We start from the raw sequence: 57,671 nt of genomic DNA, 5'->3' as shown, positions 1-57,671 counted from the left end.
ATGCGCCAGATCCCGTCACCAGATTCGGAAACGCCGCAAGAATGGTTGGCCATAGTGCACTCTGCGTTTTTAGCCGCTGCGGGAGTGCCCACGTAATTCAATGCCGCTACCGGCAGGTCCGGAAAGAGACGCCTAGCCTCACGCACCCATTCCAGCAAACGCGCTTGCTGGGAACAATCACAAACATTACCATCTACCAACACCATGTCGAATTGTTCCAAATCTGGCTCAGGCATATCCTCCCATGCTTGCTGGACTAACCGATGCCTGGATTTTTCCAGCATCTGATTCAAGATGCGACGGGTGCCTGATGCTTCTCCGAGTAACAAAATATTCATGCGGCTAACCTATGCGCATGCTCGGGCAGGGTACCGAACAAGGCGAATTCGGTTATCTCGTCAATTTCTAACGCACAGGCTACTGTTAGAACTCTACCTATCTTTAGGGGAGTGCCTAGTCTAGTTACACTTACTCCCAGCTTGCGAAACATACGCTCAACGGCCACACTAGTGACTGAAACATATCGCTCTATTCCATTTTTTTGAGCAAACCTCACAGCTGCCTGGATCATCTGGATGGGAATATTACTGAGCCCAAAACCACTACTGTCCAATTTGCTACTTGATATTGCAAATCGGCTTAATTCCCACACAGCAGTTTGTTGAGGTGCGGGCTGCCCATGCAAAAGCTGAGGAAAGGTATCTCTTAACATATTTGGACCAGTAGTAGGCAGTAATCGCCAGCAACCCTGCACCTCGTTCCCTTCATCTCTTGCCAGCACATAAACGGGGTTAGCTTCGTCAAATTCGTCGTGCTCCATGCCGTTGTCACTATTAACATCCCATCCCAGACGGTCATGAAAGACTTCGTGCCTAAGACGGTACATTCCCAGCGCCGCTTGATAATCTAGAGATCCATCTCCATGTTGCGCAAGCATTATTTGTCTCATTTTTCTTCACTCTGTCGTTAGTTAATGACGAAGCTATGAGACAACAGATTACTTCGGGTAGCTAGCTGTAGAATCTTACAGGATAGAATGCTAAAAACGTTTACAACGTCTTAATCGAGACGTCCCTAAACAACCTGTAAAAGTGTCTATTTATTTGCTTTCGGAGTGTCCAGGCGATGTGAAATTTGTAAGAATTTAGTCTATCGAGTACGGATTTCCTGCAAAAATTAAACCACGTAAATTGGAGCAAACTTCTCAGGAAGACATGTTTCGGCTGAGGCTGGATCAGATATTAGATTAGCCCCATGAAATACTTAAACTTGGTTGGATTCGTCGCAATTTTCATAGAGGTGCCCTAAGGTGTTGGCATTATTGGGGGCAATGCGTCGTCCTGCAAATGGTCATGGAGCTATTAGACACATAGAAATGGCGCGGGCAATCGCATGTTGACGATTGGATGCTCCCATTTTATTACCTGCATTTTGTAGGTGAAAAGTCACAGTACGTTCCGTAATTTTAAGTATGTCAGCGATTTCACCTCCAGTTTTTCCCTCAGCCGCCCACAGAAGACACTCTTTTTCTCGAAGTGTAAGCTCCATTTTTGTCAATGGAAGCGGCCCCTTACTCAGTACGATGCGCTGAGTCGCCTCATGTAAATAACATGCCAATAATTGAGACTTCCCTATGATAGAAACGATATCCTGTTTAGCTTTACTGGAATCTTGGGAGGTAGCAAGACTCAACATCGCAGCTTCACCATGACCGCCTTGGACAGAAAAACTTGCGCCACTCAGCAAACCAAACTCTCTTGACTCGTTTCTCATTTTAGCTTCTTTGTCGCCCTTAAACACCCGACTGTCCCAAATAACGGGAATAGTCTGCCTTCTAGTTATACAATGATAATACGTAGGGTCTATTTCTTGATAATTATGTTCAACGTAACGAGCGCGCCATTCCTTAGGGTATCCATTTAGAATGAATTGATAGGGCCGAGTAAGAGAGGTATTTACCTGCACCCCGTAAATAAAATGTTCAAAGCCTAGCTGGCCAGTAATGCTGGCAGTCGTAGCATGCAATGCTTCGACTGTGTCACAATTTAACAATGGTTCAAACAAATCCAAATCAGACATAGTTTTTCTCCTTGCTCATGTTCCGTGAGTGCAGGTTTTTTCATAATTTAATCCACTTTTACAGCATGTTACGCTTAAAAATGAGTTAAAATTTGGCTCTTCACCCATTTTTCGCTGCACCCCTATACTCGAGTAAAGTGCAACTAGGTAAATGGTAGTTCTGCGGTGCCTGAGCCTATAGTAGCAATTTCATGCACCGCCTTCATAAATCCTGCTTGCTCATGCAATTGCACCAACGTATTCGGATGGTGGCGGCCGCGCATATGCGCGAGGCGCGCTTTGCTGGTCGCTGGCATGTCCCACTTTAATCCAGCCAGCAATTCATCTGCCAAGGACGGCTGGTTGCATACTAGCACCATATCACAACCGGCCTGCAACGCCGCTTCCGCACGTTGAAGAATGCCGCCCGCTACAGTAGCACCTTCCATGCTAAGGTCGTCGCTGAAGATACATCCATTGAAGCCCAGTTCACCGCGCAGAATATCTTTTAACCATATTTTTGAAAAACCCGCTGGATATTTGTCCACCTTGGGGTAAATCACGTGCGCGGGCATAACAGCAGTTAGGCCATAATTGACCATCTGACGAAATGGAATAAGGTCACACAACTCAATGTCGGTATAGCTGCGCTCATCTATCGGAATTTCCAGGTGTGAATCGGCGTGTACGTAGCCGTGTCCAGGAAAATGCTTACCCACGGTGGACATGCCACCCTGTCTGAGCCCCAGTAACAGGCTATGTGCCAGTTCGGCTATGGCCTGTGGCTCGGAATGAAAGGCACGGTCACCAATCACTTTGCTGATGCCGAAATCTATGTCTAGCACCGGAGTAAAGCTGAAATCCACGCCGCAAGCACGCAATTCTGCAGCCACTACGTAGCCTACCTGATGCGCCAAATGCTTGGCGCGGCGCGGGTTTTCATCCAAAATATTGCCCAGCTCGCGCATCGCGGGGATGCGCGTGAAACCGTTGATAAAACGTTGTACTCGCCCACCCTCATGATCCACGGCGATCAATAGCGGCGGAGTACGCAGGGCATGAATGCTGGCTGTCAGCTGAGCAAGCTGGCGGGGAGATTCGTAATTACGCGCAAACAGAATCACGCCACCCACCAGTCCATGACGTAAACGTGCTTCATCTTCCGCAGTAAGGGTAGGTCCAATGATATCCAGCATGCATGGGCCGATTCCCATTCAATTTCTCCTAATGATCATTACGTAATTCATGACAAATGCCCTTAAAACAGCTGCTATTCCTGCGAAGGTGGAATCCAGAAGGTTTGAGCAAAATACAATTTGAATGGCAGGACTTTTCCTTTGGAAGAAATATCGAAGCGGTAAGTTTCGTCCATTACTGCGCGCAATTCTCGGAGCATTTGTCTTCACAATTTAACTCTTAATCATCTTTTTCCAAAATCACGAATGCCACGGCAACATCATGGTCATCACTGATGCTTAGATGGTGGTGTGTCAACCCTAATTGCATTAGGTGCGCAGCCAATTCCGCATCAAATTCAAAAGTGGGTTTGCCAAAAGCATCGTGTGTCACGCTAATTTTCTGCAAGCTCACGGGGTAACGCAGGCCACTGCCTATCGCCTTGGCTAGTGCCTCCTTGGCGGCAAAACGTTTCATCAACAGGCGCACAGGGTAGGTATGAACACGATACTCCGTTAATTCCTGCTGGCTCAAAACGCGCTGTGCAAAGCGTTCGCCGTAACTGGCATATACTGCCTCAATGCGTGCATAAGCCACGATGTCAGTTCCGATACCAAGAATCACGGTGACTGAGCTTCCATGCTTTATGGATGAATGCCGATTAACAGCGCTTTCATTTTTTTCACTGCTTGCTCCAGGCCAATGAATAGCGCCTCGGCGATTATGGCATGACCGATGTTGAGTTCGCAGATATTAGGGATAGCGACAATAGGTTGTACGTTGTGATAGTTTAGGCCGTGTCCGGCATTCACTTGCAAACCGAGCGAAGTGGCATGCGCCACTGAGCGCTGAATGCGCGCCAACTCTTGTGTCTGATGCGATACGCTGGCTGCATCAGCATATTTTCCTGTGTGTATCTCTACTACCGGAGCGCCTGCCGACCGCGCCGCATCCATTTGCTTTTCATCCGCGTCCACAAATAAAGACACACGTATACCCGCCGCTGCACAGCACTCACAAGCGCGCTTCACGCTATCAAAATGCCCCACCACATCCAACCCTCCCTCGGTGGTCAATTCCTCGCGCCGTTCCGGCACGAAGCAGACATCGTGCGGCTTAATGCGCAAGGCAATGGCCAGCATTTCGTCGGTAATGGCGCTTTCAAGGTTCATACGCGTTTGCAGCATATCGCGCAGAATTTCCACGTCCCGATCCTGGATGTGGCGGCGGTCTTCGCGTAAATGCAGTGTAATAACGTCGGCACCCGCCGCCTCGCCGATTAACGCCGCCTGAATCACATTGGGATAACGCGTGCCCCTAACTTGGCGCAACGTGGCAACGTGGTCGATATTGAGTCCGAGTTTGATCATATTTTTTGTAGGTCCCTTATCAATTCGCGCGTATGCAATGTCTTACCCGCGAGATGATGATTCAGTAACATACGCATCAACTGCTTGCTCTGCTGCGCGCTAACTGCATCGCGGTAATCGTCAGCAGCCATATCTTGCAAAGTTTTGCCCAACATCAACAAACCCTCTGATACATCTGATACATCTGAATCATTTGGTGTGGCACGCACCGCACCACGTTCAAGCACATAACGATAGGGGGTAAAAGAATTAATCGGCTCACCGCTGTCCGCTTCCTGCACTAATAACAGCGCATAGCCCAACTCTTGCAGCAAATGTTTTTCAAAACAACGCAAGGTGGCGGCATAGTCCGCTTCACTTGCTAGCCGTTGCAGAGTGTGCTGGTAATAATCGAACAATTGTTCGTGCGGATCATCGCGCACCATCAGGTTGAGCAGCAATTCATTCAAATAGAAACCGCACAGCAATGCCGTTCCCTTTAATTGCGGCTGGCCACCCTGCCACTCGGCACGGTGCAAGGTACGCAATTCATGTTTGCCAAACCAGCTTAACAGCAATGGCTGAAAACCCATCAATAAACCGCGCAACGCCGATCTTGGGCGCCGAGCACCGCGCGCCACCAGTGCTACGCGACCGTGCTGCCGGCTTAGCACTTCCAGCACCAGGCTGGTTTCACGATATGGATAACTGTGCAGGACGAAAGCGGGTTCATCTTCTAATCTGTGTTTGTGCGACTGCAATCTACTCCTCCCAGCCTCTCCTTGTCACAGAAGAATAAAGCGAAGGGCGCAAAGCCGACCACCCACGCTGCGTAGCACTGAGAACCACACCAGAGAATCCCTTGCCGGTGCATCAAAAAACAAAGAGAGCTTAAGATTAAAATTATTCATATCCCAAGCTTCTCAACACCTGCGCATTATCTGCCCAACCACTTCGCACTTTAATCCACACTTCAAGATAGACTTTTCCATCAAATAGTGCCTCCATATCTAACCGCGCCTGGGTGGCAATTTCCTTCAGCTTCTCACCATTCTTACCGATCAGCATCGCCTTATGCGCGTCCTTATCCACGAGAATCGCAGCATGGATACGGCGCAACTTCCCTTCCATTTTGAACTGCTCGATCACTACACTTACTGAGTATGGTAGCTCTTCACCGGTGAAACGAAAGACTTTTTCACGCACCAATTCGGCCGCGAGAAAGCGTTCATTGCGATCGGTGATTTCATCTTCAGGATAAATTTTTTCACCTTCGAGCAAATAGGGTCGAATTGCATTCAACAAGGTGTCGAGTTGCTTGTTCTGTTTTGCGCTCACTGGCACGATAGCAGTGAATTCACGCTCCTTGGCTATCTCCTGAATAAAGGGCAGTAATTCTGATTTATTCTCCATGTTGTCTACCTTGTTGATAACAAGTAGCACCGGCATATTTTTTGGCAGCAGATTCATTACTTGGCGATCACGCTCGTCGAAATTCCGAGCTTCGATTACGAACAGCACCACATTCACATTACGCAAACTACTAGTCACCACACGATTCAAACCGCGATTCAGGGTATTAAGATGCTTCGTCTGAAATCCCGGGGTATCTACGAATACAAATTGCGCGTTTTCTTCAGTCAATATTCCGGTAATACGATGGCGCGTGGTCTGTGCCTTGCGTGAGGTGATGCTTATTTTTTGGCCGACCAGATGATTAAGCAAAGTGGATTTACCCACATTCGGGCGGCCAACAATGGCGATAAAGCCGCTGTGGTAATTACTTGCATTCATGACTGGCTCTCAATTTTCCGGTAAGCGGCTTCTGCTGCTACCTGCTCTGCGGAGCGGCGGCTGCTGCCCTCACCACACGTAATTAAATTCAATTGTTCGATTTGGCATTCAACTTGAAATAGCTGCGCGTGTGCCTCGCCCTGAGTGGCAATCACGGTATATTTTGGTAACGCCAGGCGTTTGCCTTGCAAATATTCCTGCAACAAGGTTTTGTAATCCTTACCCAACGTCTGCGCGTCTGCTTGCGCGATAAAGGGCACATATAGTCGGAGCACAACTTGCTCTGCTGCTGCAAAACCAGCATCCAGAAATACTGCACCGAACAATGCTTCCATGGTATCGGCAAGGATAGACGGGCGACGAAAGCCGGCGCTTTTGCGCTCTCCTTCGCCCAACAATAATAATTCGCCCAAACGTAATTGCTGCGCTAAGATGAACAATGTTTGCTGATTGACTAAATTGGAACGCAGACGAGACAAATCACCTTCCGGCAAATCGGGATAAGTGTCATATAGATGTTTGGCTACGACGCAATTGAGTATGCTATCACCCAAGAATTCCAAACGCTCGTTGTGAGCCGCACTATAACTGCGATGCGTCAGAGCACGCTGTAACAATTGCGATTGCGTGAAAACATGGCCAATCTGATTGCACAGCGCATCACGATCCATCGGCTATTTTTTAACACTACTTGGGTTGAATTCAAGTAACAAGCTAGCATTGCCGGCCAGTGGTATTTTAACTTGATAGCTAATGCTCAGCGATAGGCCGCGCGCATCCTTGACTATCTCAATATCATTCGCCGAGACGACATTGATGTTATTCATCATGGCGCGTTTACTGAACGACTCGCGAATATCCTTGGATTGAGCCCCTTGCATTTCAGAATCATTCACGATGGTGGAAAGGATACTTTTAATTTCGGCATCTTGAACATACGCCGGAATAATCTTCATGCCGCCAATCGCCGCTAATATTAATACAACCGACCATATCAAAAGACCAGACAAACTCACGCCACGCTGCGTGTTTGCTATTGCCTTAATCATGCTCCTCCTTCGTTTGCAACTTCAATCAATGGATAAGCCTATACGTTCCAAATCACTAAAATTCATCCAGATCATGAATGCCTTACCGACTATCATGTTATCTGGCACGAAACCCCAGTAACGACTATCTCGGCTGTTATCGCGATTATCACCAAGCATAAAATAATGCCCAGCTGGAACGATACAACGCACTTCCTTTTCGCTGTATGCACAATTCTCCCGGTGTGGAAATTCCGCCACCGCACCGAGATGTATGCTGGGCGCTTCCGGGTTTACCAGCATTGCATGGACATGTCCAGTCAGATTTTCTTTATAACGCTCGGTATGCACGAAGTTGAGTGCAGTTTCCACATAGTTATAGTCACCGTCCGGCTGCTGCTCTTGCAGCACATCGTTCACAAACACTTTCTTATTGCGATATGCAATTTGATCGCCAGGCAATCCGACTACCCGCTTAATATAATCTAGCGATGGATTTTCCGGATAATGGAATACCATCACATCGCCTCGGCTGGGGGAATTTATTTCTACCAGTTTCTTGCTGATGATGGGCAAACGAATGCCATAAGTAAACTTGTTAACCAAGATAAAATCGCCTACCTGTAAAGTAGGAATCATCGACCCAGACGGTATTTTGAACGGCTCGACCAGAAATGAGCGCAATAAGAAAACCGCCAAGATAACAGGGAAGAAACTCTTGGAATATTCCACCCACCAAGGTTCCTTTGTGGACGCTACGCGTTTCGATTGCAGCACAAAACGATCCAGTGACCACACGCTACCGGTGATCAGCAGCAATACAAACATAATTAAAGCAAAGTCCATCTCGATTCCCGTCTCTACGTTATTTTTCGCCTACCTGCAGGATGGCCAAAAAAGCCTCCTGCGGAATTTCCACATTTCCTACTTGCTTCATACGTTTCTTGCCAGCCTTCTGTTTTTCCAGCAATTTACGCTTGCGTGAGATGTCGCCACCATAGCATTTAGCTAATACATTTTTTCGTAGAGCTTTGACATTTTCACGCGAGATTATGTTTGAACCGACAGCAGCCTGGATCGCCACATCGAACATCTGACGCGGAATCAACTCGCGCATCTTGGCCGCCACTTCACGACCGCGGAACTGGCTGTTGCTGCGGTGCAGGATAATCGCCAGCGCATCTACCTTTTCGCCGTTGATCAGTATATCCACCTTGACCACATCGGCCGGGCGGTATTCCTTAAACTCGTAATCCATTGAGGCATAGCCGCGCGAAATCGATTTCAGCCTGTCAAAGAAATCGAGTACGATTTCCGCCATAGGTATCTCATACACCAGCAAAACTTGCTTACCGTGATAACTCATATCGAGCTGTACGCCGCGTTTTTGCGTACACAATGTAATTACCGCACCAACATATTCCTGCGGCATATACAAATTGACTGTCACGATGGGTTCACGGATTTCTTCGATCTTGGACGGGTCTGGCATTTTGGATGGATTGTCCACGACCAGCACCGATCCGTCGCGCTGCACCACCTCGTAAATAACGGTAGGTGCAGTGGTAATCAAATCCATATCGAACTCGCGCTCCAGCCGTTCCTGCACAATTTCCATATGCAGCAATCCCAGGAAGCCGCAGCGAAAACCGAAACCCAATGCCTGCGATACTTCGGGTTCATACTGCAATGAAGCGTCATTAAGCTTGAGCTTTTCCAGCGAATCACGCAGCGATTCATACTGATTTGATTCTACTGGAAACAATCCGGCAAATACTTGTGGCTGCACTTCCTTGAAACCCGGCAAGGCTGTGGCTGCGGGCCTGTTTGCCAGCGTGATGGTGTCGCCAACCTTGGCCGCTTTAAGCTCCTTGATGCCCGCAATGACAAAACCAACCTGGCCGGCAGACAATACTTCACGCGGTTGCGACTTCGGCGTAAACACACCGATGTGCTCAGTCAAATGCTGCGAGCCAGTAGCCATCAACAAAATTTTATCCTTGGGTTTTAAGGTGCCGTTAAAAATACGCACCAGCATTACTACGCCGACATAATTATCGAACCACGCATCTATAATCAGAGCGCATAGCGGCGCAGCCGGGTCGCCTGTAGGCGCCGGCACTTTAACAATTAAAGTTTCCAGCACGTCCTGCACACCCTCCCCTGTCTTGGCCGAGCAGCGTACCGCGTCATGCGCGTCGATACCGATTACTTCCTCGATTTCTTCAATGGCGTTTTCCGGGTTAGCAGACGGCAAGTCAATCTTGTTCAACACCGGCACTACTTCCACCCCCAACTCGAGAGCGGTGTAGCAGTTAGCTACTGTCTGCGCTTCCACTCCCTGAGATGCATCAACGACTAGCAGCGCGCCTTCGCAGGCAGACAATGAGCGTGATACCTCATAAGAAAAATCCACGTGTCCCGGCGTATCAATCAGGTTGAGATTGTACATCTGGCCATCACGCGCCTTATACTGCAGCGCAGCTGTCTGAGCTTTGATGGTGATGCCGCGCTCACGTTCCAGGTCCATGGAATCGAGCACCTGCGCTTCCATTTCGCGGTCAGAAAGCCCTCCGCACAACTGAATAATTCGGTCGGCCAAAGTAGACTTGCCGTGATCAATATGGGCAATAATGGAAAAATTACGAATATGTTGCATTATTTTACAATCTCGGATTATCTAATTTGATGTTTCATGTGCAACAAAATGCATGTTATTTCTTAAGATCGTTATCTTATCGGCGAGTTTCACTCGCATCATGCAATAAGACCTAGCTTACATATAAAGTTATAATTATACCTTGAAGACACGCCGTCCTGCGGAAAACGCTAGCTAATCACGCATCAGCGTAAAGATTCTGTGCTACTGAAAATAGCATTAAGCAGACAACTGAAAATAGTGAAGATGAAGGACGTGAACCTCAGGGTTTAGAACGAAATATCGAAAAATGAGGTATGAGTATTAATTCAGAAATGATGAGATAACGTGCCCCGGCTTTATGGGGCACGCTTAATGCGCTGGTTACTTTTTCTTAGCTTTTACGCCAGCAACTGCGTCTTTCAACTTGCTGCCGACTTTAAATTTCGCAACTTTCTTGGCCGGTATTTTCAACTCTTTTCCAGTAGCTGGATTCCGACCTACCCGAGCAGCACGCTGTTCAACAGCAAAGGTGCCAAAGCCAATCAGCTGCACGTTATCATCTTTTACCAATGATGCTTGTATAGCAGCCATCAACGCATTCAGTATTTCCTCGACATTTGCCTTGGAATTCTTTGTGGACTTAGCTACTACATCAATCAACTCTGCTTTATTCATAGTATGACTCCCTTTAGTTGAAAAAACGCTGCACTGTATCAAGCCATCGTGTCAATGGCAATCACAGCTTCACAAATTAATAAGAATCCATCAAGAAAATTTACTACCTCAATTCTAATCTTACTACTTCAATCTTAGTCCATGCAAAGTACTGGTTCTAATTAAGTGCAACTAAAATTGTATTGCATTATCACCTTAGTTCTGGGTAAACGCGAGGCGAGCATAAGACATATTGAATCGTTAAATTTTAAAGCACCATTATGAATGCAGTCTAAAATAATACATGGAACTATCATCGGGACTACGATAAGGCTTAATTACCTGACCTTCAACACGCTAAACGAATAAGCTTTTCACGCATTAGCCCATGAGACGCTTGCCTTGTAAGAGAATTTTGTCAACAATGGCATCTCCTGACAGGAGATTACCTAGATGCTTAATCAAGCTATTGCCGATTTCGTGATACCAGCCACTGGCGGAGTGGCTTTCCAACTCTTTGCCGCACGCGGCAAATCGCTAGTGATTTACTTCTATCCCAAGGACAATACTCCGGGTTGCACTACTGAGAGCCAACAATTCCGCGACCTGTATGCAGATTTTAAAAAAGCTGATTGTGAGGTAGTTGGCATTTCACGCGACAGCATTGAGTCGCACGAAAAATTCAAGGCTAAGTTCAGTCTGCCGTTCGCTCTTCTTGCCGATTCAGAAGAAACAGTATGTGAACAGTTCGGTGTAATCAAGCTGAAGAATCTGTATGGCAAACAAGTGCGAGGCATCGAGCGCAGCACTTTTGTGCTCGACCGAGACGGCATACTGCGTGGCGAATGGCGCAGTGTTAAAGCCGACGGCCATGCTAAGGAAGTATTGCAATTCGTGCAATCTCTAACCACATAAGGAGCATCATGCCCCCCCGCAAAATATTGGCTACAAATCTCACTACTAAGTTATTCGTGCTGGATACTAATGTGCTAATGCACGATCCAACCAGCCTGTTTCGCTTTGAGGAGCATGACATTTACTTACCGATATTCGTGCTGGAAGAGCTGGACAACAATAAAAAAGGCATGACTGAAGTCGCACGCAATGCCCGGCAGGCCAGCCGGTTCCTCGACTCTTTGATAAGCGAGAGCACACATAACATTGATGCTGGCGTACCGTTACAAACGCCAAGCAACAAGAGCGCTACCGGCCGCTTGTTTTTGCAAACCCGGTTCATCAACAACGAATTGCCTGCCAATATGGCGATCGGCAAAGCCGACAACGCTATCCTCGGGGTAGTAATGTTTCTTCACAATCAGAAACCCAAGCGTTCCGTGATCTTGGTCAGCAAGGACATCAACATGCGCATTAAAGCGCGTGCGCTGGGACTGGATGCGCAGGATTATTTTAATGACAAGGTGCTGGAAGATACCGACCTGCTTTACACCGGCGTATTGGCGTTACCGCAGGATTTCTGGGACAAGCACGGCAAGGACATGAAATCCGGGCCACAAGGTGAGCATACTTTTTACAATATTCAGGGGCCGCTATGCCGTGACATGCTGTTAAATCAGTTCGTATATCAAGAAAACGGCAGTAATCCATTCTATGCGGTAGTCACAGAACAGAATGGCAACACTGCCATGTTGCGCACTTTGACTGACTATACTCACACCAAAAATGCCATTTGGGGAATTACTGCACGTAATCGCGAACAGAGCTTTGTACTCAATCTGCTGATGAACCCGGAGATTGACTTTGTCACACTGCTCGGTCAGGCTGGCACCGGCAAGACCCTGCTAACACTCGCCGCTGGGTTAGTGCAGATGCTGGAACACAAGCTGTATTCAGAAATCATCATGACCCGCGTCACCGTGCCGGTTGGTGAAGACATTGGTTTTTTACCGGGTACCGAGGAAGAAAAAATGTCGCCCTGGATGGGCGCGCTGGATGACAATTTGGATGTGCTCAACAAGCCCAGCGACGAAAGTGGGGAATGGGGGCGAGCCGCCACGCGCGATCTGATCCGTTCGCGCATCAAGATCAAATCCCTTAACTTCATGCGTGGACGCACTTTTTTGAATAAATATCTGATCATTGATGAAGCCCAGAACCTCACGCCCAAGCAGATGAAAACGCTGATCACACGCGCTGGTCCGGGCACCAAGGTAGTATGCATGGGCAACATCGCACAGATTGATACACCTTACCTGACCGAAGGCAGCTCCGGGCTGACTTATGTGGTGGATCGTTTCAAGGGCTGGCAACACAGCGGGCATGTCACCTTGCAAAGGGGAGAACGTTCACGTCTGGCCGACCATGCCGGGGAGGTGCTGTGAGCTACCGTCATTCCGTTATCTCAATCTCAAATCTTCCCCAGCCCCCCTTGCACTTAAATGAAAAGCCTGGGAGAGGATTTGTCAGATTACCTATTTCCAAGATAATCTAATGAGCGAAAAAATCCAAAAAACAGACGCCATCTGGCGCGACGAGCTTACCCCCGAACAATACAAAGTATGCCGCCAGTGCGGCACTGAGCCGGCATTTACTGGTACGTATTGGGATTGCCATGACAGCGGACTGTATCGCTGTGTGTGCTGTGGTAACGCACTGTTCGATTCAGAGGTGAAATATGAATCCGGCAGCGGCTGGCCCAGTTTCTGGCAACCGCACCAGCCTGACAGCATCACCGTGAAAAAAGATGACAGTCATGGTATGGAGCGCGCGGAAGTTCTGTGTAGCCGCTGTGACGCCCATCTTGGTCATGTATTCGAAGATGGCCCGAAACCGACAGGACTGCGCTACTGCATCAACTCCGCTGCACTGACGCTAGACCGAGAATAAATTTCCCTACATAATCTGTCGCCATGAAACTACTATTTGACCTATTCCCCGTTATCCTGTTCTTTGTCGCTTTCAAGATATTCAACGTTTATGTTGCCACAGGTACTGCGATTGCCGCCACTATTGCACAAATTGGGTGGGTTAAATGGCGGCATGGCAAGGTAGATACCATGCTATGGGTAAGTTTTGCCATCATTGCCGTATTTGGTGGCGCGACACTAATTCTTCACGATGAGACCTTCATCAAATTTAAACCCACCATTCTGTATTGGGTGTTCGCCATCATCCTGTTGGGTTCCAATCTACTCTTAAAAAAGAACCTGATGCGTGCTTTGCTAAAGGAAAAACTTACGCTTCCAACTAAAGTATGGAACCAAGTCAACTTGGGCTGGAGCCTGTTCTTCGTCATACTCGGCGTGGTAAATTTATATGTTGCATTTAACTTTTCTACAGATGCATGGGTTAATTTCAAACTTTTCGGTGCCACCGGAATGATGCTAGTATTCGTGCTGCTGCAAGCAATGGCGCTGTCGAAATACGTGCATGAAGAGAAGGAAAGTAACTAAATGCTATATGCCATTGTCGGCCATGATGTTCCTGACAGCTTAACAAAACGTCTGGCGACACGGCCCGCACACATGGCACGGCTACAGGCATTGCAAAACGAAGGGCGTTTAATTCTGGCTGGCCCTTTCCCAGCTGTGGATGCAGTTGACCCCGGTGCTGCGGGATTTTCCGGCAGCTTGATAGTGGCGGAATTCGCCACGTTAAGGGACGCGGAAACATGGGCACAGGCTGACCCCTATATGGTCGCTGGGGTATATGCACAAATTCTGGTCAAACCGTTTAAGAAAGTATTTCCAACATGAACCATCCCGCAGCAAATCACGCAAACAACCGCATAGATCAGATGAATACCCTTCTTGCGGCGCTTCAACCCACAAAAATTGAGATTGCCGATGATAGTCATAAACATGCTGGACACGTTGGCGCACGTGGGGGGGGTGGACATTATCGCCTCCTGATTGTATCCCCGCAGTTTGCTAGTAAGCCTACTTTGGCACGGCACCGTATGATATATTCAGCACTGGGAGACATGATGAAGCACGATATTCATGCACTGACCATTGCTGCCTATACACCAGAAGAACTATAACTTTTAATTTAAACTTTCAACGAGGACTGAACAATGCTGAAACTTTCAAAACTTGCCACTATCGCTCTATTTTCTACACTTGCAATTAATCAGGTTTATGCGCAAGAAAAGCCCGCCGCAGTTGTGAATGGCGTCGTCATTCCGCAGGCACGTGTGAGCATGCACGTCAAGGCTGCCGCTTCGCAAGGAAAAATGGATACTCCGGAACTGCGTCTCGCCATTAAAGATGAATTAATCAATCGTGAAATAATGGCGCAAGAAGCGATAAAACAAGGTTTCGATAAACAGCCCGAAACCATTAGCCAATTTGAGCTAGCCAAACAGACTGTTCTTGTAAATGCATTTCTACAGGATTACCTTAAAAACCATCCAATTAGCGAAGATGCAATCAAGCAGGAATATGAAAATATTAAGCAAACCACAGGAAGCAAGGAATACAACTCACGTCACATTTTGGTAAAAGATGAAGCTGAAGCGAAATCTATTGCTGCTCAACTAAAGAAGGGGGGCAAGTTTGAAGATCTAGCAAAAAAACATTCCTTGGATCAAGGTTCGCGTGACAAGGGTGGTTCTCTGGGTTGGGCTCTGCCAGGCAATTTCACACCGACGTTTGCTGAAGCGCTGGTAAATCTGAAAAAGGGCGGTGTAAGTGCGCCGGTGAAATCTGATGCTGGCTGGCACCTGATTAAACAGGAAGATGTGCGTGATTTCAAGTTCCCTGTTTACCGGGAAGTGAAAGCGAATATAATGCAACGTCTGCAACAGCAAGCCATACAAAAGGCCATCGTTGACATGCGCGCCAAAGCAAAGATTGAATAAACCGGTTTAAGTGATAATAAAAGGCGACCATTGGTCGCCTTTTTTGTTGCATGTACTTTTGTAAACTATTAGTTAACCCACTTGCGCGCATTCTGGAACATTTTCAACCATGCTCCGTTTTCCCTCCATCCTGCTGGATGCCAAGAATGCTGTAACACCCGGAACAGCCGTTCCGGGTGCGGCATCATGATACTGAATCGTCCATCAGCTGTGGTGAGTCCGGTAAGACCCTGTGGCGAACCGTTTGGATTAAGTGGGTAGGTTTCTGTCGGCTGGCCGTGGTTATTCACATAACGAAGTGTGACCAACGGCTGCGCCGCCTTCAAGCGTTTGTCGTTACCGAAGTGGGCATATCCCTCGCCGTGCGCCACCACGATAGGCATACGGCTGCCTGCCATGCCATCAAATAAGATCGAGGGCGAGTGCTGCACTTCCACCATCACGAAACGCGCCTCAAACTGCTCCGACAAATTGCGCGCAAAATGTGGCCAATGTTGTGCCCCTGGAATAATTTCATGCAAATTGCTCATCATCTGGCAGCCATTACACACACCCAGAGCAAAAGTATCATCGCGCTTGAAGAAGGCCTCGAACTCATCCCGTGCACGCGGGTTGAACAAGATGGATTTTGCCCAGCCTTCGCCTGCCCCTAGTACATCGCCATAGGAAAAACCGCCGCACGCCGCCACCCCGTTAAAATTCGCCAACTTAACGCGGCCAGTGATGATGTCGCTCATATGCACGTCCACCGCCGTGAAGCCGGCGCGGTCAAACGCCGCCGCCATCTCGACATGGCCGTTCACACCCTGTTCACGCAAGATAGCGATTGTTGGACGTAATTTCAACAGCGCAGGCGCGACAATATTTTCGTTCTGGTCGTAAGTGAGTTTCACTTGCAAGCCAGGATCGGCAGCATCCAGGATGCGGTCATATTCTTGCTGGGCGCAAGCCGGGTTGTTACGTAGCATCTGTATCCGGTAAGTCGTTTCCGACCAGATGCGCTTCAGATTTATGCCCGTCTCGCTGAACAATGTTTTGTCTTGCTGCACGATATCTATCGTGCCGCTTATATTCAGTGTTGCAACCGAACATTCCGCTGCAAGCCCAGCGCTATGGCACACGCCCAGTACATACTGTAAATCGCGGCAATATACCTGCACCACCGCACCCAGCTCTTCGTTGAACAATATGCTTAGGGCATCTCCCTGCAATCCATCAAGATTTATGGTCAGGCCGACATGAGTAGCAAACGCCATTTCGCACAGTGTGGTAAACAATCCGCCGTCCGAACGGTCATGATAAGCCAACAACTTGCCCTCACCATTCAGGCGCTGGATAACGTCGAAAAAGATTTTGAGCTTGCCCGCATCGTCGAGGTCGGGTCCAACATTACCCACCTGTTTATACACCTGCGCCAGCGCCGAGCCGCCCATGCGGCTCTTGCCTTCGCCCAGATCAATCAGCAGCAATACGGTATCCAAATCGGCCGCCAATTGCGGCGTTAATGTCAAACGTGCATCCATACACGGTGCGAAAGCTGTCACGATAAGCGACAACGGGGCAGTTACCGCCCTCTTCTCGGTGCCTTCCTGCCATGCTGTGCGCATGGACATAGAGTCCTTGCCTACCGGAATGCTAATGCCGAGTTGCGGGCACAGTTCCATGCCCACCGCACGCACGGTGTCAAACAGCGCAGCATCTTCTCCGTGATGACCGGCGGCCGCCATCCAGTTGGCCGATAGCTTGATGTCGCCGATCTTTTCGATGCGCGCCGCTGCAATGTTGGTAATCGCCTCTCCCACAGCCATTCGTCCGGAAGCCGGAGCGTTCAACACCGCCAGCGGAGTGCGTTCACCCAAGGCAAAAGCCTCACCCAATGCAGTATTGAAGCCCATCAAGGTCACTGCCACATCCGCGACTGGAACTTGCCACGGCCCCACCATCTGGTCGCGTGCAGTCAAGCCGCCCACAGTGCGGTCACCGATGCTGATAAGGAAAGTTTTGTCGGCCACGGAGGGTAAGCGCAGCGTGCGCTCGATTGCATCTTTAAGATTTATTTTGCTGACATCAAATGCAGGAAGCTTCACAACCTCGCGCTTTACATTGCGCGTCATTTTAGGTGGCTTGCCCAACAGTACCGATAACGGCATATCCACCGCATTATTTTTAAATAATTCGTCATGCACGATCAATTGGTCATCGGCAATTGCGCGCCCCAGCACGGCGAACGGACAGCGTTCACGCTCGCACAAGGCTTTAAACTCATCCAAACGTGACGGATTAATCGCCAGCACATAGCGTTCCTGCGCTTCGTTGCTCCAAATCTGCATCGGCGACATACATCGCTCTTCAGAAGGAACAGCACGCAATTCAAAACGAGCGCCGCGTCCACCGCCATGCACTAGTTCCGGCAAAGCGTTGGAGATGCCGCCCGCACCAACATCGTGTATGGACAAAATGAGATTGTTCTCACCCATCTGCCAGCAACGGTCAATTACTTCCTGCGCGCGACGTTGCATTTCGGGATTACCGCGCTGCACCGAAGCAAAATCCAGATTTTCCGCATTGGCACCTGTATCCATGCTGGATGCCGCACCGCCGCCCAGACCGATCAGCATCCCTGCCCCGCCCAGTTGGATCAGCAGCGCACCCACGGGCAATGCATGCTTGTGGGTATGCTGCGCCGCGATACTGCCCACCCCGCCCGCTAGCATAATGGGCTTGTGATAACCGCGCACCTCGTCGTTGACGGTCTCTTCAAAGGTGCGAAAATAACCGGCCAGATTGGGACGGCCAAACTCATTATTGAACGCTGCACCGCCAAGTGGTCCTTCCAGCATAATCTGCAAGGCGGAAGCAATACGTGACGGCTTGCCATAAATCGGAGGGGCTCCATCTCCACCCGAAAGGGAGTTAGCGATAGCGCTGCCATAAATTTCCCACGGCTGCTCAAAGCCAGGAATATTCAAATTAGACACAGAGAACCCGGTTAGCCCCGCCTTGGGTTTGGAACCGGAACCTGTCGCGCCTTCATCGCGTATCTCGCCACCCGCTCCAGTGGCTGCACCGGCGAAGGGCGAGATGGCCGTGGGATGGTTATGTGTTTCCACTTTCATCAACGTGTGCGTCAACTCATCGTTGTAGGCATAGCCGCCATCGGCGCGCGGATAGAAGCGCTCAATGCGCGCTCCTTCGATCACAGAGGAATTATCGGAATACGCAACCACCGTACCTTCTGGATGCAACTTATGGGTATTGCGGATCATGCCGAACAACGAGATCGCCTGCTGCTCATCGTCTATCACCCAATCCGCATTGAAAATCTTGTGACGGCAATGTTCGGAGTTCGCCTGTGCAAACATCATTAACTCTACATCGGTAGGATTGCGCCCTATTCGATGGAAACTCTCCACCAAATAATCAATCTCATCGCTGGACAACGCCAATCCCATCTCGATATTAGCCGCTGCTAGCGCCGCATTGCCGCCGTGCATTATGTCCACAGTAGAGAGCGGCAGTGGCTCACCGTGACGGAAAATCTTTTCTGCCACATCATTGAAGCCTGTTTTGAGACTAACCACAGGATCAAACACGGATTCTGTCATGCGGTCATGCAGTAGCGGCAGCAACACTTTCAGTTCTGCTTGCGTCAGCGCTTTGTCATCCTTAGTCTTGACGGAGTACACAACGCCGCGCTCGATGCGCCTAACTATGTGCAGACTGCAATGCTGCGCAATATCCGTGGCCTTGGAAGACCACGGCGAGATGGTACCCAAGCGCGGCACAACTAGCAGATGTTGTAACCTGTCCTCACTGCTATGCCCCCCCGTTCCCTCTCTCGCATCATCCAAATCGAGCAACGTATCCAGCAAGTTGGCTTCAGTGACTGACAAATCCGTATTGAGCGCCACGAAATACCAATGGCACGCATCTGCTATATGTATATTTAGAAGGGCGTTGCTAACGACAGCACGCAATTTTTCGAGACGGAAGGAAGACAGCGCGGACTTGCCGGGGGAGACGCGGAACATAAACAGGCTCTCAGGGGCTGTTAAAAACAGCTTGCCATTATACTATGTGACCTCATTTCCACTCGAAGGAAAATATATTCATGCCAGCCGCACCGCGCATTCCCACCATTACACAAAAACAAGTCGCCACCTTTCTCTCCCCTCGCCCGCGTGACAGCCATAAGGGCAAGTTCGGCACAGTGGCCGTTATAGGGGGTGCCAGCGGCATGGTCGGCGCACCGCTGCTAGCTGCGCGTGCGGCGCTCAAGCTGGGAGCTGGCTGCGTACATGTGGGCATGCTGGCGGACAACGCCCTGAGTGCTGATATATTGCAACCCGAGTTAATGCTGCATAGCGCACAAGCGGCATTGCGCCTACCCAAGCTGAATGTGCTGGCCATCGGCTGCGGTATGGGGCACGACGACACTGCTCAGAAAATTTTGCAAGATGCGCTCAAGCTGGATACCGTGCTGGTACTTGATGCTGACGCACTTAACATTCTCGCCCTCCGCCCAGATTTGCGCACTGTCTTGATTTCTCGCAAGGATGCCAGCGTAATTACCCCTCATCCTGGCGAAGCAGCACACCTGCTCGGCTGCAACACTAAAGAAGTGCAGGCCGCACGCTCCGAAGCCGCACAGGAACTGGCTAAACGCTTTCATAGCGCCGTGGTACTGAAAGGTGCTCACAGCCTGTGCGTTACTCGCAATGGTAAAATATATGTAAATAAGACCGGCAACCCCGGCATGAGCAGCCCCGGTATGGGCGATGTGTTGACTGGCATGATCGCCGCCTTTATCGCCCAAGGATTAAATGTGGATCAAGCCTTATTGTTGGCAGTGTACCTGCATGGCGCGGCAGGTGATGCGGTGGCAAAACAGAAAGTTACAATCGGCATGACAGCCACTGAAGTGACAGAATGGGCGCGCTGGTTGTTGAACCAATGGGTAGCATCAGGCAAATAGCTTCATCACGCAGACCTGCATCCAATCACAGCACCTGCACAACAAACACAAGTTACGGTAAAAATTATGAGCGTCTCAATTGATATTCGCGAGGAATCCGGCGTCCGCACCCTGCACTTTGGTTCTGAGTGGATCCAAGGTGCGATGCGCATCGCGCGTCCATGGAACCTGGAGCTCGATTACACCAAAGAAATGATGACGAGCCTACTATTACGCGAAGAGACCCGTTTTCCCCGCAAGGTATTATTGATTGGTCTCGGTGCCGCCTCGCTAACCAAGTTTCTTTATCGCAACCAACCTCTGGCCAACCTTACTGTGGTAGAAATCGAACCCGGGGTAGTCGCTGCCGCCCGCCAATTCTTTAAGCTGCCGGAAGACCCCAAGCGATTGAAAATAGTGATTGGTGATGGTGCCGAATTTCTCGCCAACAGCGACCAGACCTATGATCTGATACTGGTGGATGGATTTGATGCCAATGCCCGCGCTGGTGTCCTCGACACCTTGCCGTTCTATCAGGTTGTACGCGCCCACCTGAGCGAAGATGGCATCATGGCCGTCAATCTTTTGGGGCACAGCCGTGGCTTCAAGGATAGTCTCGAACGCATCCGCAGCGCCTTTGATGGCCGCGTCCTGGCTTTTCCTTCCTGCGACAGTGGCAATGCCATTGCCTTCGCCGCAGCGGGCGACCCAATCTGCATTTCGATGGATGACTTGAAGGACCAGGCGCTGATATTAAAAAAAGAAATTGGCCTCAACCTGCTGCCAACCCTGACGCGATTGGAGCAAGCAAAGACATGTAAAGGCGGAATGCTTGAGATATAGCCTTGCCTATTATTTTTTAGCAGCCTGTTCAGCCAGATATAGCCATGTTTCCACGACGGTATCCGGGTTCAACGAAACTGCCTCAATGCCTTGCTCTACCAGCCACTGCGCCAAATCAGGGTGATCGGACGGGCCCTGTCCACAAATGCCAATGTATTTATTGGCCTTGCGACAAGCCTGAATCGCCATGCTGAGCAACGCTTTCACTGCCGGGTTGCGCTCATCGAATGCCCCCGCTATCAACCCCGATTCACGGTCTATACCGAGAGTAAGCTGAGTCAGGTCATTTGAGCCAATAGAAAAACCATCGAAATATTCCAGGAACTGCTCGGCCAGCAGCGCGTTGGAAGGAATCTCGCACATCATTATCAGGCGCAGGCCGTTCTCGCCCCGTCGCAAGCCATTTTTAGCCAGTTCTTTTATCACCATCTCGGCTTCATCCAGCGTGCGTACGAAGGGAATCATGACCTCTATATTGGTCAGCCCGATTTCATCGCGTACCCGGCGTATGGCGCGGCACTCCAGCGCAAAACAATCACGGAAGCTGTCCACGATGTAACGTGAAGCGCCGCGTAAACCGATCATCGGATTCTCTTCATTCGGCTCGTATTGAGACCCCCCTAGCAAGCTGGAATATTCGTTGGATTTGAAATCTGAAAAGCGAACGATCACCGGTTTAGGTGCAAAAGCCGCGCCCAGCATGGCTATACCTTCGGCCAACTTCTCAACATAAAAATCTACCGGCGTGGCATAACCTGCGGTCTTAGCCTCCACCTGCACTTTTAACTCCGCTGACAAATTGGGATAGGCGAGCACCACCTTGGGATGTACGCCTATCATCCGTGCGATGATGAATTCCAGCCGCGCCAGCCCCACGCCAGCATTGGGCAAACGGCTGGACTCAAACGCCAATTCCGGGTTCGCCACGTTCAGACTGATTTTAATTGGCGGAGTCGGCATTTCATCCAGCGCCAAATCCGACATCTCAATGTCGAGCATGCCTTGATACACCTTGCCGACATCTCCCTCGGCACAAGAAACTGTCACGGCGTCGCCATGTTTAAGAATTTGCGTTGCATCGCTGCATCCTACTACCGCCGGAATGCCTAGTTCGCGCGCCACTATGGCCGCATGACAGGTGCGCCCGCCTCGGTTGGTGACAATCGCAGACGCGCGCTTCATTACCGGCTCCCAGTCAGGGTCGGTCATATCCGTCACCAGAACGTCGCCTGGCTGCACTTGGTTCATCTTGCTGGCATCCGCTACCAAGCATACCGGGCCGCTGCCTATGCGTTGCCCAACGGCCCGTCCGCTGACCAATATTTGGGACTGTTGCTTTAACCGATAACGCCTCAGCTTGCCTTGAGTTTCATGCGACTGCACCGTCTCCGGACGTGCCTGCAATATATAAAGCTTGCCATCCAACCCGTCCTTGCCCCACTCGATATCCATCGCGCGACCATAATGCTGCTCAATGATCAGCCCATAACGCGCCAGCTCTTCCACCTCTGCATCGGTAATGGAGAAGTGCTGCCTCTCAGCCGGCGGCACCTCTACTGTGAGAACGGAACGTCCTGTTTCGAGTCCTGCACCGAATATCATTTTTATCGCCTTGCCGCCAAGATTACGGCTGATCACCGCAGCTTTACCTTGCTTTAATGCAGGCTTGTACACATAAAATTCGTCCGGGTTGACCGCACCTTGCACTACTGTTTCGCCCAGCCCATATGCGGAATTGATAAGTACCACCTGTTCAAAACCAGACTCAGTATCCAGCGTAAACATCACGCCACTTGCGCCTAAATCGCTACGCACCATGCGCTGCACGCCTGCCGACAATGCCACATCCTGATGTTTAAATCCCTGGTGGACACGGTAGGCAATGGCACGATCGTTATACAGCGAGGCGAACACCTGCTTAATGGCTGACAAGACATGATCCACTCCATTAATATTTAGAAAAGTTTCTTGCTGCCCGGCGAACGAAGCGTCCGGCAAATCTTCCGCCGTAGCAGAGGAACGAATGGCCCAGGAAATATCCACACCAGCCTCGGCCTGCATCTTTCCATAAGCCTCGCGAACTTCACTTTCCAAACGCGGCGGCAAAGACGTGTCCACAATCCACTGCCGTATCCGGCTACCAACCACAGCCAGCGCCGTCACATCGGTCACAGCAAGATCCTCAAGCACTACACGAATGCGCTTATCCAAACCACTCTGCGCGAGAAAATCACGATAGGCTGCGGCTGTGGTAGCAAAGCCACCGGGCACACGCACACCGAGATGGGCAAGCTGGCTGATCATTTCTCCAAGCGACGCATTCTTGCCGCCCACCTTGGCCACATCGCTCATACGCAATGACTCAAGCCACACGATATACCGTTGCTGTTCCATTTTTTTCTCCTCTCACAGACTGGCTACATGATAGTAGAAACGGAGGTTGAACTCTCCTTGCGTGAATAACAAGTAAATTTACTTCAAGTCAGATTAAGGCTACGCTGAAAAAGTCCCTCCGTTCGGGCTGAGCCTGTCAAAGCCATCGGCAACTTATTGATTGAAATGAGCACGTTTCGACAAGCTCAACGCGAACGGACTTGTTCCGCATTGCCTTAATTAAAAGGTGCGCATTTTCTATGCCGCCATGCCGCATGATATACAGCGAATGACTGGACGGCATAGCTGCTTGCTTCACAGGCTCTCGGTATTTTTTTGAGTCATTTGAGTAAACGACCGACGAAACGCCCAACTACCCTGCCCGCTCCGATAGCTGCTTTCGATGGCGGCCTGAATTCCGGAATCGCGGCAGCAACCTTTTTTGCACGGTTCTCGCGAATGATCTGCTGGGCTTCGGGAGAATCAGCCGGAATGATCGTTGCCTGATCACAGATTGGGCATTCTTCATGCCGGGAACGGAAACGCCAAATTGAATAAATCAAGCCCGGAATCAAGAAGCAAAACCAGAGGATGATTTCGGTATCGGTACTGCCTTTGGTTATAGTTTCCGTCTCACCTACATAGCCGCATGATATGCACAAACCTTGTGACATAAAACTCTCCAGTATTTTTTAATCCAGAAATCAGTCCGCGTGTAGGGATTTTAATCTGAGTAACTGAACTTTGTTAGATTCGATCTGGTTGATAGACGCTTCTTCGTTTTGCCTTGCTGATTTTATTGGCCTTACGTGAAATAGAGCGGATAATCATTTTTTTACCTCCCGCATTTCAACCTCTCGCAGAAGAAATAAATCCGTTCGTCCTGAACCTGTCGAAGAAGGCATTATAACGATAACTAATCCAGCGGTAGTGGCAGAACCGTTTAACATGGCGGCACGCACCGGATTAAGCTCGATGTAATGCTGACAACTGAGCAAAGTAAATCTCCGTCTTGTTTAGGGAGAATGTATAGCGGCTGTCTCACAGTGAGACACAAATTAGACATACTCTACTTCGACATTTGTATTTAACACTTATAACTTTAACTACCAAGACTCCATGTTTAAATTTCCAAAAAATTTTACTTCTCTCCAATTCCTAGTCGGGCTGACGCTCTGTGCTTCTTCGACATCGGCGCTAGCTTCCCACCCTCTCCGACCTTTCGATCCATTCCCCCCCTTCCCCTGTCTTCATAGTTACTTGGCGCATTGGCATGGCATTGCGATAAATCCCGTGAGCAATAAAATTTATGTCACGAACGCTTATCATAAGGTTACTTGTCCGCTCAGTGACATCATTCCTAATGTAGCATCAGACGTCATAGTTATCGACGGTGCGACCAACAACATTCTCACTGTTAATCTTAGCTCGACAACCTCTCTTCCGTCACAGTCCATTACTGCGATAGCGGTGAACCCAGCGACAAACAAGGTTTATATGGCTAACGGAAACTTAGTCTCGGTGATCGATGGTGCGACAAACACTGGCAGCAACTTACCGGCCAACTTTTATTCTGATATTGAAGCTTTGGCGGTTAACCCGGCGACGAACAAGATTTACGTGTCAAACGGCAGCGGTGTTACAGTGATCAATGGTGAGACAAACACCACTAGCACCGTAATCGGCATATTTGGTGTTGAATTCATGATTGTGAACTCAGTGACCAACAAGATTTACTTGGCTGACAACGGCACCGTCTCAGTGATCGATGGTGCAACAGACAATGTTAGCACCGTAGCGACGACCGGCCACTATATTAGCGATGTGGCGATTAACCCGGCGACGAACAAGATTTATGTTTCGAAATATGCTGATGGTCTCTCTACCGTCATAGTCATCGACGGAGCGACCAATATCACCAGCACCGAGTTGGCTGTGCCATATTTCCCTCTCGCTTTAGCAGTAAACCCGGTGACAAACAAAATTTATGTGTTGCACCCCTTCACTAACGCTTTCACGGTCATAGACGGTGCGACAAACACCACCAACACGTTTGTGACCGGGAGCAATCCGAGAACAATTGCACTAAATGTGAAGACGAACAAGATTTACGTGGCAAACTTTGACAGCAACAACGTCACAGTAATCGACGGCGCTACCAACACCACGACCACCGTGACCGTCGGGACGCATCCAAACGCCTTGGCAGTAAACCCGGAGACCAACAAGGTTTATGTGACGAGCTACGATGATAACACCGTCACCGTGATCGACGGCAGCACGAAAATCGAAAGTACTAGCAATGTTGTAGAATTCTTCAATACCCATCTCGACAACTACTTCATTACCGCCAACGCAAGCGAAGCGAGTGCGATCGACGGTGGCAGCGCGGGGCCTGGTTGGATACGTACCGGCAATACGTTCAAATCTGGGGGTAGTACCGCCGTCTGCCGCTTCTATGGGAGTCAATCACCTGGCCCGAATTCACATTTTTATGCTCTGCTCGGTACAGAATGCGATAACCTCAAACAGTTGCAAGCAACCACACCGGCTACAGAGAAACGATGGAATTTTGAGAGCCTGGATTTTCTCTCAACCGTGCCCATCAACGGCACTTGCGCAAGCGGGTTGCTGCCGGTTTATCGGGCATACAACAACGGATTTGCGCGAGGCGTCGACAGTAATCATCGCATCAGTGCAAGCCAAGCCGCCATACAAGAAGTGATCAATCGGGGCTGGATAAATGAAGGTGTAGTTATGTGTGCACCGAACTGATTGCACTACGCCCAGCGCGCAAGAGATTTAATAAATGGTGTTAAGCAGCTGACAGTACATGAATCTCGCGAAATACTTGCTGGGTTGCTTGCTCGACCGGCTGTAGCGTAAAAAAAGCCTTTTCATCACTATGCGTAACATCGATAGAAGCACGAGACACAAATCAGACAATACTCCGCTTCGATACTTGTATTTAACACTTATAATTTTATCTACTAAGGTCCCATGTATATATTACCGAAAAATTTTACTTCGCTCCAATTCCTAATCGGGCTGGCGCTCTGTGCTTCTTCGACATCGGCGCTAGCTTTCTACCCTCCCCCCCCCTTCCCCTGCCTTCATAGTTACACGGAGTATTGGCATGACATTGCGGTATACGCCGCGAGCAATAAAATTTATGTCACGAACAAGTATGCTAAGGTTAATTGTTCGCTCAGTGACAGTAGTACTTTCGTCCCTCCAGACGTCACAGTTATCGACGGTGCGACCAACGACATGAATACTGTTAATCTTAACTGGCTAACCTCAGTTCAGGCACAGTTCATTACTGCGATAGCGGTGAATCCAGCAACAAACAAGTTTTACATGGCTAACAGCAACATTGTCTCGGTGATCGATGATGCGACCAACACTGTCAGCACCATACCGACCAACTCTGATATTAGTGCTTTGGCGGTTAACCCGGCGACGAACAAGATTTACGTGGCAAACCGTAACAGTAACAGCGTTACACTCCATGGCAGCAACAGCGTCACAGTAATCGACGGCGAGACAAATACCACCAGCACCACAATCGTTCTGCCAAATCAATCAGACTTCTCATTTATTGACCTAATGACTGTGAACTCTGTGACCAACAAGATTTATCTTAGAAATTGGATCCACGACACAGTCTCGGTGATTGATGGTGCAACAAACACTGTCAGCACTGTAACCGTAGCGCCCGGCTACGATTTTAGCGATGTGGCGATTAACCCGGTGACGAACAAGATTTATGTTTCGAAATATGCTTATGCTGATGGTCTCTCTTCCGTCATGGTCATCGACGGGGCGACCAATACCACCAGCACCGTTGCTGTGTCAGGTTACACTGAAACTTTAGCAGTGAACACGGTGACAAACAAAATTTATGTATTGCACCCTACCAACAACACTGTCACGGTCATAGATGGTGCGACCAATACCACCAGCACATTGGCGACCGGGATCACGCCACTTGCAATTGCACTGAATGGGAAGACGAACAAGATTTATGTGGCAAACTTTGACAGCAACAGCGTCACAGTAATAGACGGCGCTACCAACACCACGAACACCGTTACCGTCGGGACGCATCCAAACTCCTTGGCAGTGAACCCGGAGACCAACAAGGTTTATGTGACAAGCTACGATGATAACAACATCACAGTGATCGAAGACTACGTTGTCGAATTCTACAATACCCATCTCGACAACTACTTCATTACCGCCAGCGCAAGTGAAGCGAGTGCTATCGACGGTGGCAGTGCGGGGCCTGGTTGGATACGTACCGGCAATACGTTCAAATCTGGGGGGAGTACCGCCGTCTGCCGCTTCTATGGAAGTCAATCTCCTGGCCCGAATTCACATTTTTATGCTCTTCTCGGTGCGGAATGCGATAACCTCAAACAGTTGCAAGCAACCACGCCGGCTACAGAGAAACGATGGAATTTTGAGAGCCTGGATTTTCTTTCAACCGTGCCCATCAACAACACTTGCGCAAGCGGGCTGCTGCCGGTTTATCGAGCTTACAATAACGGATTTGCACGAGGCGTCGACAGTAATCATCGCATCAGCACTAGCCAACCCGCCATACAGGAAGTGATCAATCGGGGCTGGATAAATGAAGGTGTAGTTATGTGTGCGCCGAACTGATTGAAATTCGCCCAGCGCGCTAGAAATTAAATAACTGGTGTTACGCAGCCGGCGATAGTAATAAAAGTTACATAAAGTTACATGCCAGCCGATAACCAAATTATGTGATGTTTTTTTTATTGTGGAATCGGGAGGGCTTATGAACAAGTACGTTGTAGCTATTATAATTTTTTTCAGTATTTCAGGCGCAGCACATGGCTGTGGGCTTGCACCAAAAATGGCTCAGGGTATAGTTCAAGGGCTTGATTCGTCTCAGCAGCAGCAACAATATCAGCGACAGCAATATCAGCTACAGCAGCAGCAGCAATATCAGCAGGGAATGCTGTTGCTGCTGATATTGCAGCAGCAACAGCATTAGCAACAACTGATGCATGATAACTGCTGCAAGTGAACTATAAACCGCGCCGTGCAACAACAGTGTTTGCGACACACTCTGCTATGTTCTCAAGGATTCTGATTCTTGTCTGCATCTTTACCTTCAGTGGCACATGCCAGTCAGCGGAAAATTATTAGTATCCGAAGGCGTCAGACAGTTGCGCTTCCTTCTTAGTCGATGCAAACGCTTATGGCTCTAAAACATTAGATTATCCCAAGCTTCTATGGCTTGACAAGGCGGTTTCCAAATTGAAACGAACTTCCTTGCCGCACTCAACTCAATCCGCATAAGGAATAAGGAAAAATACCTTCCTCCTAATGAAATAGTGGACTCGATAGTCTTCATCGTCGTTCTGAGTAAGTATTGCAATAGTCATAGAACGGATGCAAGCTTCGCTGATTCAGCTTGATACCACCTGGGCGTTAAAAAACCCGCCAGAGCTATACGCCATGCGGGTTTGAGAGATTATTTGAGACGGTTAAAACATGCTACTGGCGGAAGCTGTGAGATTCGAACTCACGGAACATTGCTGTTCGGCAGTTTTCAAGACTGCTGGTTTAAACCACTCACCCAAGCTTCCAAGTTTGAATACATCACTAGGGATGCGACTGTGTTACAGCATAACTAAACAAGTCATGTTGAAGTTGCGCACATCCAAAGTGGGCGCATGATACCCGAAATCCCTTACTAATTTAAAGTCACTTTTCAACTATTACACATTAATCAACACAACCATTGCAACTTTCGCCCTGCTTCGATACTCTTACACATGTTGTTAAACACACCCTCTGGAGAAAATACCATGCAATACCAAACCATTTCGCAGCCAGGTACGTTAGGGCTGGTACAAAATAAAGTCCTGCGCAACACCTACATGATGCTGGCTCTCACCATGGTTCCTACCATCATGGGCGCATTTATCGGCCTATCCACTAATTTCTCGTTCATGGCACAGAACCCCATCATGGCTCCGCTGCTGATGTTCGCCGTGATGATGGGTATGCTGTTCGCTGTCTCTGCATTGCGCAACAGCGTGTGGGGCATCGCCATGCTGCTGGGCTTCACTTTTGTCGCGGGTGTTTTCCTTGGGCCAATTCTGCAACATGCACTTCATCTGCGCAATGGCGCCCAACTTGTGGGCATGGCTGCTGGCGGAACCGGACTGATTTTCTTTAGCTTGGCGACCATCGCTACCGTTACCAAAAAAGATTTCAGCTTTATGGGAAAATTTCTGTTCATTGGCTTGGTCCTGCTGGTAGTCGCTTCACTGGCCAATATCTTTTTTGCCATTCCAGCTTTGTCGCTGACTATCTCAGCTATCGCCGTGCTGCTCTTCTCGGCTTACATTCTTTACGACATCAGCCAAATCATACATGGCGGAGAGACTAACTATGTAATGGCAACCATGTCCTTGTACTTGAATATTTATAATATTTTCGTCAACCTGCTAAGCCTGCTAATGGCCTTTAGTGGTGAACGCGACTAAATCCGAATAAAGTAAGCTAGAGAAGGCGGCGCAAGCCGCCTTTTTTTATTTTAAATTTCCGTTGCCATCATTGTTCAAGCTGTTAATTATGCGGCCGTTTATTTAGATATCGCTTCACTTCACCCACATCTAAAGGGCACCTCTAAAAATTCAGATTTCGTCACAATACTTTGTTGCTCACAAAAAATGTTTCCTTACATATCAATTATATGCTGCGTCAACATTTTTTATTCGCGCCTAGTCTTGTTTAGAAATCTAAATTTTTAGAGGTGCCCTAAAGCAATGGAGCAGCCGTCATTTAACGGCTATCAAAGCCATCAGCTCACTTTCGCTAAATCCCGCCGCCCGTCTTGCTTCAATATTGAAAGGCCCGCGCAGCGTCGGTGCCTTGTAAATTTCTGCAAGTAAAGCATAGGTCGCAACAGGCTCGAGGCCGCGTGTCTCGCAAACCCAGTTAAACCAGCGATTGCCAATCAAAACGTGGCCAATCTCATCTGCAAGAATGATGTCGATAATTTCAGCTGCCGCAATATCTCCCGCTTGCGCAAGCTTGGCTCGCAGAGGCGGGGAGGCATCCAGGCCGCGCGCTTCCATAGTGCGCGGAACCAGTGCCATGCGGGCGAGGATATCATCGGTAGTTTTTTCGACCATATCCCAAAGACCGTTGTGCGCTGTAAAGTCGCCGTAGGCATAACCTTTCGTACCCAGATGGGCAGAAAGCAGAGAGAAATGTCGAGCTTCTTCTGCTGCGACCTTTAGCCAGTCAATATAATATTCGCGCGGCATTTCCGGGAAACGCCAGATAGCATCCAGGGCCAGGTTGATAGCATTAAATTCAATATGTGTCAGCGCATGAATCAGCGCAGCGCGGCCTTCTTCAGTGCGCATAGACCTGCGTGGCACTGACAGGTGTGAAACCAGCTCAGGAAGTAGCGGATGACCGGGGATGTGTTGCAGCGTTGTCAGGGAAGCATCGACCTCCAGGCCAATTTCGCCTTTTTTCCACGCTTGAGCCAGGGCGATTACTCCAGCGAATTTCAGAATAGGATCCGGCTCTGCCAACCAATGAAGCGCTGCCAAGCGGAGTTCTTTAGGAACATCAAGAAGCATGTGCTATGCCTGCGTCTTTTCAAACAGCGCGATGGACTCGACATGAGAGGTGTGCGGAAACATGTTCATCACGCCTGCGGCTTTTAGTACATAACCCTTCTGATGCACTAATATCTCGGCATCACGCGCCAGCGTTGCGGGGTTGCATGAAACATACACGATGCGACCCGGCGCATCTGTACCCAGCGCCTTGACCAGTTCAAACGCGCCGTCGCGTGGCGGGTCAATTAGCATTTTGTCGAAATGGCCTAACTGCGCCAATGCCGCTTCGTCTATCTCAAACAAATTCATCGCGCTGAATTGGGTGTTGCTCGCCAAGCCATTAAACGCGGCATTCTGCGCGGCACGCTGCACCAGCGCCGCGCTGCCTTCGATGCCCACTACCTGAGCACCATTGCGCGCAATAGGCAGTGTGAAGTTGCCCAGTCCGCAGAATAAATCAGCGATGCGTTCATTCGGTTGAGGATTGAGTAAACGCATGGCACGGCTTACCATGACGCGATTCATATCCGCATTGACTTGGGTAAACTCAGTCGGTGCAAACGGCATGGTAATCCCGAACTCTGGCAGGCTGTATGTCAGCGGCGGTGCGTCCAGCGGGTAAAACGGCACTGCAGTTTCCGGCCCTTTTGTTTGCAGCCAAAACTGTACCGCATAGGTATCGGCGAACTGTTTGATTGCCTCTTCGTCAGCCGGCGAAAGCGCCTGTAAAATGCGCAGCACCAGCACGTCCACATGTTCGCCGACTGCCACTTCGATTTGCGGCAACGCATCGCGAGTGGTAAAGCTTTCATTCAACTGCCCCAACAGCGGCAATAGCTTGGCAATTTTAGGTGTCAGGATTTCACAATGCTGCATGTCCGCCACATAGCCGCCACGCTTTTCGCGAAAGCCTACCAGCGTCTTGCCCTTCTTCAATACATGGCGTACCGAAAGCCGCGCTCGCTGTCGGTAGCCCCACGACTGCCCGTAGATCGGCAGCAAAATAGTCTGAGCCTTGACCTTGCCGATGTGCCACAGATTGTCTTCCAGAATGCGCTGCTTGGCGGCAACCTGTGCACGTGCATCCATATGCTGCATGGAACACCCTCCGCACACGCCGAAATGCTTGCATTTCGGCTGGACGCGCATGAAAGTAGGCTTAATAACTTGGCCGAGCTGCGCTATCTCGAAGCTGTTTTTTTTACGATATGACGAATAGGTGACGCGCTCACCCGTCAGCGCACCTTCGATAAAAATTACTTTACCATCCGCATGCGCAATGCCGCGCCCTTCGTAGTCAAGCGATTCAACAACAACGCTGTTTGCGTGTACGGGTTTATCAGTCATCTCACTCCGCAATTTTAAAAAATTTAGTTTCCAGCATGACACCAATTCGTCCCAGGCACATGTTTATAAAAATAAAGCTCAATAGCACGCCAGCACCGTTTGCCAGCATGTCGGCATAATCAAAAACTCGGTAAGCAGTCATGCGCTGCAAATATTCTATTCCGACACCCAAGGCGACCAGCAGCCCCGCTACAAGAATACGGGACGCCCGTTGTTGATAAACCTGACAAAACCATAGCATCAGAAAACTGTATGCCAGTGCGTGCTCCAGCTTGTCAGCATTTAAAAAATGCATCGGTTCTGGTGGATGAGGTGTGAGAGAAAGATACATGATCGTGGCAACCCATACCGCCCCCAGCGCAAGCCAGATCCGACGAAGCTTGTACATGGTTATGTCTTTACGATTGGCCAAGCAGCGAGATATTCCATCCAGTGCGATTCGGGGGATTTGCTCAAGGTACTGCGCACCAATTCACATTCCTGCTCATAACGAGCATGTGTGAATTGACCACGCATCAACTGGAAGCGCGCATAGACCAAATAAGTATTTACTACATCGGTCTCACAGTAATTGCGGATTTCATTCAGCTTGCCCTGCTGATAAGCACTCCATACCTTGCTACCGTCCATACCCAGTTTGCCGGGAAAACCGATTAGCTTGGCCAGATCATCCAGCGGGGCGTTGGCGCGGCCTGTATACAATGCAAGCAAATCCATCAAATCAAGATGTCGAGAATGATAGCGGCTGATGTAGTTATTCCATTTAAAATCCTTGTCATCCTCTCCCATATCCCAATAGCATGCGCACTGAACACCATGAATCAGGCCACGATAGTGCAGCACGGGTAGGTCAAAGCCACCGCCGTTCCATGACACTAATTGCGGAGTATATTTGTCGATGCCATCAAAGAAACGTTGAATGAGGGCGCTCTCGTCGTCTTCCAGCCCTCCCAGCGACCACACGCGGAAATTGTCGCCCTCGCGCAACGCACAGGAAATGGCCACCACGCGATGCAGATGATGTTGCAAGAAATCACTGCCTGTCTTCTGGCGACGCATCTGAAAGGCCATCTCCGCCACATCCCCATCGCTTACCTGTGCATCAAGTCCATACAGGGTACGAAGCCCGGCAACGTCGGGAATAGTTTCGATATCAAAAACAAGAACAGGGGTCATCAACACCGATGGAATCGTAAAGTTGGAATGAATGAAAACATTAAAAAACTCCTCTAGAATTATAAAATAAGCGAGTATTTACGAGGCAAATTGTCTTCCCAGCTGCTCATCCTACTAGTAGATCGTTCCGTTAAAACAATTACAAATAATCCGTTCGGACTGAGCTTGTCGAAGGCCGGTATTGGCGCGGGACTAGCGGTTCGACAAGCTCTCCGCGAACGGTAATGGTTTTGCTGGAACGCACCACGAGCGAGTGACGGAACTATCAGTTTCGCTAGCTCTTGACAGTTACTTTTTTGACCAACCGCCGCCGCTCTGTACCCACCAACCCGCTTGGGCACGCTGTATCCAGCGTTGTGCAAATGTATTGCGGATATCACCTTCCCACTCGGGATGTGCGTTAGCGCGCGCAATCTCGGCATACAACGCCTTACGGTCCTGATTCTCCGCTGCAACCAGCCCATTGACCTTCTGACGTGCGGCCAGTGGAACAGCATTGGCATCGCGTAAGGCAACCATACCATCAGAAGTTAGCCCGACCGCGCCGCTGGCATAGAACTCTGCCAACTGTGTATGGCGCGTCTGCATTGACTGCTTCAACGCAACAACGCCGGGAGTATTAATTTCGATGTTTACCTGTGCCGATGCAGCGGCAGAAACACACAGTACAAACAGCGCAAAACAAAACTTAATTAAGTTATTCATATTGCTTTCTCCTTTTTAATTTCAGGTGCAACAGACGGGGATTTATCAGATTTCGGGGCCGTAGCAGATTTCTCGGTTTGCCAAACTTCGTCGATTATCTTGTCAGCTGCCTTTTCTGCTGCTGCGGCGGGAAAATAAATGTTGATAGTAACGCAGGCACTCAGTGCCATGCCTGCCAAAGGTAGTACGGTCCAAATTTTTTTCATCGTGCCCTCCTTTATTTGATCACTGCCTTCCTATTGTCCTCCAATACCCGTTTCAAGCGAGTTATCAACTCACTCCAGCCTACTTTGCGATTGTAGCCGATCACAGTGATGGCGGGAATGCCACCACCTTTTACTATCGTATAAGCGTTGCCATTGTCTTCCACCCCCGCCATCATGCAAATGTCATTGTGCAGCGCACAACTCAGCCCGATGCGTTCATAACCGAAGTTCTCAAAAATGCGCAGAAAACTACGCTGCAAGGCAGCGACCCCGCCTGCTCCGCCCAGCGAAGAAATATTTTCTACTGCCTTTTGGCTGATTCTCTTGCGATATTTTCCAGGACTGCTTGCCAGCTTGGCATCAAAACGCACCGGAAGCCAGCTCACCAGTTCGAAATTGTTCACTCCCAGGTCAATACGCCCCTGAATATTGCCGAAAGAAAACGTGCGCGTGAGGAGGTCAAGATCCAGTTCGCGCATGTCCAAATTACCCGACAGGCGAGGTGCGCGACCGAAGGGATCAAACAGCTCCAAGTGATTTGCCAGCACCGTGCCATCAAATACTCGAAACAATAGGGTGCCATCCACCTTGAGCAGTTTGTCTTGATAGCTCACCTTGGGAATAGAGCCAGACAGCGAGCCATGCATCTCAGGCCAATGCAATGCGGTACTGAGCTTCTGCATGGAAATCGATGTCAGCGTGCTGGAAAATTTCCACTGCCACATATCATTCACGCTATGCATGCGGAAATCGCTCACTTCCAACTTGCCGTCAAGTATGGGCAGTGTGGCGGTTGGCAGAATGAAATCATTCCCGCGCATCTGTATTTGCCATTGCGTTGCGCCCAGCGGCAATCCCATCAATTCGCCGTCGGCAAAAGCCACATGCGCCACATTCTGCAATTGGGCGTGCCACGGAATGTCCGCATTAATACCGTGTAGGGCAAATCGTTTCTCGCCATCCACTACAGCTACATCGCGAAGCTTAATCAGTAATGCTTGGGTGGCGCCATTGCGATATTGCCAGTCCACATCAACGAGCCCTTTCAGCTCTGCCGCCGACAAAGCGCTCTTTTCCAGAAATGGTTTGGCGTAATCGGCAAAGCCATTCGCCAGCGACAGATTCATTCCAACCAAACGGCCTTCCAATAAGCTGCTCTTCTTAACATCCCACAGTGCGTTCAGCTCAACCTTGCCTACCCCCGGCAGACTAGCCACAGCCTGCGTCACTTTCAGTTGTGCACCGTCCCACTGACCAGAGGCCCGAAGCGTATGCCCGCCGCGCAAATATAACGGTTGCCAGAACAGTTCACCACCCAACCAATCAAGCGCCCCACGCCAATCCCATTTTTGGCCTGTGCGAGTAGCATCTACATGCAGCTTGCCTGTCAATTTTTCGGCGGCATGCAAACCGCTCGCATCCGCAGCAGCTAAATCGGCCAACTGCAGATCAACATTGATTTGGCTTACCCCCGCTTTATCGCCATGTACCACCAAGGTGCCATTCAGAGCGCCCTGTGTAGGCAGTGGCCAATCCGGTGAAAGCAAGCCTGCCAAGCGCTTACCTTGTGCATTGCGTAGTAGTGCTGTGGCGCGCCACGGCTGCGCGCGGAAATCAGCGCTTACCTGCCACAACTCATTAGCTTTAGCGGCAAGCCGCAATTCCAACCGTTGCGAGGCAAACTCGTAACTAAACGTGAATGGCAAGTCTGGAATCGCATCCAGCTTACCTTTATGGCATGTCACGCGAACTGAGCTGAGCAAAAATTCCGCACAGTGCACGTGTACCTTGCGCCATATTTTTTCCGCCATATGCAATTCGTCTATGCTAAATTCTGCCGAACCCTCTTGCGCCAATACCACTTTAATTCCGCGTGCGGTAAAGCTCGGTGCTGCAACGTCTGCCACGTTTAATGTAATTTGCACGGCATAGAGCGGCGCAGACAAAAATAACAGACAAAAACTCAACAAGCCGGATAGGCTGCAACTTAGCAGGCGGATTATGGTATAAATAATTGTCTTGTTTAACATATGGCAGCTCAATTCCATGATACCAAACCATGCTTCATTTCTGCTAAACTGGTTTTAACAACTATGATGCCGACATGAGATTTTTTCCCGCACTATTCCTGTTCTGCTTGTTTGCCCTGCAACCCGCCTGGGGTGAAAATATTTCACTAAAGATTGGCAAACACAGTATTCATGCCGAAATCGCCAACACCCCGCAAAGCCGCAAACAGGGACTTATGCAGCGCGGTCGTCTATGCGCAAATTGCGGCATGTTATTTATCTTTGAAAAAGCTGACAGGTATAGCTTCTGGATGAAGAATACGCCACTGCCGTTAAGCATCGCCTTCATCGCCGCCGATGGCTCCATTCTCAACATTGAGGAAATGCAGCCTAACACCACAGATACCCACCACGCCCAAAGCGATGCATTGTATGCGCTAGAAATGAATAGCGGCTGGTTTACCCGGAATGGCATCAAGCGAGGAATAACGGTTCAAGGATTAATGCAGGCTCCCACAGGGCAATAACCTTTTTGAACTGCCATAAAAAATCCCGGCGAGTCCCGGGATTTTTTATTTCGCTCAAGCTTTAAAAATTACGCGTAATTCTTCGCTACGAAATCCCAGTTAACCAAGCCCCAGAAACTTTCGACATACTTGGCGCGGGCGTTGCGGTAATCAATATAGTAGGCGTGTTCCCACACGTCACAGGTCAATAACGGCTTGTCAGTGCCGGACAAGGGTGTAGCGGCATTGCTGGTGTTAACGATGTCCAGCGAGCCATCGGCCTTCTTCACCAGCCATGTCCAGCCAGAGCCAAAGTTACCCACGCAAGAAGCCGAAAATGCTTTTTTAAAATCTTCGAAACCGCCCCATTTCTTGTTAATACCATCTGCCAGAGCTCCGGTCGGTACACCGCCACCGTTAGGCTTCATGCCATTCCAGTAAAAGGTATGGTTCCACACTTGGGCGGCATTATTGAAAATGCCGCCACTAGATTTTTTGACAATCTCTTCCAGCGTGGCGTTCTCAAATTCAGTGCCTTTGATCAAGTTATTGAGATTGGTCACATAGGTTTGGTGATGTTTGCCATAGTGATATTCCAAAGTTTCCTTGGAAATGTGCGGCGCAAGTGCATCCATCGCATAAGGTAGTGCAGGTAAAGTATGTTCCATCTAGTTCTCCTCAATTTATGTTTCAAGTGGTTTAAAATTACAGCCGAATAACAGACGAATAACAGCCCTTGGGGGCAATCGACATCACAATAAAGGCTAGTTGGGTTTCACCCATTCTTGCCAACAAAACTCACCGACTAATCGGTTTATATCGAATTCGCTTCGGCTTCGCACCTTCCTCACCCAAACGCCTCCTTTTATCCGCTTCGTATTCCTGATAGTTGCCATCGAAAAATGTGACCTGCGAGTTGCCTTCAAAGGCGAGGATATGAGTCGCTATGCGATCCAAGAACCAGCGATCATGCGAGATAACTAGCACGCAACCGGCGAATTCCAGCAGCGCATCTTCAAGCGCACGCAGAGTTTCCACATCGAGGTCGTTGGAGGGTTCATCCAGCAGCAGGACATTGCCGCCCGAGATAAGGGTTTTCGCCAAGTGCAGACGTCCACGTTCGCCACCTGAAAGATTACCGACCAGCTTCTGCTGATCTGCGCCCTTGAAGTTAAAGCGGCCGATGTATGCGCGCGATGGCGTCTCAAACTTGCCCACGGTAAGGATGTCATTACCGCCGGAAATAACATCGAACACGGTCTTATCGCTCTCCAGCGCATCGCGCGATTGATCCACATGCGAAATCTTGACTGTTGATCCAATTTTTATTTCGCCAGAATCCGGCTTTTCTTTCCCAGTCAGCATGCGGAACAGCGTCGACTTACCCGCGCCGTTGGGTCCAATAATACCGACGATAGCGCCGGGCGGAATCTTGAAGCTGAGATTGTCAATCAGCAGTCGGTCGCCATAAGCTTTAGAAACATTGTTAAACTCTATTACTTCATTACCCAGCCTGTCGGCCACGGGAATAAAGATTTCCTGGGTCTCATTGCGCTTCTGATATTCCTGGGAATTTAACTCTTCAAAGCGGGCGATACGCGCCTTTGATTTTGCCTGCCGTCCCTTTGGATTCTGGCGCACCCATTCCAGCTCCTTGCTCAGCGCCTTCTGGCGCGCGGACTCAGAGGATTCTTCTTGCTTGAGCCTGGCTCCTTTCTGTTCCAGCCAACTTGAATAGTTTCCCTTCCACGGAATACCGTGGCCACGATCGAGTTCCAAAATCCACTCGGCGGCATTGTCAAGGAAGTAGCGATCATGTGTTACCGCCACCACGGTGCCAGGAAAGCGCAAAAGAAATTGCTCCAGCCATTCTACCGACTCAGCATCCAAATGGTTGGTCGGCTCATCCAGCAGCAACATGTCCGGCTTGGACAGCAGCAACTTGCACAACGCAACGCGACGCTTCTCGCCACCAGAAAGATTCTTGATAACGGCATCCCATTCGGGCAGACGCAATGCATCGGCGGCAATTTCCATTTGTTGATCCGCATTTCCGTCACTGGCAGCGATGATGGCTTCGAGTCGCGCCTGCTCGGCGGCCAACGCGTCAAAGTCGGCATCAGGATCAGCATAGGCGGCATACACCTCATCCAATGTTTTCTGCGCACTGAACACCTCGCCCAGCCCTTCCTGCACTGCTTCACGCACGGTCTGCTCCGGGTTAAGTTGTGGCTCTTGCGGCAGATAGCCGATATTCAAGTTCGGCATCGGAATGGCTTCGCCTTCGAAATCCTTGTCCACTCCAGCCATGATCTTCAGCACGGTGGATTTGCCCGAGCCATTCAGTCCAAGCAGGCCAATCTTTGCACCAGGGAAGAAACTGAGGGAAATATCCTTAAGAATTTGGCGCTTGGGCGGTACGACCTTGCCCACGCGGTTCATGGTAAAAACATATTGGGCCATATTGTCTGTTTTGTATCGAATTATTGATTAGGTTTGTAAGCTTACCCCAAGGCACAAAATTTTGGGAGTAGGAGTATGTTAAGTAACGAAAAGATAAAGACAAATATGAGTCTCCCCGAACCGAATATCTGAGATTGAGGAACGGCTGATTTCGGGGCATTGGTAAAGCGATCTCATCAAGGACACAGCGGTCGAAACTTTGATTGAGCGCACTACGCTGAAATGCAGGACTGGCGCGGCCTTTTTTTAAAAGGCAGCTGAGTTCGGTTGCGTGAAAACTGAACGCCATCCATGAAAGTCACTCGGTTTCAGGCACCCCGCGCAGTTATTCACGCCAGATACTTTCGACTTCACGCAGCATCATGCTGCGCTTTTTGCACTTGGAGCTTGGAATTGCCGTGCTAATCATATCCAAATAATCAAAACTACCACTGCCAGAATTAATCCTCCTTTGATCACGTAATATAGAGATCGATTCCATGCTTTCAGTTTTCGACGGTACTGGCCTGCCAACCAAATAAAACGGAACATTTTGTTAATGCCGCCGGTTTGATCCCCGGTTTCATTGGGCGAGCTTGCTGCGGTCATGATTGTTCTGCCTAACCATTTGTTAATCACTTGTGCCCAGCGGTAGCGCATCGGACGCTCAATGTCGCAAAACAAGATAATACGATTGGTGTCGCATCCATTTTGCGCCCAATGAATAAAGGTTTCATCAAAGACAACGGCCTGCCCATCTCGCCAACTATAGCGCTGACCATCGACTTCTATAAAGCAGCGATCATCATTGGGCGTCACCAAACCAAGGTGATAGCGCAGTGATCCCGCGAAAGGATCGCGATGCTCATTGAGTTTTCCGCCTGGCGCCAATTCCGCAAACATGGCGGCTTTCACGCACGGAATAGCGCGCAACAATGCAACTGTTTTTGGGCAATAGTATTCAGCTGACGGATGGCTGGCGTCATACCATTTTAAATAAAAGCGTTTCCATCCATTTTTAAAAAACGAATTAAAACCTGCATCATCATTTTTTTGCGCAGCTTTGATCTTTTCCAACGCTTGCAGATTAAGAGCTTCATCTCTGATTATTTCCCAATTCTCTTCCAGCAATTTCAGGCCACGGAAGTTGCTGACAGAAAAAAAGGCAGTGTAAGGAACCCCCGAAAACAGGTACATAAACAGGTTCATCGGAGCCACGATGGATGAGTGATCGAATAACTGACGAAACAAAGGAAGACGGACCTTACCCCGAAAATGCACGGTAAAAATTGATATCAAATAAATCGAAATCACTGCCCATTTCATAACAACCCCTCCATTTACTGCCTCTCAAAGAGAAATTTTATTTTGATCGCCCGCTAATTCGGCATCAATTTTGAAAAAATACATTTAAGATATTGACTCTTTATCTTCTTCTTTCGACAAAGAAAAGAGATCCCATGTAGCAATGAAGGTTGCTGCAATCACCGGACCGATGATGAAACCATTCAGGCCAAAAAGAGCCATGCCGCCAAGCGTTGAAATAAGTACTACGTAGTCTGGCATTTGTGTGTCCTTACCGACGAGTATAGGCCGAAGAATGTTATCAATCAGTCCGATCACAAGCACGCCAAATGCGATCAGGATTACACCGCTCCAAGTTTCACCTGTGACGAGAAAATAAATTGCGACCGGCACCCAAATTAATGCTGCACCAATTGCAGGCAAAAGCGAAAGAAATGCCATCAGAACGCCCCATAATAACGGTCCCTGAATATCAAGAATCCAGAAGATTACACCACCTAACGCACCTTGCATCGCGGCCACAGCGATGTTGCCTTTTACCGTCGCACGAAGGACCGTGATGAACTTGCTGAACAAATACCGTTTATGCTCCATACTTAATGGGATTGCTTGCCTGATCCGCCCGGACAAACCGGAACCTTCACGTAGCAGGAAGAACAGCAAATACAGCATGATGCCAAAACTGATGATGAACTCAAAAGTACTTTGACCAATAGTGAAAGCCTGAGTTGCAATATATTTACTGCCTTCCATCACGCCGACAGATAATTTTTCCTGCAACGCGGAAATGTTTCCGAATCCGAAACGATCCAGTAGATCGACCATCCATCGCGGCAAAGCATTAATGATCTGCTGAAAATACGTGCCGAAATGCAGCTCTCCCGACTGAAGCTTTTGATAAAGACTGATTCCCTCCTGCACTAGTGAAGCGGTAATAAACGTCAGCGGAAGAATTACGATAACCAGACAAAGCACCAGAGTGGCGAGCGCAGCCAGATTCCGCCTGCCGCGCGTTACAACGAGCAAACGGCGATAGAGCGGCGCGAACAATATGGCAAGGACGGTACCCCAAAAAACTGCACCGAAAAAGGGCCATACGATCCAGCCGAATGCAATGGAGACTACGGTTAACAGGAGTAGAAATACTTTTTTCTGAAATTCTGAAGAATTCATATGTAATTCTAGAAACCAGGTAAATGGCTTTCATTGTTTAGCAATCTTAATATTACCTGAACTTAGTATTGAAGGTAGATCAAGAATATATCGACAAACTATTCTCGATGTATCCCTGGCAATTTCAGGATTTTAACTGCCTTCCCCAGCAAATTAACCACTATTAATGAATCAGGGGTGAATGTATTTTAGAGGCCAAAATGATTTCCTACTGCACTTATTTGTTTAATGCATACGAGCTCAGGTGATCCCGGCGACCTGGATCAGCAAATCGGCTGGATCAGGGATCGCCACCGCCATCGCTTGGGCCATATTCTCACCTACCAATTTGACGATGCCCGCATCCACTCTTCCTTGGTTCGCAAGTTCGTTCAGAAATCCGAGCACTTCGTGCTCTGCCAATCCCGCACGATAGGGACGATCCTGGGCCATGGCCTGAAAGATATCCGCGACGCGCAGGATGCGCGCCTCAATGGACAGGCCTTTCTCGTGGATGTGGAACGGGTACCCCATGCCGTCTGGCTCCTCGTGGTGGTACGCGGCCCACAGCGCAACTTCTTCGAACCCCCCAATGTTGCGCAGTATCTGGTAGGTCTCAAAACTATGGGTATTGATTATCCGCCGCTCGTGCGAATCCAGTGGCCCGGGTTTATCCAGTATCTCATCCGGTACGCGCAGCTTGCCGAGATCGTGCAACAAGCCTGCGAGCTCGAGTTTGTCACAATTTTCCTCGCTTACCCCCGCACGTTCTGCAAGAAAACGCGCCAAGCGTGCCACACCCAGCGAATGTTGTGCGGTAAACGGGCTCTTGGCATCGACAATGTGCGAAAAAATCACTGCCAGCTGTTTGAGCTCTGCAAATAACGGCTGGTAGCTCTCACCGCGCGACAACAGGTCGCGCAAGTAATTCTGGATCGAGCGCGGCTCCAGCTGCAGCCAGAATGCCTCCGCCTCGGATGCCGCCAGAAAAGAGTCCACAAGCTTGGGAGCAAAATAGCTGCCGGCGCTGCGTTTAATTTTATCGCGAATCTCATCGAGATGATCGAACAAGACACCGCTACCGTAGTGCGGCACAGCCAGCGCGTCCACGCGATCGACCATGAAGATGAGGTTTGCCTGTTGCGCTTGTTGTGCGGTAAGTTCGGATGGAGGGAGCGTAGCCAGTTTGTCCCATCGTGTGTGATGGTAGCGTACAGGAATAGCCATGTGCGACAGTGGTGCGAACCCACTCAAAAGGCCATAACCAATCTTGGTATGCACCTGCGAACCCTCCCAATCGAACTGGGCGACCAGATGATGATGCGTCTGCGTCGAGGACACGCCAATGTCGTGCAGCATACCCAGGTCGAACAGAAAGGTCGTCTCCGCTTCCGCCAGACCCTGAGCCCTGCCGCACTCTGCGGCCATGATGCCAACCCGCTTGCCGTGGGCGACATCGTTGACCCCTACCAGATCGAGCGCATCGGACAACGCATAGATGACATGACGGAGATCAGATTGCTGAAGCGCTTTGGGCATATACCGATCCTTTCTATATTAGGTTGCAACAAATTCCAATTAGCCAATTACTTTGAGCCTCAAACGTCTCCTTCAGGTCGAAAGCCACCCCTCGTAATAAACACAGTATCCGCACCATGGCATCGGTATTGTTGGAGCAACTAACGGGGCTCTGAAATAACCCACAGATATTTCCGCTGATCTTTTGTATGACCTACTTAACGCCATTTCCTTCATCCTCAATCACTTTCAGAAAATCATTTCCATAACGGGCTAACTTGGCTAAGCCGACCCCGCTAATTTTTCCTAAATCGGTGAGATTATCAGGACGATGTTTGAGAATTTCCAGCAAAGTGCTGTCGTGAAAAATTACATAAGGGGGTACACCTTGTTCACGGGCGAGCTCCATGCGCTTGGCTTTAAGCGCCAGCCACAGCGGGTCTTCATTTGCACCGGCAAATGCTTCGCGCATTCTTGCGCCGCGTTCAACCTTGCTGATTTTGTTTTTAGCCGGTTCAGCGTCGCGCCGCAGCCACACTTCGGATTCACCGCGTAGCACCGGGCGTGCTTGTTCAGTAAGACGCAATCCGCCGTAAGCTTCCATGTCCACATTGAGCAAACCAGCAGCAACCAACTGGCGATAGACACTGCTCCATTGAGTCTGCGCGAGCGACTGGCCGATCCCAAAGGTACTAAGCTGCTGGTGGCGAAATTTTTCGACCTGTGCAGTGGCCTTGCCCAGTAGCACGTCGATCAAATAGCCAACGCCGAAGCGCTGCCCGGTGCGGTAAACACACGACAATGCCATTCGTGCCGCTTGGGTCGCGTCCCAAGTATCCATCGGCTCCAGGCAATTGTCGCACTGAGCACAGTTGCCAGGATGTTCCTCTCCAAAATAACGCAAAATAATTTGGTGGCGACAGGCAGTGGATTCGCAAAATCCCAGTAGAGCGTCAAGTTTATGCAGCTCTAACCGTTTACGCTCCTCGGGCGCATCGCCGGATGCCAGCATCTGACGCATGGAAACCACATCGCCCAAACCGTAAGTCATCCATGCATCTGCGGGCAAGCCGTCGCGTCCGGCGCGGCCAGTTTCCTGATAATAGCCTTCCATGCTCTTGGGCAGATCAAGGTGAGCGACAAAGCGCACGTTGGGCTTGTCGATGCCCATGCCGAAAGCGACAGTGGCGACTATGATGACGCCCTCCTTGCGCAGGAAAGAACGTTGATTTTCGCTACGCACGGCCGCATCCAGCCCGGCATGGTAGGGCAATGCATTCCAGCCGCGCTCCTGAAGCCAGTTGGCAGTTTCCTCCACTTTTTTGCGCGACAGGCAATATACGATGCCAGCATCATTAGCATGCTCCGTTTCCAGAAAGGTCAGCAATTGCTGCCGGGCATTGGCTTTCAACGTTATCCGGTAGCGGATGTTGGGACGGTCGAAGCTGGAAACAAATTGGCGCGCATGCTCCAGCGCCAGCCGCTCGACAATCTCGCCTCGCGTTGGCGCATCCGCCGTGGCCGTCAGCGCGATGCGTGGCACGTCCGGAAAGCGTTCATGCAATACCGTCAGACCGCGATACTCAGGACGGAAATCATGGCCCCATTGCGATACGCAATGCGCCTCGTCTATAGCAAACAACGCCATGCCATGCTCGGCTTGCACCTGTTCCAGCATGGACAAAAATCCAGACATCAGCAACCGCTCTGGAGCCACATACAAGAGATCTAAATCACCCCGCAACAAACGGCTCGACACGGTACGCGCCGTATTCGCATCCAGGCTGGAGTTAAGAAAAGCGGCGCGCACACCAAGCTGGTTAAGTGCGTCCACCTGATCCTGCATCAACGCAATCAACGGTGACACCACGATGCCCACCCCACGCCGCATCAATGCCGGCAGCTGGTAGCACAACGACTTGCCGCCGCCGGTTGGCATCAATACCAGCGCATCACCACCAGCAACAACATATTCAACTATAGATTGCTGTTCACCACGAAAGGACGAATAGCCGAAAACATCGTGGAGAATCTGTTGGGCGGTAGGAGCAGTCATAAAAAGAAAGGTATCACACTCGAAGCTATTCTGCCCCTGCGCATATTCTTTCTACAGAATCATTCACAGTGATCAGCTATTTATGTAATTACTTATTACTTGCAAGGTTGCATGCCTACCTTTCACGGTGTATGCAAACTCCTGCGCTGAAGACCAGCTTTCCCTTAATCAGCAGGAATAAGGTTGGTACCTTCGTCAATTTTTTGAGAAGGAGGATATACCGTCAGAGGCCGCGAAATGATGAATGTTGCATCCTTCTTGAACAATTTGCTTCCGTCAGACTTGGCTAGCCAAAGTTCGAAGTTAGAATGCCGTATGTAGTGCTTGGGAAAATTGACAGATTCAAATGAGCGGCCATCAGAATTGGCAAGCCCCAATACAACACAGAATGTGGCATCTTCTTTGAAAAGCTGGTCATCGGTCTGCTTTGCCAACTTCAATCTATAGTTCTGATGTCTCAAAAAGTGGCCTGGATAGTTGACAGATTCGAATGAACGGCATCTGCCTGCCAGTCCTGGAACAATTTGAAACGTCGCATCTTTCCTTCCCAGCTTATCTCTAGCGACAATTGGATCGATGTAACCCAAAGATAATCGATGGCGAATATAACGATCGGGATAGTTCCATGATTTAAAGGAACTAGGCTCTTGGCCATAGCTCAACTGTGACAGCAGCAGCGAGATAGACACTGCCGAACCTACAACCAGGCCTTTTAGAACAGAGTGAAGATACATGACACCTCATTTTAACTGTTGCTTAACGAACTAAGGTAATCGGCGCGCCGACGGTTGCTCGCAAGGCGAAGCCCCGTACCGGAGCGTCCGGTTGACCGCCGGTTAGTCATCGGCTCGCCACCAGGCAGTGCTATGCTCACGAATGAGCTCCCGCTTTGCCAAGTCCATGCCTGCAAGGTCTTCGAGAGTAAGCCAACCTTCTGCCATCAACTGAGCGAACACACCGATTAGAACAGAATACCGGAAATCATACTTCTGATCCAGTTCACGGGCCTTCCCGTTTAGGAAATCCCGGATCGCCCATATCTCGGCCTGATCATCGGGATCACGCAACATAGCCTCGATGTCGCGCCGAATCGCCGCGCGCTCACGCGAAAGCGCGGCTTCAAATGCGACATGCGCGGCTTTTTTCTCGCAAGGATCGGCAGGCCCGGCAACGATGAATATGTACCGGAGCCCATCGCACCATTCAAGCACCACAGCTACCAGAATGCCGCGAAGGTAACCGGCGAGGCGCACGAGAAGATTAACTCTTCCAAGGCAGAGCAGCTTATAAACTCCGATCCAACACCTGACGAACGAAAGTCGCTCGTCGCCGAATTTACCGCAAGAACGAAAGGGGAATTATTCCTCTACATGAACGATGCTGTGATCTTGTGGCCCGGAAAGATCTATCTGTTCTATGGCAATAATTCGGGCACCGGAATACTAAAGGTAGAGCGCGTGATGCCGGACGGAAAATCGGTGCGACTGGATCACCAGATGAGTGATCGGCGTTAGATAACAAAAAAATCAATTCGGCATGGCTATTCAGGTGATTGCGACTACCAGCAGTCACTGATGGAATAATTCAATGCTCACAACTATCCTTCTGGGCGCCTCTAAAAATTCAAGTTTCTAAGCAAGACAAGGCACGAGTAAAAAATTTGAGCGCGGCATATATTTGATATGTAAGCGATAATTTTTTTCGAGTAACGCCGTATTGTGACGAAACTTGGATTTTTAGAGGTGCCCTTCTGTTTGGTCGATATCAAAGTATCCCTCTACCCCAAACGCCGTCCCGATATATCGCCGCGCTTTGCCTTGCTCAACACTATCTACATCCTCCGCGCAGAGCGCCGCCACATGGCTCCCATCCCGAACAGCCCCATCAACCCGGCCAGTGTTAGCAGCGCCCATTCGGACAGTGTCGGGATGGACACTGCGCTGCCGCTCACGCCGGGGCCGCCCTGATCAACAATGGTGCCGTTTGCCGTCAGATCGTCGTCGCCAAGCCCGCCGTCAGTAATACTGAAGGCGGCTGTGTTGCCGGCAATCACTGCCGGGAGCTGGTACCAGTGTAACGAGACGTTCCCCGCAGTGGGACCGTATTTCCAGTATACCGTGCCCGGTGGCAGGGCTTGCGGGTAGGTGATGGTGAAAGTCAGGGTGGCACTCGCCGCGCAGTTGCTGGTGGTGAAATCGAACAGCCCATGCGGGAAATTGACGCCTGCCGGGGCCGTTCCGGCGGGCGGTGAGGCGGCATGACCGGAGAGGGGAAGGTACTGGCTTATTACGTAGCCACAACCCGCTCCGCCGCCGGTGAAGCTGGCGGTAATGCTGCCGCTACCAGTGGCGGAGGGAGCGCTGTAGCTGGTAGTGGCCACCGGTACCGCCAAAGTGGTGACGTTGAACGCTCCGCTCACGCCGCCGATAGTAAGGGTGGCAGTGGTTGTAGTGCTGTAGCTACCGGAAGCAGTCTGTTGCAGCGTTACCGTGTCGCCGTTGGTCACCGTGCCGGTGGTTGAAACATAGGTCCCGCCGTTGATCGAATAGGTACCGCCCACAATGCTGATGGCGCTGGCGCTATTGATGCCGGAAACGGTAAGGGTGTTAGAAGTCGCCACCGAGCTCAAAGCCGCCCCAGTCTGGGCGGTGAAACTAAAAGCCGTGGGGATGGTATCGATTTGTCCGGGGCGAACAGCCAACGCGAACATAAGGTTGTTCTTGTTAAAGAAAGCCTGGTAGCCGAAGTCAAAGCCGTAGTCCCACGCGAAACCAGTATCCGACGCGTACTCCGTTCCGGACCAGTAGAGCCCGGCCTGGAGGTTGCTAAATGGGCCTGTATTGACCAATCCCCATCCTGCCAGGGGCCCTACCCCGGCAGTGTCGTAAAAACCCTTGTTACCCAGTTCGGTGTGATAAAGGTGGGACATCTCGCTCGTATTAGGATTGTTATAGCCCCAGACGGCACCACTGAAGGAAAAATTGCAGCCAGGAGTGCAGGTATCGGTGGTGATGGGCAGCCGCCAGTCGTTGTAGCCCAAGTAGTTGGCGGTGTTCATGGCGGCTATCCAAAGCTGAGCAGTCTGCCAGGACATGGTTCCGTCCAACGCGATGCCGTTTACTCCAAAGGTTTCGGTGGCGGCCAGATTGCCATTCGCCAACCAGATGATGTTAAGGTCGGTGTCGTTTACCGCTTGGCCACTGAGGGCGCTGACCAGCGCAGCATTGGCGCCAGTAGTTGTAAAGATGCCGATGTTGAGGAACGCAGCAGTCAGGATGGCTCGAATGTTAAACTTCATTGTTTTCTCCAGTTACGGGTTGTAGTTTTTCTTCTTCACTTAGCGAGTACTGGAGTTTCAAATACACAATTTATTGGGCTGTGCCACAATTTCAACTGTCGGAAATAACTTACCATAAAATTAAGTAATATAAATCATATTGTTGTAACATACAGCAACTTATCAGGAAAGCAAGGCCGGAAGAATATTGAAAGTGTTGAAGAAAATCACGGCAGTTTTCCTGATAAAGATCACCCATCTTTACTTTTGCTCAAAAAATTCGATGGATAAAAATGAAAAAATTAGCATTCAGTTTTCTAGTAGGGCTGCTACTAAGCTTTAATGCACATGCCGTTAACATACTTCTACCTGCTTATTTTTATCCTTCCTCTGATCCTAACCAGAGTTTCTGGGATGAAATGACGGTATCGGCAGGGCAAGTGGGTATCACTGCCATCATGAATCCTAATAGCGGCCCCGGATCTTCGGTTAATTCTGATTACACGACAGCGGTTAATGCGTTTCGGGCAGCTGGCGGCAAAGTGGTGGGTTATGCTCATACCAGCTATGGTGCACGTTCTCAGGCAGAAGTGCTATCGGAGGTCGCGAGCTATGCCAGCTTTTATAATATTGACGGCATATTTCTTGATGAAATGTCCAATAAGTCAGGCGATCTTGCCTACTACCAGTCACTTTACAGCAACATTAAATCAACCAATCCTGGATATCGTATTTTTGGGAACCCCGGCACCAATACGCTAGAGTCGTATTTGACTGCTGCCGATGTGTTGGTCACTTTCGAAAATCAGACTGGGTACAATTCTTATACACCTGATATTTGGACAAATAATTACACCGCTGATCATTTCGCACATTTGTTATATAAAGTTACTGATGAGGCAGCCATGCTTGCAAATGTAGCGCTTGCAGCAGACCGTAATGTGGGTTATCTGTATATCACGAATGACACCCAGCCCAATCCCTGGGATACGCTTCCGCACTACTGGAATGCCGAGGTTTCAGCGGTTTCTGCTGTACCTGAGCCAAGCAGTGGCTTATTGATACTCGCGGGTTTAGGGTTGATTGGTTTTCGTTTTTTAAAAATTCAAAGGGGCCAGGATCCGAGACTTGCACACAAATAATTATTTATAATCAATTTGTTAAATTTAAATATTCAACCAAAACAGAAGGCTGCATGGTAGTCCCACAGCTTCATAGGCATTGACGTTCTGATCACCATCCATTTTTACCAGATTTTAAATAAAATTAAAAAAAACAACATCATATAAATTTACTCAGATTAACTATAACGCTGTTATCTGGTAAATATTCAATGCTGATTTACATCTATGCGCCGTAATGAATTGTGTTCCTGTGATAGCGGCAAGCGATACAAACACTGTTGTGGTAGCATCAAAATGCTCGTTCTCAGGCGCGCGCCGAAGAGAATTTACCGCGAAGACGAGTGGAGAGCTGTTCCGCTACGTGAATGATGCTGTGCTGTTGTGGCCCGGTAAGATCAATCTGTTCTATGGCAATAATTCGGACACCGGAGTACTAACAACGGTAGAGCGCGTGATGCCAGATGGGCAATTGGCGCGACTGGATCACCAGATAAGTGGTCGGCGTTAGGAAAAAGAAAAGTCAATGCGGCAAGGCTATTCAGGTGAATGCGACTACTTGTGTAATGCACCATAAATAATGGAATTTATATGAAGGCTTGACCTCTTAAAGTTTATTGCGTAGGAGGTCAGTGCCATGCGTGTTGTTAAGCCAATCCAGTTGAGTCCCGACGATGATCGCCGCCTGCGAGTTCTTTCCAAGCGCAAACGTGTTGAAGCGCGCGTTCAAATTCGCACTCGCATCGTGCTGTTGGCTGCGGCCGGGATGACGGACAAGGACATTGCGCAGAAGCTTGACCTTGGTCGCCGAGTTGCAGCGCGCTGGCGGGCGCGCTTTCTCGCCGCTGGAGTCGATGGACTGCTTCAAGATGCGACGCGCCCTGGTCGTCCGCGCACGGCGCGCAATGCGGCCAACGTGGAACAGGTGGTGCGGAGCCTGGACGAGGCAGAACAATGACACGCGACTATAAAATGGTGTAACGACACTGTTTGCTGCATAGAATATGCTGGATGGCAAGGTGCTGTTAATGACCTACCCACTCCATCGGCATCAGGAGTGGCTGAAGCTTCTCAAGATGATTGATCGCAAGACGTCGAAGACCAATGAACTGCATCTGGTCGTGGATAACTACGCAACCCACAAGCATCCAGAGGTCAAGGCTTGGCTGGCCAAGCACCCGCGCTTTCATATCCATTTCACACCCACCAGTTCTTCCTGGCTCAACATGGTCGAGCGGGGTCCTTTCGCGACATCACAGATAAACGCATTCGTCGTGGCGCCTTTGACAGCGTGGCCGAACTGGAGGCCGCCATCAACGAATATATCGCTGTGCATAACGCCAGACCGAAGCCGTTTATCTGGACAGCAAAGGCCAGCGACATCCTAGCCAAGGTCACCCGCGCTCGTGCCACCTTGAATAAGCACACTTCTAATTGACGCACTACACTAGGTGCGTCTCGTAGCTCGAGATCAGGGACTCTTAATCCGCCAGCCAAGATTCGTCATCGACGTAGAATGCCAAGCTGGGATTGCGCGATGGCTCGCGGACCCTCCGCTTCAAAATCTGCTGGTTGTAGAAGCGAAGAAAATCCACCTTGTTTCTCAAGTATGCAATCACGCATATCTCCGACGACGGCGCGTTGAAGATAGCTCTAAGGCGTGCGAACTCGTCGGGAAAACGCAGATGGGAAAGATCCTCATTAGTGAAGATCTGGTGCGGCACGGCTGACTGTTTCAAGAAGCTCCGAACACGATGCGCTATCAAGTCAAAATAGCCGGCGTCAGCCGACAAGTCCGGATCATTATGCTTGGCGAAACAGTCTCTGTCCGCGCGCAGCGACGCAAAGTGCAGCTTCCGGTGATTCGTCGGGCTTCTATGACAGCCGGAATAGAGCTGAAAGCCCATGCTCTCGAGCTTCGAGGAATGATCGTGTAGAAAACCACTGGAGTGATTTCGAGCCGGTCTTGTGCGTTCCGATATACAGGAAGATCATGGTCTGCTCGCACTCCGGCGCATTTTCACCATCGGGTCGCGTCGTGGTTGTGCAATCGACGAAACCGCAGGAAGACGGTTTCGTCGGTGAACACCCGCTCGACTGCGGTATAGAATATGCGCGCAACCAGAGCAGCATCAGCATCGCGGGTCCTTTTCAGTCGCCCCGCGAGATTTCGTATCATGTCTCCCCGGCCGATCTTGAACGTCGTCAATCCATCAAACAGATCCTCCCTCGTGCCTTGCAGCGCGGCCATCCGACGCTCAGAGATATTCAGGCTCTCGAACGTGAGCCGTTCGGTCTCGTAAAGCTTGAAGGTGTTGATAAGCATGGAGGCCGCGATGGCTGTAGTCGCCTCCGCGGGACTCCGCGGATGGTCGCAGATCGTGTCGCACGCGGAGACCAGCCAACGAAGGCTGAGATGTTTGCATAAAAAATCGGTCTCATTTTCCCAAAGATCGAAAAACATGTCTTTTGCGGCCTGCAGCATGATCCGCCGGCGGATGAGAACAATCAGGACCGTATGAAAAAATTCGAGCCGCGACCTCCCATTAAACTCCTCAGCCAGTGCCGCTAGGAATTCGTCCAGATCACTCTTCTTTACCTTCGAATTGCCGGGCTTGGCGCCACCCGAAACGAGCTCGGCCTTCAACACGTCATAAGGAAGACCCAACATGTCCTTGAGGTGAGGAATGTCTTTCAGCAATTCAATGCTCACGTGATCACCTGTGTCGGCAAGGTCGCCAAGCGGCCGCACAAAGCGTATAAAAAAAATAAACGCAATTTTTCATAAGCACTGAATGTATCGGAAAGCAGTTTGGTCGTCAACATGACCAACAAGTCATCCGAAATTCACAAAATTTGTGTCTAACCGGCAGCAAGAAGTGTTGGCTTTGGGTTCTTTTTTACTGTTTACGCGAAAGACGCCCAAAGGGAAAGCCAATTACATTGAGCATGCGAGCATGACCCGGACAAGCATCGCCCAGATCGGTGTAGCTGGTGCCATTCCTTCCAGCGACGGCCGCCTGACACTGTCCATCCCCATCCAGAACAAATGCCGAGATTGTCACGCTACCGAATGGCGAGACATCTCATCCACGGACATAGGACACTGCACTGACGCCGCTGCAACCGGCGCTAACTGGGCTTGCGGGCAAGAAACTTTCATGGTTCGCATTGAGACCGGTTGGACTCACATTGATTGAAAATAAAAAAACCAAGGCTCAGGCGCCGTCCGCAATCGACACAACACCGCAATTTTTTTCGGAAAACGATGCGCTATACTAAGTCACTACTAACTGTTGCACTTCTAACTTGAATCCGCTCAATGCTGATTGACAGTCATGCGCCGTAATGAATTGTGTTCCTGCGATAGCGGCAAGCGCTACAAACACTGTTGTGGTCAGCATCAAAATGCTCCTTCTCAGGCGCGTGACGAAGCTCTGGCGGCTCACCGGCAGGGGTTGCTTGGACGTGCAGAAGCACTGTACCAGAAGGCTTTAGCCGGAAATCCTGCGGACATCAATGTGCTCCATATGCTGGGCGTGGTGCAAATGCAGCGCTTGAATTACCACGAAGCCCTTGAAAATCTTTGGGATACTGCAGAACGGACCGGTTGGGCCCAGCCTGAGATTCGGCATAATCTAAGCCTCGTATTGGCCAGGCTCCTAACCCGGGAGGCCAACGACCGGCAGACAGAACTCTTGACTGAGTTCGTGGCCTGGAAGCTCGGGCGGCAGCAGGAGGTCAAGATGGTTTCGCCACTGGTGTCAGTCGTCCTGCCCGCATTCAACCACGAACGCTACGTGGCTCAAGCGATAGCCTCGGTGCTTGGCCAAACTTACCCTCACATCGAATTGATTGTCATTGATGATGGGTCGACAGATCGTACGCCAGAGGAGGTGACCGCCAGCTTGGCGGGAGCATCCATACCGGTCCGTTTTATGGCCCGGAACAACCGGGGAGCACCCGCGACCCTCAATGAGGGGGCTGAAATGGCACAGGGCCAATACCTCGCCTTCCTCAACTCCGATGACTATTACGATCCAGAGCGCATTGCCAGCCTTGTAGAGGAGATCGCCTATCTCGCGATTCCATGGGGCTATTCGCTGGTGACCAGCGTGCGTGACGATACGGCAACAGCAGTCTCCGATGCGCATCGCCAGCGGCAGTTGGGCTACCTGGGACGGGCCTCGAACAGTTTCGCCCTGATCCCCCACAACACGTTGATCTCGACTGGCAATCTGTTCGTCGAACGTCAGTTCTTCCTCAGTCTCGGCGGCTTCAGGGATTATCGCTACAACCATGACTGGGATTTCTGCCTGCGGGCAGCAGCGTTAGCCGAGCCCATGGTCGTACACCGCCCCCTCTACTTCTATCGCATCCACGAAAACAATACCATCAGCGAGTCGAAAAGGACGGTCACCGCGGATGCGGATAAAGTGCTTGGCAATTTCGTCGCTACCGCATTGAACAACACGGCGCCTTGCACCAACCCATTGTCGCCACAATGGCCGGAGAATCGGGTGGTGATGCTCAAACATCTTTTCTCTGCTGGTGAAGGGGCGCTGGTACCAAGCCACATAATGCGCCAGCTGGCTGCGGAAATGCGCGCCACCATTGCTTTGCAAAGGGCCCAAGCGCAGTTGCCCAGGGCACCTTATGGCCTGCGGAGGACTGCAGTGGTTGTGCTAGGCATGCACCGTAGCGGCACGTCCGCCTTCGCTCGCGTGCTCAACCTTTGCGGCGCCTTCCTGCCGGCCAAGCTGAAACCGCCGCACCTGGGCAACAATCCAAAGGGTTTCTGGGAACCTGAGGATGTGGTCGAACTCAACGAGAGGATCCTTGGGCAACTGGGCGGAGGCTGGGGCCGGGTAGGATTTACGCTGCCGGCAGACGGCGATCTGGTCGACGAATTTATGAGTGACGCCCGCGCTATCCTTTCTTCCGAGTATGGCGATGCGAAGACAATCCTTATCAAGGATCCCCGCATCGGCATACTGGCCCCTCTGTGGCACCGGGTGCTCCTTGCCGCCGGCTATCGTCCGGTCTATGTCGTGCCCGTGCGCCATCCCCTGGAAGTAGCACAGTCGTTGCATGCCCGGGGGGACATGACCATCGGCCGTGGATTGTCGCTCTGGCAGGCCTACATGGCACAGATCGATATCTTTGCCGATGGGCAGACGGATGTCATCCACGTTCGTTTCACAGACCTGCTGGCCGACTGGCGCCAGTTGGTCCGTCGGATCGGAGACCGGCTCGATCTCCAGCTTGACGATCTTAGTCGGGCAGATGCGGTGGATCAGTTTCTCGATCCGGCCCTGCACCGGCAGAGAGTCGGAGATGACGCGTTTGCTGCGCTACCCGAAAATTTGGTGGGGCATGACCTCCAGGAGCTCTACCGGACAATCATCGACCGATGCGATCGAGATGCCGTTGCTTATCCTGCCGTTCAAGGAGTGGTTGCCCCATATATATCCATGTCCGTCGAAAGCTCAGTGCCCCAGACGACTGCAAGTTTTGTCCTCTGCATCGAAAACAACGGCATCCGCGACCAGGCGCTTTTGCTGTGCGAGAGCATCCGACGTTTCGGCGGACGCCACCGAAATGCACCGGTTCTCGCCTTCTCGCCGAGGCCTGGTCTCGGCGTCGATGCAGAAACGCGCAGTGCACTAACCGACCTTTGCATTCAGTATGTGGATGAACCGCTGAACACTTTCTGTCCCGAGTATGGCTCCGCTAACCGAGTCGTGGCAGCTGCCTGGGCCGAAACCCATTGCTCCTCGGACTTTATCGTCGTGCTCGACAGCGATACGGTGTTTCTCAACGAGCCGCAACTGCCGGATGATGCAGATGTCGCCGTCAGGCCGGTGGATTCCAAGGGCAGCGCCACCAGCGGCCCTGGTGATCCTTTCGAGGCCTACTGGCAGATGCTTGCCGACATGGGCGCGACATCGCTAGAGCGACTGCCCTACATGGATACAACGATAGGCCGGGAGCGCATCCGTGCCTCATATAACGGCGGCCTGATCGTCGCGCGCCGAGAAAATGGCCTGCTCACCCGGTGGTCCAATCTGTTCACCCGATCGGTGAAAGCCGGACTGCTGCCCTATCGCGGCAGTGGTTTGAGCATCCATGCCTCCACCGGCCAAGTCGGACAGGTCGCCAGCGAGTACTGGGGATCCAATCAAGCAGCCCTTGCACTCACCGTCTGGGCCGGAACCGATCGGGTCGTTAATTATCCTGCCTGCTACAACGTGCCCTTGCACCTGGTTGCTTCGCAAGGGGACATCGACGCAGCTTGGACCACTCAGTCACCAATTCATCTGCACTACCACTGGATGTTTCAGCCTGAGTATCAAGAAATCGCAATGGATCTCATGACTAAGCTTGGAGTACCGGAAGACCGCCTCAGCTGGCTGGCGCGGCGCATTCCTCTCCAAGGTTCTTAAACCGAGGGACATGCTGGAATTTTGCCGCTTTCATAAGCTTCCAGGAGCAAAACATTTGGCACGCTCAACACGCCGATCTTGCGGCTTTCCGCCTCAACCCGAACTGCATTATTACTGCCGAAGTTCCGATCATAGATCCGATTTTTTTCCAGCACAGTGCATGAATTTGTGGTCTAGCACAAACCGAAAAGCGTATTGATAGAATGCAGAAAAATTTGGGCCCGACCCATCCTGACGCTCGATGAAATTATTGTATTGGCCTTGAGCAGACTCATAAAGCGATTAAATAAATTCAAGTTCCAGAGACTAAATTTGACTGACAGTAGTTTAACGGTATACTAGGTAATACCTTTTAACTCATAACAGGAATCTTTTTATGAGCACAACTACTGTTCCTATGTCGATCAAAATTGATTCGTCACTTCGCGAGCGTCTTTCACACTTGGCCACGTCGCGCAAACGCACGTCTCATGCACTGGCACGAGAAGCGATTGAGCAGTATGTACTGATAGCCGAATCCCGTGACCGAGCGAACCAAGAGGCCGTCGCCGCCTATGAGCACTATCAGGAAACTGGCCTCCACGTTACCGGTGAGGAGGTAACGAAGTGGATGCAATCATGGGGAACCGAGGATGAACAACCTGCACCACAATGCCACGTTTAATTTTTTCAGAGAATGCAATTCGAGACCTTATTCGAATGCAGGAATTTCTCAGAGAAAAAAGCCCGGAGGCAGCGTTCCGTGCGCGTGACACGATAGTCGCGTCCCTTAATTCACTAATTGATTTTCCAGAAGCGAATCGACCAGTGAGTGAAGTGCCTGGCCACCGGGAACTGGTCATCAAGTTTGGTTCTGGCGGTTATGTCGCACGCTATCATTACACTTTTGGAAGTGACGTTGTTGTGCTTTTTGTAAAACACCAACGGGATGTAGTCTAAAAATCCAAGCACAACGCCTTTGCGGTAAGGTTGCGATTTCAAAAACTTTAAGTCATTTAAGGGCGCCTCTAAAAATTCAAGTTTCTAGGCAAGACAAGGCACGAATAAAAAATTTGAGCGCTGCATATAGTTGATATGTAAGCTCTAATTTTTTA

The 57,671-nt window shown here is 50.2% G+C and carries 58 protein-coding genes, 1 tRNA gene and 1 pseudogene (1 of these 60 running past the window's edge); 25 read left to right on the top strand and 35 right to left on the bottom strand.

Annotation, left to right across the window (positions count from 1 at the left end; genetic code table 11):
• From MJ768_RS03585 to MJ768_RS03525, 13 genes are all read right to left on the bottom strand, one after another.
• Nucleotides 1–338 carry the 5' portion of a hypothetical protein gene (locus tag MJ768_RS03585; RefSeq protein ID WP_239288010.1) on the bottom strand. It extends 112 nt beyond the left edge of the window, so 338 of the gene's 450 nt are visible here — the first part of the coding sequence; the start codon lies at nt 336–338; the stop codon falls past the left edge of the window.
• Complete coding sequence (locus tag MJ768_RS03580) at nt 335–886, bottom strand: acyl-homoserine-lactone synthase (protein WP_239288008.1); 552 nt, start codon at nt 884–886, stop codon at nt 335–337. Before MJ768_RS03580 ends, MJ768_RS03585 begins: the two co-directional genes overlap by 4 nt.
• 464 nt (nt 887–1,350) lie before the next feature.
• The gene (locus tag MJ768_RS03575) at nt 1,351–2,079 is read right to left on the bottom strand and encodes a LuxR family transcriptional regulator (protein ID WP_239288006.1); all 729 of its coding nucleotides are present in this window, start codon (nt 2,077–2,079) and stop codon (nt 1,351–1,353) included.
• Between the two features lie 143 nt (nt 2,080–2,222).
• Nucleotides 2,223–3,272 (bottom strand): beta-N-acetylhexosaminidase, encoded by a 1,050-nt coding sequence (nagZ, locus tag MJ768_RS03570; protein ID WP_239288004.1) that lies wholly within the window; start codon nt 3,270–3,272, stop codon nt 2,223–2,225.
• A 202-nt stretch (nt 3,273–3,474) separates the two neighbouring features.
• Nucleotides 3,475–3,858 (bottom strand): holo-ACP synthase, encoded by a 384-nt coding sequence (acpS, locus tag MJ768_RS03565; protein WP_239288002.1) that lies wholly within the window; start codon nt 3,856–3,858, stop codon nt 3,475–3,477.
• Between the two features lie 20 nt (nt 3,859–3,878).
• Entirely contained in the window at nt 3,879–4,604 is a 726-nt protein-coding gene (gene pdxJ / locus MJ768_RS03560) for a pyridoxine 5'-phosphate synthase (protein ID WP_239288001.1), read from the bottom strand.
• Complete coding sequence (gene recO / locus MJ768_RS03555; protein ID WP_239288000.1) at nt 4,601–5,344, bottom strand: DNA repair protein RecO; 744 nt, start codon at nt 5,342–5,344, stop codon at nt 4,601–4,603. The genes pdxJ and recO overlap by 4 nt, the downstream gene beginning before the upstream one ends.
• A gap of 142 nt (nt 5,345–5,486) precedes the next feature.
• Entirely contained in the window at nt 5,487–6,377 is an 891-nt protein-coding gene (gene era / locus MJ768_RS03550; protein WP_239287999.1) for a GTPase Era, read from the bottom strand.
• A complete protein-coding gene (gene rnc / locus MJ768_RS03545) occupies nt 6,374–7,048 on the bottom strand; it encodes a ribonuclease III (protein ID WP_239287998.1) in 675 nt (224 codons plus the stop codon). Before rnc ends, era begins: the two co-directional genes overlap by 4 nt.
• A 3-nt stretch (nt 7,049–7,051) precedes the next feature.
• The gene (locus tag MJ768_RS03540; RefSeq protein WP_239287997.1) at nt 7,052–7,426 is read right to left on the bottom strand and encodes a DUF4845 domain-containing protein; all 375 of its coding nucleotides are present in this window, start codon (nt 7,424–7,426) and stop codon (nt 7,052–7,054) included.
• 21 nt (nt 7,427–7,447) lie between these two features.
• Nucleotides 7,448–8,251 (bottom strand): signal peptidase I, encoded by an 804-nt coding sequence (gene lepB / locus MJ768_RS03535; protein ID WP_239287996.1) that lies wholly within the window; start codon nt 8,249–8,251, stop codon nt 7,448–7,450.
• Between the two features lie 19 nt (nt 8,252–8,270).
• Nucleotides 8,271–10,064: a translation elongation factor 4 gene (gene lepA, locus MJ768_RS03530; RefSeq protein ID WP_239287995.1), complete on the bottom strand. Its 1,794-nt coding sequence runs from the start codon at nt 10,062–10,064 to the stop codon at nt 8,271–8,273.
• 363 nt (nt 10,065–10,427) lie between these two features.
• Nucleotides 10,428–10,721 (bottom strand): HU family DNA-binding protein, encoded by a 294-nt coding sequence (locus tag MJ768_RS03525; RefSeq protein WP_239287993.1) that lies wholly within the window; start codon nt 10,719–10,721, stop codon nt 10,428–10,430.
• Between the two features lie 432 nt (nt 10,722–11,153).
• On the opposite strand from MJ768_RS03525, the gene MJ768_RS03520 reads away from it, so the two are divergent.
• From MJ768_RS03520 to MJ768_RS03490, 7 genes are all read left to right on the top strand, one after another.
• Entirely contained in the window at nt 11,154–11,615 is a 462-nt protein-coding gene (locus tag MJ768_RS03520) for a peroxiredoxin (RefSeq protein ID WP_239287991.1), read from the top strand.
• A gap of 8 nt (nt 11,616–11,623) precedes the next feature.
• Nucleotides 11,624–13,039, top strand: coding sequence for a PhoH family protein (locus MJ768_RS03515; protein ID WP_239287990.1), 1,416 nt, complete (start codon nt 11,624–11,626; stop codon nt 13,037–13,039).
• 109 nt (nt 13,040–13,148) lie between these two features.
• Entirely contained in the window at nt 13,149–13,544 is a 396-nt protein-coding gene (gene msrB, locus MJ768_RS03510; protein WP_239287989.1) for a peptide-methionine (R)-S-oxide reductase MsrB, read from the top strand.
• Between the two features lie 23 nt (nt 13,545–13,567).
• The gene (locus MJ768_RS03505; protein WP_239287988.1) at nt 13,568–14,110 is read left to right on the top strand and encodes a septation protein A; all 543 of its coding nucleotides are present in this window, start codon (nt 13,568–13,570) and stop codon (nt 14,108–14,110) included.
• Nucleotides 14,111–14,413 carry a YciI family protein gene (locus MJ768_RS03500; protein ID WP_239287987.1) on the top strand — a complete coding sequence of 101 codons (303 nt, stop codon included), beginning with the start codon at nt 14,111–14,113 and terminating at the stop codon, nt 14,411–14,413.
• Nucleotides 14,410–14,700 carry a BolA family protein gene (locus tag MJ768_RS03495; protein WP_239287986.1) on the top strand — a complete coding sequence of 97 codons (291 nt, stop codon included), beginning with the start codon at nt 14,410–14,412 and terminating at the stop codon, nt 14,698–14,700. Before MJ768_RS03500 ends, MJ768_RS03495 begins: the two co-directional genes overlap by 4 nt.
• Nucleotides 14,701–14,859: 159 nt before the next feature.
• On the top strand, nt 14,860–15,519 hold the full coding sequence (locus MJ768_RS03490; RefSeq protein ID WP_239287985.1) for a peptidylprolyl isomerase: 660 nt from the start codon (nt 14,860–14,862) through the stop codon (nt 15,517–15,519).
• Between the two features lie 68 nt (nt 15,520–15,587).
• Here the strand turns inward: MJ768_RS03490 and purL are convergent, their stop codons facing one another.
• Entirely contained in the window at nt 15,588–19,550 is a 3,963-nt protein-coding gene (gene purL / locus MJ768_RS03485; RefSeq protein WP_239287984.1) for a phosphoribosylformylglycinamidine synthase, read from the bottom strand.
• An 80-nt stretch (nt 19,551–19,630) separates the two neighbouring features.
• On the opposite strand from purL, the gene MJ768_RS03480 reads away from it, so the two are divergent.
• Nucleotides 19,631–20,494 carry an NAD(P)H-hydrate dehydratase gene (locus MJ768_RS03480; protein ID WP_239287983.1) on the top strand — a complete coding sequence of 288 codons (864 nt, stop codon included), beginning with the start codon at nt 19,631–19,633 and terminating at the stop codon, nt 20,492–20,494.
• 66 nt (nt 20,495–20,560) lie between these two features.
• Nucleotides 20,561–21,316 carry a fused MFS/spermidine synthase gene (locus MJ768_RS03475; RefSeq protein WP_239287982.1) on the top strand — a complete coding sequence of 252 codons (756 nt, stop codon included), beginning with the start codon at nt 20,561–20,563 and terminating at the stop codon, nt 21,314–21,316.
• A 9-nt stretch (nt 21,317–21,325) separates the two neighbouring features.
• Here MJ768_RS03475 and ppsA read toward each other — a convergent pair whose 3' ends face one another.
• Together ppsA and MJ768_RS03465 are read right to left on the bottom strand one after the other, a co-directional pair.
• Complete coding sequence (gene ppsA / locus MJ768_RS03470) at nt 21,326–23,710, bottom strand: phosphoenolpyruvate synthase (RefSeq protein WP_239287980.1); 2,385 nt, start codon at nt 23,708–23,710, stop codon at nt 21,326–21,328.
• 320 nt (nt 23,711–24,030) lie between these two features.
• Nucleotides 24,031–24,363 (bottom strand): hypothetical protein, encoded by a 333-nt coding sequence (locus MJ768_RS03465; protein WP_239287979.1) that lies wholly within the window; start codon nt 24,361–24,363, stop codon nt 24,031–24,033.
• A 619-nt stretch (nt 24,364–24,982) separates the two neighbouring features.
• Between MJ768_RS03465 and MJ768_RS03460 the strand changes: the two genes are divergently transcribed.
• From MJ768_RS03460 to MJ768_RS03450, 3 genes are all read left to right on the top strand, one after another.
• On the top strand, nt 24,983–26,464 hold the full coding sequence (locus MJ768_RS03460; protein ID WP_239287978.1) for a YncE family protein: 1,482 nt from the start codon (nt 24,983–24,985) through the stop codon (nt 26,462–26,464).
• A 495-nt stretch (nt 26,465–26,959) separates the two neighbouring features.
• The gene (locus MJ768_RS03455; protein WP_239287977.1) at nt 26,960–28,357 is read left to right on the top strand and encodes a YncE family protein; all 1,398 of its coding nucleotides are present in this window, start codon (nt 26,960–26,962) and stop codon (nt 28,355–28,357) included.
• A 139-nt stretch (nt 28,358–28,496) separates the two neighbouring features.
• Nucleotides 28,497–28,715 (top strand): hypothetical protein, encoded by a 219-nt coding sequence (locus MJ768_RS03450; RefSeq protein ID WP_239287976.1) that lies wholly within the window; start codon nt 28,497–28,499, stop codon nt 28,713–28,715.
• A 510-nt stretch (nt 28,716–29,225) separates the two neighbouring features.
• On the opposite strand, the gene MJ768_RS03445 is transcribed toward MJ768_RS03450, so the two are convergent.
• A tRNA-Ser gene (locus MJ768_RS03445) sits at nt 29,226–29,313 on the bottom strand.
• 222 nt (nt 29,314–29,535) lie between these two features.
• On the opposite strand from MJ768_RS03445, the gene MJ768_RS03440 reads away from it, so the two are divergent.
• Complete coding sequence (locus MJ768_RS03440; RefSeq protein WP_239287975.1) at nt 29,536–30,219, top strand: Bax inhibitor-1/YccA family protein; 684 nt, start codon at nt 29,536–29,538, stop codon at nt 30,217–30,219.
• 294 nt (nt 30,220–30,513) lie between these two features.
• Here the strand turns inward: MJ768_RS03440 and MJ768_RS03435 are convergent, their stop codons facing one another.
• The 7 genes from MJ768_RS03435 to MJ768_RS03405 all read right to left on the bottom strand — a co-directional run bounded on the left by MJ768_RS03435 (nt 30,514) and on the right by MJ768_RS03405 (nt 36,775).
• Nucleotides 30,514–31,329 carry a ferritin-like domain-containing protein gene (locus tag MJ768_RS03435; RefSeq protein ID WP_239287974.1) on the bottom strand — a complete coding sequence of 272 codons (816 nt, stop codon included), beginning with the start codon at nt 31,327–31,329 and terminating at the stop codon, nt 30,514–30,516.
• 3 nt (nt 31,330–31,332) lie between these two features.
• A complete protein-coding gene (rlmD, locus tag MJ768_RS03430; RefSeq protein WP_239287973.1) occupies nt 31,333–32,658 on the bottom strand; it encodes a 23S rRNA (uracil(1939)-C(5))-methyltransferase RlmD in 1,326 nt (441 codons plus the stop codon).
• A gap of 1 nt (nt 32,659) precedes the next feature.
• Nucleotides 32,660–33,046, bottom strand: a complete 387-nt coding sequence (locus MJ768_RS03425) for a VanZ family protein (protein ID WP_239287972.1) — start codon at nt 33,044–33,046, stop codon at nt 32,660–32,662.
• Nucleotides 33,047–33,048: 2 nt separating this feature from the next.
• The gene (locus MJ768_RS03420; protein ID WP_239287970.1) at nt 33,049–33,834 is read right to left on the bottom strand and encodes a 3'-5' exonuclease; all 786 of its coding nucleotides are present in this window, start codon (nt 33,832–33,834) and stop codon (nt 33,049–33,051) included.
• A gap of 288 nt (nt 33,835–34,122) precedes the next feature.
• Nucleotides 34,123–34,539: a YdbL family protein gene (locus tag MJ768_RS03415; RefSeq protein WP_239287969.1), complete on the bottom strand. Its 417-nt coding sequence runs from the start codon at nt 34,537–34,539 to the stop codon at nt 34,123–34,125.
• Nucleotides 34,536–34,745 (bottom strand): hypothetical protein, encoded by a 210-nt coding sequence (locus MJ768_RS03410; protein WP_239287968.1) that lies wholly within the window; start codon nt 34,743–34,745, stop codon nt 34,536–34,538. Before MJ768_RS03410 ends, MJ768_RS03415 begins: the two co-directional genes overlap by 4 nt.
• Nucleotides 34,746–34,756: 11 nt before the next feature.
• Nucleotides 34,757–36,775: a hypothetical protein gene (locus MJ768_RS03405; protein WP_239287967.1), complete on the bottom strand. Its 2,019-nt coding sequence runs from the start codon at nt 36,773–36,775 to the stop codon at nt 34,757–34,759.
• 74 nt (nt 36,776–36,849) lie between these two features.
• On the opposite strand from MJ768_RS03405, the gene MJ768_RS03400 reads away from it, so the two are divergent.
• On the top strand, nt 36,850–37,281 hold the full coding sequence (locus MJ768_RS03400) for a DUF192 domain-containing protein (RefSeq protein ID WP_239287966.1): 432 nt from the start codon (nt 36,850–36,852) through the stop codon (nt 37,279–37,281).
• A gap of 68 nt (nt 37,282–37,349) precedes the next feature.
• Here MJ768_RS03400 and sodB read toward each other — a convergent pair whose 3' ends face one another.
• From sodB to MJ768_RS03360, 8 genes are all read right to left on the bottom strand, one after another.
• Nucleotides 37,350–37,928 carry a superoxide dismutase gene (gene sodB / locus MJ768_RS03395; protein WP_239287965.1) on the bottom strand — a complete coding sequence of 193 codons (579 nt, stop codon included), beginning with the start codon at nt 37,926–37,928 and terminating at the stop codon, nt 37,350–37,352.
• A 130-nt stretch (nt 37,929–38,058) separates the two neighbouring features.
• Nucleotides 38,059–39,723, bottom strand: coding sequence for an energy-dependent translational throttle protein EttA (ettA, locus tag MJ768_RS03390; RefSeq protein WP_239287964.1), 1,665 nt, complete (start codon nt 39,721–39,723; stop codon nt 38,059–38,061).
• A gap of 405 nt (nt 39,724–40,128) precedes the next feature.
• Nucleotides 40,129–41,028, bottom strand: coding sequence for a lipid A hydroxylase LpxO (gene lpxO / locus MJ768_RS03385; RefSeq protein ID WP_239287963.1), 900 nt, complete (start codon nt 41,026–41,028; stop codon nt 40,129–40,131).
• A gap of 84 nt (nt 41,029–41,112) precedes the next feature.
• Complete coding sequence (locus MJ768_RS03380; protein WP_239287962.1) at nt 41,113–42,180, bottom strand: AI-2E family transporter; 1,068 nt, start codon at nt 42,178–42,180, stop codon at nt 41,113–41,115.
• Between the two features lie 240 nt (nt 42,181–42,420).
• On the bottom strand, nt 42,421–43,698 hold the full coding sequence (locus tag MJ768_RS03375) for an HD-GYP domain-containing protein (RefSeq protein ID WP_239287960.1): 1,278 nt from the start codon (nt 43,696–43,698) through the stop codon (nt 42,421–42,423).
• A gap of 193 nt (nt 43,699–43,891) precedes the next feature.
• Complete coding sequence (gene recQ / locus MJ768_RS03370) at nt 43,892–45,733, bottom strand: DNA helicase RecQ (protein WP_239287958.1); 1,842 nt, start codon at nt 45,731–45,733, stop codon at nt 43,892–43,894.
• Between the two features lie 164 nt (nt 45,734–45,897).
• Nucleotides 45,898–46,467 carry an AbfB domain-containing protein gene (locus tag MJ768_RS03365; RefSeq protein WP_239287956.1) on the bottom strand — a complete coding sequence of 190 codons (570 nt, stop codon included), beginning with the start codon at nt 46,465–46,467 and terminating at the stop codon, nt 45,898–45,900.
• 102 nt (nt 46,468–46,569) lie between these two features.
• The gene (locus MJ768_RS03360; RefSeq protein ID WP_239287954.1) at nt 46,570–46,986 is read right to left on the bottom strand and encodes a hypothetical protein; all 417 of its coding nucleotides are present in this window, start codon (nt 46,984–46,986) and stop codon (nt 46,570–46,572) included.
• 117 nt (nt 46,987–47,103) lie between these two features.
• On the opposite strand from MJ768_RS03360, the gene MJ768_RS03355 reads away from it, so the two are divergent.
• A complete protein-coding gene (locus MJ768_RS03355; protein ID WP_239287952.1) occupies nt 47,104–47,247 on the top strand; it encodes a hypothetical protein in 144 nt (47 codons plus the stop codon).
• A 317-nt stretch (nt 47,248–47,564) separates the two neighbouring features.
• On the opposite strand, the gene MJ768_RS03350 is transcribed toward MJ768_RS03355, so the two are convergent.
• Entirely contained in the window at nt 47,565–48,353 is a 789-nt protein-coding gene (locus MJ768_RS03350) for an IPTL-CTERM sorting domain-containing protein (RefSeq protein ID WP_239287950.1), read from the bottom strand.
• 60 nt (nt 48,354–48,413) lie between these two features.
• Here MJ768_RS03350 and MJ768_RS03345 point away from each other — a divergent pair, with 60 nt between their 5' ends.
• From MJ768_RS03345 to MJ768_RS03325, 6 genes and pseudogenes are all read left to right on the top strand, one after another.
• Nucleotides 48,414–49,139 carry a hypothetical protein gene (locus MJ768_RS03345; RefSeq protein ID WP_239287948.1) on the top strand — a complete coding sequence of 242 codons (726 nt, stop codon included), beginning with the start codon at nt 48,414–48,416 and terminating at the stop codon, nt 49,137–49,139.
• A 164-nt stretch (nt 49,140–49,303) separates the two neighbouring features.
• Nucleotides 49,304–50,152, top strand: a complete 849-nt coding sequence (locus tag MJ768_RS03340) for a spherulation-specific family 4 protein (protein ID WP_239287947.1) — start codon at nt 49,304–49,306, stop codon at nt 50,150–50,152.
• Nucleotides 50,153–50,359: 207 nt separating this feature from the next.
• A complete protein-coding gene (locus tag MJ768_RS15340; RefSeq protein ID WP_445082965.1) occupies nt 50,360–50,503 on the top strand; it encodes an SEC-C metal-binding domain-containing protein in 144 nt (47 codons plus the stop codon).
• Nucleotides 50,496–50,642 (top strand): hypothetical protein, encoded by a 147-nt coding sequence (locus tag MJ768_RS15335; RefSeq protein WP_445082964.1) that lies wholly within the window; start codon nt 50,496–50,498, stop codon nt 50,640–50,642. Before MJ768_RS15340 ends, MJ768_RS15335 begins: the two co-directional genes overlap by 8 nt.
• A gap of 126 nt (nt 50,643–50,768) precedes the next feature.
• Nucleotides 50,769–51,089: a helix-turn-helix domain-containing protein gene (locus MJ768_RS15115; protein ID WP_256449822.1), complete on the top strand. Its 321-nt coding sequence runs from the start codon at nt 50,769–50,771 to the stop codon at nt 51,087–51,089.
• A 13-nt stretch (nt 51,090–51,102) separates the two neighbouring features.
• Nucleotides 51,103–51,479, top strand: a pseudogene (locus MJ768_RS03325) (IS630 family transposase); the annotation flags it as partial.
• A 133-nt stretch (nt 51,480–51,612) separates the two neighbouring features.
• Here the strand turns inward: MJ768_RS03325 and MJ768_RS03320 are convergent.
• Together MJ768_RS03320 and MJ768_RS03315 are read right to left on the bottom strand one after the other, a co-directional pair.
• Complete coding sequence (locus tag MJ768_RS03320) at nt 51,613–52,038, bottom strand: hypothetical protein (protein ID WP_239287945.1); 426 nt, start codon at nt 52,036–52,038, stop codon at nt 51,613–51,615.
• Between the two features lie 113 nt (nt 52,039–52,151).
• Nucleotides 52,152–52,844, bottom strand: coding sequence for a hypothetical protein (locus tag MJ768_RS03315; protein ID WP_239287944.1), 693 nt, complete (start codon nt 52,842–52,844; stop codon nt 52,152–52,154).
• 244 nt (nt 52,845–53,088) lie between these two features.
• Between MJ768_RS03315 and MJ768_RS03310 the strand changes: the two genes are divergently transcribed.
• The 4 genes from MJ768_RS03310 (at nt 53,089) to MJ768_RS03295 (ending at nt 57,516) form a co-directional block, all read left to right on the top strand.
• A complete protein-coding gene (locus tag MJ768_RS03310) occupies nt 53,089–53,331 on the top strand; it encodes a hypothetical protein (RefSeq protein ID WP_239287943.1) in 243 nt (80 codons plus the stop codon).
• 138 nt (nt 53,332–53,469) lie between these two features.
• The gene (locus MJ768_RS03305; protein WP_239287942.1) at nt 53,470–56,577 is read left to right on the top strand and encodes a glycosyltransferase; all 3,108 of its coding nucleotides are present in this window, start codon (nt 53,470–53,472) and stop codon (nt 56,575–56,577) included.
• A gap of 376 nt (nt 56,578–56,953) precedes the next feature.
• The gene (locus MJ768_RS03300; RefSeq protein WP_239287941.1) at nt 56,954–57,241 is read left to right on the top strand and encodes a CopG family ribbon-helix-helix protein; all 288 of its coding nucleotides are present in this window, start codon (nt 56,954–56,956) and stop codon (nt 57,239–57,241) included.
• 35 nt (nt 57,242–57,276) lie between these two features.
• Nucleotides 57,277–57,516 (top strand): type II toxin-antitoxin system RelE/ParE family toxin, encoded by a 240-nt coding sequence (locus MJ768_RS03295; RefSeq protein WP_239287940.1) that lies wholly within the window; start codon nt 57,277–57,279, stop codon nt 57,514–57,516.
• Nucleotides 57,517–57,671: the final 155 nt, after the last annotated feature.

Source organism: Candidatus Nitrotoga sp. 1052, from assembly GCF_927312905.1.
Classification (GTDB): Bacteria; Pseudomonadota; Gammaproteobacteria; order Burkholderiales; family Gallionellaceae; genus Nitrotoga.
The sequence above is the reverse complement of the archived record's forward strand: the minus strand, read 5'-3'. Positions and strand labels throughout refer to the sequence as shown.

Coding starts and splice junctions, on each gene's coding strand:
- MJ768_RS03420 (WP_239287970.1), bottom strand. CDS start 33,834: ATGACCCCTGTTCTTGTTTTTGATATCGAAACTATTCCCGACGTTGCC.
- sodB (WP_239287965.1), bottom strand. CDS start 37,928: ATGGAACATACTTTACCTGCACTACCTTATGCGATGGATGCACTTGCG.
- lepB (WP_239287996.1), bottom strand. CDS start 8,251: ATGGACTTTGCTTTAATTATGTTTGTATTGCTGCTGATCACCGGTAGC.
- MJ768_RS03540 (WP_239287997.1), bottom strand. CDS start 7,426: ATGATTAAGGCAATAGCAAACACGCAGCGTGGCGTGAGTTTGTCTGGT.
- MJ768_RS03410 (WP_239287968.1), bottom strand. CDS start 34,745: ATGAAAAAAATTTGGACCGTACTACCTTTGGCAGGCATGGCACTGAGT.
- MJ768_RS03500 (WP_239287987.1), top strand. CDS start 14,111: ATGCTATATGCCATTGTCGGCCATGATGTTCCTGACAGCTTAACAAAA.
- lpxO (WP_239287963.1), bottom strand. CDS start 41,028: ATGAAATGGGCAGTGATTTCGATTTATTTGATATCAATTTTTACCGTG.
- MJ768_RS03340 (WP_239287947.1), top strand. CDS start 49,304: ATGAAAAAATTAGCATTCAGTTTTCTAGTAGGGCTGCTACTAAGCTTT.
- MJ768_RS15340 (WP_445082965.1), top strand. CDS start 50,360: ATGCGCCGTAATGAATTGTGTTCCTGTGATAGCGGCAAGCGATACAAA.
- MJ768_RS03475 (WP_239287982.1), top strand. CDS start 20,561: ATGAGCGTCTCAATTGATATTCGCGAGGAATCCGGCGTCCGCACCCTG.
- MJ768_RS03525 (WP_239287993.1), bottom strand. CDS start 10,721: ATGAATAAAGCAGAGTTGATTGATGTAGTAGCTAAGTCCACAAAGAAT.
- ettA (WP_239287964.1), bottom strand. CDS start 39,723: ATGGCCCAATATGTTTTTACCATGAACCGCGTGGGCAAGGTCGTACCG.
- MJ768_RS03480 (WP_239287983.1), top strand. CDS start 19,631: ATGCCAGCCGCACCGCGCATTCCCACCATTACACAAAAACAAGTCGCC.
- recQ (WP_239287958.1), bottom strand. CDS start 45,733: ATGACTGCTCCTACCGCCCAACAGATTCTCCACGATGTTTTCGGCTAT.
- MJ768_RS03450 (WP_239287976.1), top strand. CDS start 28,497: ATGAACAAGTACGTTGTAGCTATTATAATTTTTTTCAGTATTTCAGGC.
- purL (WP_239287984.1), bottom strand. CDS start 19,550: ATGTTCCGCGTCTCCCCCGGCAAGTCCGCGCTGTCTTCCTTCCGTCTC.
- MJ768_RS03405 (WP_239287967.1), bottom strand. CDS start 36,775: ATGTTAAACAAGACAATTATTTATACCATAATCCGCCTGCTAAGTTGC.
- MJ768_RS15115 (WP_256449822.1), top strand. CDS start 50,769: ATGCGTGTTGTTAAGCCAATCCAGTTGAGTCCCGACGATGATCGCCGC.
- MJ768_RS03320 (WP_239287945.1), bottom strand. CDS start 52,038: ATGGGCTTTCAGCTCTATTCCGGCTGTCATAGAAGCCCGACGAATCAC.
- MJ768_RS03495 (WP_239287986.1), top strand. CDS start 14,410: ATGAACCATCCCGCAGCAAATCACGCAAACAACCGCATAGATCAGATG.
- MJ768_RS03505 (WP_239287988.1), top strand. CDS start 13,568: ATGAAACTACTATTTGACCTATTCCCCGTTATCCTGTTCTTTGTCGCT.
- MJ768_RS03365 (WP_239287956.1), bottom strand. CDS start 46,467: ATGTATCTTCACTCTGTTCTAAAAGGCCTGGTTGTAGGTTCGGCAGTG.
- MJ768_RS03455 (WP_239287977.1), top strand. CDS start 26,960: ATGAATACTGTTAATCTTAACTGGCTAACCTCAGTTCAGGCACAGTTC.
- MJ768_RS03435 (WP_239287974.1), bottom strand. CDS start 31,329: ATGCTTCTTGATGTTCCTAAAGAACTCCGCTTGGCAGCGCTTCATTGG.
- MJ768_RS03490 (WP_239287985.1), top strand. CDS start 14,860: ATGCACGTCAAGGCTGCCGCTTCGCAAGGAAAAATGGATACTCCGGAA.
- MJ768_RS03400 (WP_239287966.1), top strand. CDS start 36,850: ATGAGATTTTTTCCCGCACTATTCCTGTTCTGCTTGTTTGCCCTGCAA.
- lepA (WP_239287995.1), bottom strand. CDS start 10,064: ATGCAACATATTCGTAATTTTTCCATTATTGCCCATATTGATCACGGC.
- MJ768_RS03355 (WP_239287952.1), top strand. CDS start 47,104: ATGAACGATGCTGTGATCTTGTGGCCCGGAAAGATCTATCTGTTCTAT.
- MJ768_RS03295 (WP_239287940.1), top strand. CDS start 57,277: ATGCAGGAATTTCTCAGAGAAAAAAGCCCGGAGGCAGCGTTCCGTGCG.
- MJ768_RS03515 (WP_239287990.1), top strand. CDS start 11,624: ATGCCCCCCCGCAAAATATTGGCTACAAATCTCACTACTAAGTTATTC.
- MJ768_RS03305 (WP_239287942.1), top strand. CDS start 53,470: ATGCGCCGTAATGAATTGTGTTCCTGCGATAGCGGCAAGCGCTACAAA.
- MJ768_RS03300 (WP_239287941.1), top strand. CDS start 56,954: ATGAGCACAACTACTGTTCCTATGTCGATCAAAATTGATTCGTCACTT.
- MJ768_RS03465 (WP_239287979.1), bottom strand. CDS start 24,363: ATGTCACAAGGTTTGTGCATATCATGCGGCTATGTAGGTGAGACGGAA.
- MJ768_RS03310 (WP_239287943.1), top strand. CDS start 53,089: ATGACCCGGACAAGCATCGCCCAGATCGGTGTAGCTGGTGCCATTCCT.
- MJ768_RS03440 (WP_239287975.1), top strand. CDS start 29,536: ATGCAATACCAAACCATTTCGCAGCCAGGTACGTTAGGGCTGGTACAA.
- rlmD (WP_239287973.1), bottom strand. CDS start 32,658: ATGACTGATAAACCCGTACACGCAAACAGCGTTGTTGTTGAATCGCTT.
- rnc (WP_239287998.1), bottom strand. CDS start 7,048: ATGGATCGTGATGCGCTGTGCAATCAGATTGGCCATGTTTTCACGCAA.
- MJ768_RS03415 (WP_239287969.1), bottom strand. CDS start 34,539: ATGAATAACTTAATTAAGTTTTGTTTTGCGCTGTTTGTACTGTGTGTT.
- pdxJ (WP_239288001.1), bottom strand. CDS start 4,604: ATGATCAAACTCGGACTCAATATCGACCACGTTGCCACGTTGCGCCAA.
- ppsA (WP_239287980.1), bottom strand. CDS start 23,710: ATGGAACAGCAACGGTATATCGTGTGGCTTGAGTCATTGCGTATGAGC.
- MJ768_RS03375 (WP_239287960.1), bottom strand. CDS start 43,698: ATGCCCAAAGCGCTTCAGCAATCTGATCTCCGTCATGTCATCTATGCG.
- msrB (WP_239287989.1), top strand. CDS start 13,149: ATGAGCGAAAAAATCCAAAAAACAGACGCCATCTGGCGCGACGAGCTT.
- nagZ (WP_239288004.1), bottom strand. CDS start 3,272: ATGGGAATCGGCCCATGCATGCTGGATATCATTGGACCTACCCTTACT.
- MJ768_RS03380 (WP_239287962.1), bottom strand. CDS start 42,180: ATGAATTCTTCAGAATTTCAGAAAAAAGTATTTCTACTCCTGTTAACC.
- era (WP_239287999.1), bottom strand. CDS start 6,377: ATGAATGCAAGTAATTACCACAGCGGCTTTATCGCCATTGTTGGCCGC.
- MJ768_RS03425 (WP_239287972.1), bottom strand. CDS start 33,046: ATGTACAAGCTTCGTCGGATCTGGCTTGCGCTGGGGGCGGTATGGGTT.
- MJ768_RS03575 (WP_239288006.1), bottom strand. CDS start 2,079: ATGTCTGATTTGGATTTGTTTGAACCATTGTTAAATTGTGACACAGTC.
- MJ768_RS03580 (WP_239288008.1), bottom strand. CDS start 886: ATGTACCGTCTTAGGCACGAAGTCTTTCATGACCGTCTGGGATGGGAT.
- MJ768_RS03520 (WP_239287991.1), top strand. CDS start 11,154: ATGCTTAATCAAGCTATTGCCGATTTCGTGATACCAGCCACTGGCGGA.